Annotated in this window: 52 protein-coding genes, 4 tRNA genes and 3 rRNA genes (2 of these 59 only partly in view); 35 read left to right on the plus strand and 24 right to left on the minus strand. The window is 55.7% G+C overall.

The features are described from left to right. The 4 genes from SK50_RS04460 to rrf form a co-directional block, all read left to right on the plus strand. Positions 1-374: ribosomal RNA gene (locus tag SK50_RS04460) — 16S ribosomal RNA — on the plus strand (it extends 1168 nt beyond the left edge of the window). 84 nt (positions 375-458) lie between these two features. Further along, positions 459-534 (plus strand) — tRNA-Glu (locus SK50_RS04465). 182 nt (positions 535-716) lie between these two features. Continuing rightward, a 23S ribosomal RNA gene (locus SK50_RS04470) occupies positions 717-3621 on the plus strand. 73 nt (positions 3622-3694) lie between these two features. Beyond that, a 5S ribosomal RNA gene (gene rrf, locus SK50_RS04475) occupies positions 3695-3810 on the plus strand. Together the 16S, 23S and 5S rRNA genes with 1 tRNA gene alongside form the textbook arrangement of a ribosomal RNA operon. Positions 3811-3917: 107 nt before the next feature. Here rrf and SK50_RS04480 read toward each other — a convergent pair. Together SK50_RS04480 and SK50_RS04485 are read right to left on the minus strand one after the other, a co-directional pair. Then, complete coding sequence (locus SK50_RS04480; RefSeq protein ID WP_026094410.1) at positions 3918-4535, minus strand: DUF2238 domain-containing protein; 618 nt, start codon at positions 4533-4535, stop codon at positions 3918-3920. Positions 4536-4648: 113 nt separating this feature from the next. After that, positions 4649-4724, minus strand: a tRNA-Phe gene (locus SK50_RS04485). 169 nt (positions 4725-4893) lie between these two features. On the opposite strand from SK50_RS04485, the gene SK50_RS04490 reads away from it, so the two are divergent. Together SK50_RS04490 and SK50_RS04495 are read left to right on the plus strand one after the other, a co-directional pair. Next, positions 4894-5739: an AraC family transcriptional regulator gene (locus SK50_RS04490; protein ID WP_017694689.1), complete on the plus strand. Its 846-nt coding sequence runs from the start codon at positions 4894-4896 to the stop codon at positions 5737-5739. 37 nt (positions 5740-5776) lie between these two features. Then, complete coding sequence (locus SK50_RS04495) at positions 5777-6367, plus strand: LysE family translocator (RefSeq protein ID WP_017694688.1); 591 nt, start codon at positions 5777-5779, stop codon at positions 6365-6367. Here SK50_RS04495 and SK50_RS04500 read toward each other — a convergent pair. The 5 genes from SK50_RS04500 to aspA form a co-directional block, all read right to left on the minus strand. Further along, positions 6364-6939, minus strand: a complete 576-nt coding sequence (locus SK50_RS04500) for a transcriptional regulator (RefSeq protein WP_017383972.1) — start codon at positions 6937-6939, stop codon at positions 6364-6366. The genes SK50_RS04495 and SK50_RS04500 overlap by 4 nt on opposite strands. A 49-nt stretch (positions 6940-6988) precedes the next feature. Next, positions 6989-8680: a protein-disulfide reductase DsbD gene (locus SK50_RS04505; protein WP_017694687.1), complete on the minus strand. Its 1692-nt coding sequence runs from the start codon at positions 8678-8680 to the stop codon at positions 6989-6991. Continuing rightward, positions 8656-8979, minus strand: a complete 324-nt coding sequence (gene cutA, locus SK50_RS04510) for a divalent cation tolerance protein CutA (protein ID WP_003855908.1) — start codon at positions 8977-8979, stop codon at positions 8656-8658. The genes SK50_RS04505 and cutA overlap by 25 nt, the downstream gene beginning before the upstream one ends. 113 nt (positions 8980-9092) lie before the next feature. Further along, positions 9093-10394: an anaerobic C4-dicarboxylate transporter gene (locus SK50_RS04515; protein WP_003855921.1), complete on the minus strand. Its 1302-nt coding sequence runs from the start codon at positions 10392-10394 to the stop codon at positions 9093-9095. 116 nt (positions 10395-10510) lie between these two features. Beyond that, on the minus strand, positions 10511-11947 hold the full coding sequence (aspA, locus tag SK50_RS04520; protein WP_015572444.1) for an aspartate ammonia-lyase: 1437 nt from the start codon (positions 11945-11947) through the stop codon (positions 10511-10513). 335 nt (positions 11948-12282) lie between these two features. Between aspA and SK50_RS04525 the strand changes: the two genes are divergently transcribed. Then, the gene (locus SK50_RS04525) at positions 12283-12747 is read left to right on the plus strand and encodes an FxsA family protein (RefSeq protein WP_003855925.1); all 465 of its coding nucleotides are present in this window, start codon (positions 12283-12285) and stop codon (positions 12745-12747) included. 23 nt (positions 12748-12770) lie between these two features. On the opposite strand, the gene yjeH is transcribed toward SK50_RS04525, so the two are convergent. After that, positions 12771-14018 carry an L-methionine/branched-chain amino acid transporter gene (gene yjeH, locus SK50_RS04530; protein ID WP_017383970.1) on the minus strand — a complete coding sequence of 416 codons (1248 nt, stop codon included), beginning with the start codon at positions 14016-14018 and terminating at the stop codon, positions 12771-12773. 178 nt (positions 14019-14196) lie between these two features. Between yjeH and SK50_RS04535 the strand changes: the two genes are divergently transcribed. Further along, the gene (locus SK50_RS04535) at positions 14197-14490 is read left to right on the plus strand and encodes a co-chaperone GroES (RefSeq protein ID WP_003855929.1); all 294 of its coding nucleotides are present in this window, start codon (positions 14197-14199) and stop codon (positions 14488-14490) included. A 39-nt stretch (positions 14491-14529) separates the two neighbouring features. Next, complete coding sequence (gene groL / locus SK50_RS04540; protein WP_015572446.1) at positions 14530-16176, plus strand: chaperonin GroEL; 1647 nt, start codon at positions 14530-14532, stop codon at positions 16174-16176. Positions 16177-16241: 65 nt separating this feature from the next. On the opposite strand, the gene iadA is transcribed toward groL, so the two are convergent. The 3 genes from iadA to SK50_RS04555 are packed head-to-tail and all read right to left on the minus strand — an operon-like array spanning position 16242 to position 18521. Beyond that, on the minus strand, positions 16242-17405 hold the full coding sequence (gene iadA, locus SK50_RS04545; RefSeq protein ID WP_045344780.1) for a beta-aspartyl-peptidase: 1164 nt from the start codon (positions 17403-17405) through the stop codon (positions 16242-16244). A gap of 10 nt (positions 17406-17415) precedes the next feature. Next, positions 17416-17877: a YjiG family protein gene (locus SK50_RS04550; protein ID WP_015572448.1), complete on the minus strand. Its 462-nt coding sequence runs from the start codon at positions 17875-17877 to the stop codon at positions 17416-17418. After that, positions 17874-18521, minus strand: coding sequence for a nucleoside recognition domain-containing protein (locus SK50_RS04555; protein WP_015572449.1), 648 nt, complete (start codon positions 18519-18521; stop codon positions 17874-17876). The genes SK50_RS04550 and SK50_RS04555 overlap by 4 nt, the downstream gene beginning before the upstream one ends. Positions 18522-18754: 233 nt before the next feature. On the opposite strand from SK50_RS04555, the gene SK50_RS04560 reads away from it, so the two are divergent. Then, a complete protein-coding gene (locus SK50_RS04560; RefSeq protein ID WP_003855938.1) occupies positions 18755-19108 on the plus strand; it encodes a DUF4156 domain-containing protein in 354 nt (117 codons plus the stop codon). Positions 19109-19173: 65 nt separating this feature from the next. Here SK50_RS04560 and epmB read toward each other — a convergent pair whose 3' ends face one another. Further along, entirely contained in the window at positions 19174-20202 is a 1029-nt protein-coding gene (epmB, locus tag SK50_RS04565; RefSeq protein WP_045344779.1) for an EF-P beta-lysylation protein EpmB, read from the minus strand. 40 nt (positions 20203-20242) lie between these two features. Between epmB and efp the strand changes: the two genes are divergently transcribed. The 3 genes from efp to ecnB all read left to right on the plus strand — a co-directional run bounded on the left by efp (position 20243) and on the right by ecnB (position 21253). Further along, positions 20243-20809: an elongation factor P gene (gene efp / locus SK50_RS04570; protein WP_003855940.1), complete on the plus strand. Its 567-nt coding sequence runs from the start codon at positions 20243-20245 to the stop codon at positions 20807-20809. 57 nt (positions 20810-20866) lie between these two features. Next, complete coding sequence (locus SK50_RS04575; protein WP_015572451.1) at positions 20867-20998, plus strand: entericidin A/B family lipoprotein; 132 nt, start codon at positions 20867-20869, stop codon at positions 20996-20998. A 108-nt stretch (positions 20999-21106) separates the two neighbouring features. Next, entirely contained in the window at positions 21107-21253 is a 147-nt protein-coding gene (gene ecnB, locus SK50_RS04580; protein WP_003855942.1) for a lipoprotein toxin entericidin B, read from the plus strand. 37 nt (positions 21254-21290) lie between these two features. Here ecnB and SK50_RS04585 read toward each other — a convergent pair whose 3' ends face one another. Then, positions 21291-21890 carry a helix-turn-helix transcriptional regulator gene (locus SK50_RS04585; protein WP_032104122.1) on the minus strand — a complete coding sequence of 200 codons (600 nt, stop codon included), beginning with the start codon at positions 21888-21890 and terminating at the stop codon, positions 21291-21293. 262 nt (positions 21891-22152) lie between these two features. On the opposite strand from SK50_RS04585, the gene sugE reads away from it, so the two are divergent. Then, complete coding sequence (gene sugE, locus SK50_RS04590; protein ID WP_015572453.1) at positions 22153-22470, plus strand: quaternary ammonium compound efflux SMR transporter SugE; 318 nt, start codon at positions 22153-22155, stop codon at positions 22468-22470. On the opposite strand, the gene SK50_RS04595 is transcribed toward sugE, so the two are convergent. Together SK50_RS04595 and SK50_RS04600 are read right to left on the minus strand one after the other, a co-directional pair. Next, the gene (locus SK50_RS04595; protein ID WP_017694684.1) at positions 22467-22997 is read right to left on the minus strand and encodes a lipocalin family protein; all 531 of its coding nucleotides are present in this window, start codon (positions 22995-22997) and stop codon (positions 22467-22469) included. The genes sugE and SK50_RS04595 overlap by 4 nt on opposite strands. A 158-nt stretch (positions 22998-23155) precedes the next feature. Next, complete coding sequence (locus SK50_RS04600) at positions 23156-24301, minus strand: cephalosporin-hydrolyzing class C beta-lactamase ACT-17 (RefSeq protein WP_017694683.1); 1146 nt, start codon at positions 24299-24301, stop codon at positions 23156-23158. A gap of 132 nt (positions 24302-24433) precedes the next feature. Between SK50_RS04600 and ampR the strand changes: the two genes are divergently transcribed. Next, positions 24434-25309, plus strand: coding sequence for a LysR family transcriptional regulator AmpR (gene ampR, locus SK50_RS04605; RefSeq protein WP_017383965.1), 876 nt, complete (start codon positions 24434-24436; stop codon positions 25307-25309). Between the two features lie 29 nt (positions 25310-25338). On the opposite strand, the gene frdD is transcribed toward ampR, so the two are convergent. The 4 genes from frdD to frdA are packed head-to-tail and all read right to left on the minus strand — an operon-like array spanning position 25339 to position 28632. Next, positions 25339-25698 carry a fumarate reductase subunit FrdD gene (gene frdD / locus SK50_RS04610; protein WP_000609653.1) on the minus strand — a complete coding sequence of 120 codons (360 nt, stop codon included), beginning with the start codon at positions 25696-25698 and terminating at the stop codon, positions 25339-25341. A gap of 10 nt (positions 25699-25708) precedes the next feature. Then, complete coding sequence (gene frdC / locus SK50_RS04615) at positions 25709-26104, minus strand: fumarate reductase subunit FrdC (RefSeq protein WP_017383964.1); 396 nt, start codon at positions 26102-26104, stop codon at positions 25709-25711. Positions 26105-26114: 10 nt separating this feature from the next. Further along, positions 26115-26849 carry a fumarate reductase iron-sulfur protein gene (gene frdB, locus SK50_RS04620; RefSeq protein WP_006810403.1) on the minus strand — a complete coding sequence of 245 codons (735 nt, stop codon included), beginning with the start codon at positions 26847-26849 and terminating at the stop codon, positions 26115-26117. Then, positions 26842-28632, minus strand: coding sequence for a fumarate reductase (quinol) flavoprotein subunit (frdA, locus tag SK50_RS04625; protein WP_017383963.1), 1791 nt, complete (start codon positions 28630-28632; stop codon positions 26842-26844). The genes frdB and frdA overlap by 8 nt, the downstream gene beginning before the upstream one ends. 310 nt (positions 28633-28942) lie before the next feature. Here frdA and epmA point away from each other — a divergent pair, with 310 nt between their 5' ends. Both epmA and yjeM read left to right on the plus strand, forming a co-directional pair. Next, entirely contained in the window at positions 28943-29920 is a 978-nt protein-coding gene (gene epmA / locus SK50_RS04630; RefSeq protein WP_017694682.1) for an elongation factor P--(R)-beta-lysine ligase, read from the plus strand. 177 nt (positions 29921-30097) lie between these two features. Beyond that, positions 30098-31597, plus strand: a complete 1500-nt coding sequence (gene yjeM / locus SK50_RS04635; protein WP_015572460.1) for a glutamate/gamma-aminobutyrate family transporter YjeM — start codon at positions 30098-30100, stop codon at positions 31595-31597. Positions 31598-31633: 36 nt separating this feature from the next. On the opposite strand, the gene mscM is transcribed toward yjeM, so the two are convergent. From mscM to rsgA, 3 genes are all read right to left on the minus strand, one after another. Further along, positions 31634-34957 carry a miniconductance mechanosensitive channel MscM gene (gene mscM / locus SK50_RS04640; RefSeq protein ID WP_045344776.1) on the minus strand — a complete coding sequence of 1108 codons (3324 nt, stop codon included), beginning with the start codon at positions 34955-34957 and terminating at the stop codon, positions 31634-31636. A gap of 19 nt (positions 34958-34976) precedes the next feature. Next, the gene (gene asd, locus SK50_RS04645; protein WP_026080660.1) at positions 34977-35945 is read right to left on the minus strand and encodes an archaetidylserine decarboxylase; all 969 of its coding nucleotides are present in this window, start codon (positions 35943-35945) and stop codon (positions 34977-34979) included. 97 nt (positions 35946-36042) lie between these two features. Further along, a complete protein-coding gene (gene rsgA / locus SK50_RS04650; protein WP_003855964.1) occupies positions 36043-37095 on the minus strand; it encodes a small ribosomal subunit biogenesis GTPase RsgA in 1053 nt (350 codons plus the stop codon). A gap of 107 nt (positions 37096-37202) precedes the next feature. Between rsgA and orn the strand changes: the two genes are divergently transcribed. The 3 genes from orn to SK50_RS04665 all read left to right on the plus strand — a co-directional run bounded on the left by orn (position 37203) and on the right by SK50_RS04665 (position 38141). Continuing rightward, positions 37203-37748 (plus strand): oligoribonuclease, encoded by a 546-nt coding sequence (gene orn / locus SK50_RS04655; RefSeq protein WP_003855965.1) that lies wholly within the window; start codon positions 37203-37205, stop codon positions 37746-37748. A 196-nt stretch (positions 37749-37944) separates the two neighbouring features. Further along, a tRNA-Gly gene (locus SK50_RS04660) sits at positions 37945-38020 on the plus strand. Positions 38021-38065: 45 nt separating this feature from the next. Further along, positions 38066-38141: transfer RNA gene (locus SK50_RS04665), tRNA-Gly, on the plus strand. A gap of 270 nt (positions 38142-38411) precedes the next feature. Here the strand turns inward: SK50_RS04665 and queG are convergent. Then, positions 38412-39551, minus strand: a complete 1140-nt coding sequence (gene queG, locus SK50_RS04670; RefSeq protein WP_015572463.1) for a tRNA epoxyqueuosine(34) reductase QueG — start codon at positions 39549-39551, stop codon at positions 38412-38414. On the opposite strand from queG, the gene nnr reads away from it, so the two are divergent. From nnr to rlmB, 14 genes are all read left to right on the plus strand, one after another. Continuing rightward, positions 39550-41073: a bifunctional ADP-dependent NAD(P)H-hydrate dehydratase/NAD(P)H-hydrate epimerase gene (gene nnr / locus SK50_RS04675; RefSeq protein WP_032620824.1), complete on the plus strand. Its 1524-nt coding sequence runs from the start codon at positions 39550-39552 to the stop codon at positions 41071-41073. The two genes, queG and nnr, sit on opposite strands and share 2 nt — an antisense overlap. Further along, on the plus strand, positions 41066-41527 hold the full coding sequence (tsaE, locus tag SK50_RS04680) for a tRNA (adenosine(37)-N6)-threonylcarbamoyltransferase complex ATPase subunit type 1 TsaE (RefSeq protein WP_003855970.1): 462 nt from the start codon (positions 41066-41068) through the stop codon (positions 41525-41527). The genes nnr and tsaE overlap by 8 nt, the downstream gene beginning before the upstream one ends. A 16-nt stretch (positions 41528-41543) precedes the next feature. Continuing rightward, complete coding sequence (amiB, locus tag SK50_RS04685; protein ID WP_015572465.1) at positions 41544-42881, plus strand: N-acetylmuramoyl-L-alanine amidase AmiB; 1338 nt, start codon at positions 41544-41546, stop codon at positions 42879-42881. A gap of 9 nt (positions 42882-42890) precedes the next feature. Then, positions 42891-44735, plus strand: a complete 1845-nt coding sequence (mutL, locus tag SK50_RS04690; protein ID WP_032670723.1) for a DNA mismatch repair endonuclease MutL — start codon at positions 42891-42893, stop codon at positions 44733-44735. Beyond that, entirely contained in the window at positions 44728-45678 is a 951-nt protein-coding gene (gene miaA / locus SK50_RS04695) for a tRNA (adenosine(37)-N6)-dimethylallyltransferase MiaA (protein ID WP_017383956.1), read from the plus strand. Before mutL ends, miaA begins: the two co-directional genes overlap by 8 nt. Positions 45679-45763: 85 nt before the next feature. After that, positions 45764-46075: an RNA chaperone Hfq gene (hfq, locus tag SK50_RS04700; protein WP_003855990.1), complete on the plus strand. Its 312-nt coding sequence runs from the start codon at positions 45764-45766 to the stop codon at positions 46073-46075. A 74-nt stretch (positions 46076-46149) separates the two neighbouring features. Further along, positions 46150-47430: a ribosome rescue GTPase HflX gene (gene hflX / locus SK50_RS04705; protein WP_032670722.1), complete on the plus strand. Its 1281-nt coding sequence runs from the start codon at positions 46150-46152 to the stop codon at positions 47428-47430. Positions 47431-47486: 56 nt separating this feature from the next. Then, on the plus strand, positions 47487-48746 hold the full coding sequence (hflK, locus tag SK50_RS04710) for an FtsH protease activity modulator HflK (protein WP_003855992.1): 1260 nt from the start codon (positions 47487-47489) through the stop codon (positions 48744-48746). 2 nt (positions 48747-48748) lie between these two features. Then, positions 48749-49753 (plus strand): protease modulator HflC, encoded by a 1005-nt coding sequence (gene hflC / locus SK50_RS04715; protein WP_003855994.1) that lies wholly within the window; start codon positions 48749-48751, stop codon positions 49751-49753. Positions 49754-49824: 71 nt separating this feature from the next. Beyond that, complete coding sequence (locus SK50_RS04720; RefSeq protein ID WP_003855996.1) at positions 49825-50022, plus strand: DUF2065 domain-containing protein; 198 nt, start codon at positions 49825-49827, stop codon at positions 50020-50022. A gap of 103 nt (positions 50023-50125) precedes the next feature. Further along, a complete protein-coding gene (locus tag SK50_RS04725; RefSeq protein ID WP_003855997.1) occupies positions 50126-51424 on the plus strand; it encodes an adenylosuccinate synthase in 1299 nt (432 codons plus the stop codon). A 192-nt stretch (positions 51425-51616) separates the two neighbouring features. After that, complete coding sequence (gene nsrR, locus SK50_RS04730) at positions 51617-52042, plus strand: nitric oxide-sensing transcriptional repressor NsrR (RefSeq protein WP_003855998.1); 426 nt, start codon at positions 51617-51619, stop codon at positions 52040-52042. A gap of 38 nt (positions 52043-52080) precedes the next feature. Continuing rightward, positions 52081-54522, plus strand: coding sequence for a ribonuclease R (rnr, locus tag SK50_RS04735; RefSeq protein WP_045344381.1), 2442 nt, complete (start codon positions 52081-52083; stop codon positions 54520-54522). 64 nt (positions 54523-54586) lie between these two features. Continuing rightward, positions 54587-55318 carry a 23S rRNA (guanosine(2251)-2'-O)-methyltransferase RlmB gene (gene rlmB / locus SK50_RS04740; protein WP_015572470.1) on the plus strand — a complete coding sequence of 244 codons (732 nt, stop codon included), beginning with the start codon at positions 54587-54589 and terminating at the stop codon, positions 55316-55318. A 91-nt stretch (positions 55319-55409) separates the two neighbouring features. On the opposite strand, the gene SK50_RS04745 is transcribed toward rlmB, so the two are convergent. Beyond that, positions 55410-56684, minus strand: coding sequence for an MFS transporter (locus SK50_RS04745; RefSeq protein ID WP_039271963.1), 1275 nt, complete (start codon positions 56682-56684; stop codon positions 55410-55412). Positions 56685-56879: 195 nt separating this feature from the next. Here SK50_RS04745 and SK50_RS04750 point away from each other — a divergent pair, with 195 nt between their 5' ends. Continuing rightward, a protein-coding gene (locus tag SK50_RS04750) for an isovaleryl-CoA dehydrogenase (protein WP_048229129.1) crosses the window boundary here: on the plus strand, positions 56880-57671 show its beginning. The gene runs 831 nt beyond the window's last position; 792 of the gene's 1623 nt are visible here — the first part of the coding sequence; the start codon lies at positions 56880-56882; its stop codon lies beyond the right edge, outside the window.

Below are 57671 nucleotides of genomic sequence, written 5' to 3' on the forward strand. Positions count from 1 at the left end.
AAACTGGAGGAAGGTGGGGATGACGTCAAGTCATCATGGCCCTTACGAGTAGGGCTACACACGTGCTACAATGGCGCATACAAAGAGAAGCGACCTCGCGAGAGCAAGCGGACCTCATAAAGTGCGTCGTAGTCCGGATTGGAGTCTGCAACTCGACTCCATGAAGTCGGAATCGCTAGTAATCGTGGATCAGAATGCCACGGTGAATACGTTCCCGGGCCTTGTACACACCGCCCGTCACACCATGGGAGTGGGTTGCAAAAGAAGTAGGTAGCTTAACCTTCGGGAGGGCGCTTACCACTTTGTGATTCATGACTGGGGTGAAGTCGTAACAAGGTAACCGTAGGGGAACCTGCGGTTGGATCACCTCCTTACCTTAAAGAACCTGCCTTTGCAGTGCTCACACAGATTGTCTGATGAAAAGTAAATAGCAAGGCGTCTTGCGATTGAGACTGTACGTCCCCTTCGTCTAGAGGCCCAGGACACCGCCCTTTCACGGCGGTAACAGGGGTTCGAATCCCCTAGGGGACGCCACTTGCTGGTTCGTGAGTGAAAGTCACCTGCCGTCATATCTCAAAACTGACTTGCGAGTCATGTTTGAGATATTTGCTCTTTAAAAATCTGGATCAAGCTGAAAATTGAAACGACACACAGCTCATGTGTGTTCGAGTCTCTCAAATTTTCGCAATCAGAAGTGAAACATCTTCGGGTTGTGAGGTTAAGCGACTAAGCGTACACGGTGGATGCCCTGGCAGTCAGAGGCGATGAAGGACGTGCTAATCTGCGAAAAGCGCCGGCGAGGTGATATGAACCTTTGACCCGGCGATGTCCGAATGGGGAAACCCAGTGCAATTCGTTGCACTATCGTTAACTGAATACATAGGTTAACGAGGCGAACCGGGGGAACTGAAACATCTAAGTACCCCGAGGAAAAGAAATCAACCGAGATTCCCCCAGTAGCGGCGAGCGAACGGGGAGCAGCCCGGAGTCTGAATCAGCTTGTGTGTTAGTGGAACGGTCTGGAAAGTCCGACGGTACAGGGTGATAGTCCCGTACACGAAAGCACACTTGCTGTGAACTCGAAGAGTAGGGCGGGACACGTGGTATCCTGTCTGAATATGGGGGGACCATCCTCCAAGGCTAAATACTCCTGACTGACCGATAGTGAACCAGTACCGTGAGGGAAAGGCGAAAAGAACCCCGGCGAGGGGAGTGAAAAAGAACCTGAAACCGTGTACGTACAAGCAGTGGGAGCCTCTTTATGGGGTGACTGCGTACCTTTTGTATAATGGGTCAGCGACTTATATTCTGTAGCAAGGTTAACCGTATAGGGGAGCCGAAGGGAAACCGAGTCTTAACTGGGCGTTAAGTTGCAGGGTATAGACCCGAAACCCGGTGATCTAGCCATGGGCAGGTTGAAGGTTGGGTAACACTAACTGGAGGACCGAACCGACTAATGTTGAAAAATTAGCGGATGACCTGTGGCTGGGGGTGAAAGGCCAATCAAACCGGGAGATAGCTGGTTCTCCCCGAAAGCTATTTAGGTAGCGCCTCGTGAACTCATCTTCGGGGGTAGAGCACTGTTTCGGCTAGGGGGCCATCCCGGCTTACCAACCCGATGCAAACTACGAATACCGAAGAATGTTATCACGGGAGACACACGGCGGGTGCTAACGTCCGTCGTGAAGAGGGAAACAACCCAGACCGCCAGCTAAGGTCCCAAAGTCATGGTTAAGTGGGAAACGATGTGGGAAGGCACAGACAGCCAGGATGTTGGCTTAGAAGCAGCCATCATTTAAAGAAAGCGTAATAGCTCACTGGTCGAGTCGGCCTGCGCGGAAGATGTAACGGGGCTAAACCATGCACCGAAGCTGCGGCAGCGACACTATGTGTTGTTGGGTAGGGGAGCGTTCTGTAAGCCGTTGAAGGTGTGCTGTGAGGCATGCTGGAGGTATCAGAAGTGCGAATGCTGACATAAGTAACGATAAAGCGGGTGAAAAGCCCGCTCGCCGGAAGACCAAGGGTTCCTGTCCAACGTTAATCGGGGCAGGGTGAGTCGACCCCTAAGGCGAGGCCGAAAGGCGTAGTCGATGGGAAACAGGTTAATATTCCTGTACTTGGTGTTACTGCGAAGGGGGGACGGAGAAGGCTATGTCAGCCGGGCGACGGTTGTCCCGGTTTAAGCATGTAGGCGGAGGTTCCAGGTAAATCCGGTACCTTGTTAACGCTGAGGTGTGATGACGAGGCACTACGGTGCTGAAGTGATAAATGCCCTGCTTCCAGGAAAAGCCTCTAAGCATCAGGTAACACGAAATCGTACCCCAAACCGACACAGGTGGTCAGGTAGAGAATACCAAGGCGCTTGAGAGAACTCGGGTGAAGGAACTAGGCAAAATGGTGCCGTAACTTCGGGAGAAGGCACGCTGATGTGTAGGTGAAGCCCCTGCGGGCGGAGCTGAAATCAGTCGAAGATACCAGCTGGCTGCAACTGTTTATTAAAAACACAGCACTGTGCAAACACGAAAGTGGACGTATACGGTGTGACGCCTGCCCGGTGCCGGAAGGTTAATTGATGGGGTTAGCGGCAACGCGAAGCTCTTGATCGAAGCCCCGGTAAACGGCGGCCGTAACTATAACGGTCCTAAGGTAGCGAAATTCCTTGTCGGGTAAGTTCCGACCTGCACGAATGGCGTAATGATGGCCAGGCTGTCTCCACCCGAGACTCAGTGAAATTGAACTCGCTGTGAAGATGCAGTGTACCCGCGGCAAGACGGAAAGACCCCGTGAACCTTTACTATAGCTTGACACTGAACACTGGTCCTTGATGTGTAGGATAGGTGGGAGGCTTTGAAGCGTGGACGCCAGTCTGCGTGGAGCCAACCTTGAAATACCACCCTTTAATGGCTGGTGTTCTAACGTAGACCCGTAATCCGGGTTGCGGACAGTGTCTGGTGGGTAGTTTGACTGGGGCGGTCTCCTCCCAAAGAGTAACGGAGGAGCACGAAGGTTGGCTAATCCTGGTCGGACATCAGGAGGTTAGTGCAATGGCATAAGCCAGCTTGACTGCGAGCGTGACGGCGCGAGCAGGTGCGAAAGCAGGTCATAGTGATCCGGTGGTTCTGAATGGAAGGGCCATCGCTCAACGGATAAAAGGTACTCCGGGGATAACAGGCTGATACCGCCCAAGAGTTCATATCGACGGCGGTGTTTGGCACCTCGATGTCGGCTCATCACATCCTGGGGCTGAAGTAGGTCCCAAGGGTATGGCTGTTCGCCATTTAAAGTGGTACGCGAGCTGGGTTTAGAACGTCGTGAGACAGTTCGGTCCCTATCTGCCGTGGGCGCTGGAGAATTGAGGGGGGCTGCTCCTAGTACGAGAGGACCGGAGTGGACGCATCACTGGTGTTCGGGTTGTCATGCCAATGGCACTGCCCGGTAGCTAAATGCGGAAGAGATAAGTGCTGAAAGCATCTAAGCACGAAACTTGCCCCGAGATGAGTTCTCCCTGAGACTTTAAGTCTCCTGAAGGAACGTTGAAGACGACGACGTTGATAGGTCGGGTGTGTAAGCGCAGCGATGCGTTGAGCTAACCGATACTAATGAACCGTGAGGCTTAACCTTACAACGCCGAAGGTGTTTTGGCGAAGAGACAGACAATCAAATTTCAGCTTTGATACAGATTAAACAGAATTTGCCTGGCGGCTGTAGCGCGGTGGTCCCACCTGACCCCATGCCGAACTCAGAAGTGAAACGCCGTAGCGCCGATGGTAGTGTGGGGTCTCCCCATGTGAGAGTAGGGAACTGCCAGGCATCAAACAAGTGAAGAGGCCATCCGGAAGGATGGCCTTTTTGCGTTTGTTTGCTGAAAAACGGCAGGCCGGGCAAGGCGAAGCCGCCACCCGGCAACTCAGAGCGTACTATCCCTGACAAACATTCAAACGAAGCAATTGCCGCTGATGGAAACGCCCAAGGATCAGCACCGTCGTTAACGCACCAAGCAGCGCGCAAAACATATCAGACTGGGTATCCCATGGATCGCCCTGCGTCCCCAGAAAATCATCCGCACCCTGTCCCATTGCCAAAGCTGCCCACCACTCAATGAGTTCATAGGTGGCGCTAATGGCCAGAGCAACACAGCACACCAGAAATCCCGTCATCTTATGTCCACGAACATACCCACCGCGCAGCAGAATTTCTCGCGCTGCCAGTGCGGGAACCAGCCCCTGGAAGAAGTGACCGAGCTTGTCATACGGATTTCGGCTAAGCCCGAGCATCTCCTGAACCTCAAAACCAACCGGAACCTTTGCATAGGTGTACATACCACCAACCATCAGAATGATGGCGTGGAAGAAAACCAGGGTATAGAGAAGGGGAGTCAGGGGGTATCGCCGATGCGTGGCAAGCAGAAGTGGGATGATGATAATGACGGGCGTCACCTCCATCAGCCAGGTGATGCGATCGCTCGTGAACAGGCCGGTATAAAACAGGATCAACAGCAGGAGCAGTGACCCGACTTTTAAAGCAGATAAGGTCATATCATTTTCATTGTCAGGGAAAAAAATCACTATTACCTGACAGAAGGGAAAATTCAATGCGTAGCAGATACAGAAAAGCAAAAACCCAGCCATAGGCTGGGTTCTTTAAATAGTGGTGCCCGGACTCGGAATCGAACCAAGGACACGGGGATTTTCAATCCCCTGCTCTACCGACTGAGCTATCCGGGCAACGGAGCGCATTAAACCGCAATCGCGCGCGATCGTCAACATTATTTCGGGAAAAGCTGTTCAACTGCTTAAGTTTGCGGCAATCTGTCCGTTTGTGCCCTGGAATTGCACAAATCTTCCAGACAGTTCAGGCAAGATGTGACAATGCTGACGGTAAGAGGAGGGCAGTATGGCAAACGACTGGCTTGAGCTGCGTCAGCATGCAGAAACAGGTATTGAGACAATTAAGGCGCATTTCGAAGGACATGCCTTTGATCCCCACTGGCATGATAGCTATCTGGTCGGAATAACCCTTTCCGGCACCCAGCAGTTCCACTGTCGCCGTGAACGCCACCGTAGCCAGCCGGGCGATGCTTTTTTACTTGAGCCCGGGGAGATCCATGACGGTGATGCGCCGATAGAGGGGGGCTTTACTTATCTGACCTTTTATCTGGATGAACACTGGCTCACCCGTACGCTTCAAGGGCTGTACGACTCTACTCCCGGGAGCTACACCCTCCACTTTGCCCAAACGCTGACGCGAGAGCCTCAGTTGGTGCGCGCTATCGGTGATACATTTGCCTCGTTGCATAACGATGAGATGAAGATCGTCCAACAGAGCACAATGGATAACCTGCTCTCTCAGATCACTGCCCACTGCCACTGGCGTAAGAAACTCCCGTCTCAGCTACAAAGCTCCGCCGTGGCGCATCGTGCCCGCGACTATCTCTATGCGCATATCGGCGAGAACGTGGGGCTGTCAGACCTTGCCCGTGAGACGGGTATAGATCGCTTTACGCTCACCCGCTGTTTTAAGCGCGAATTTCACCTGGCGCCGCACGCCTGGCTTATCCAGCTGCGCCTGGCAAAGGCCCGACAGATGCTGGCGTGTGGGGAACTGCCTGTTGATGTTGCGGCGGCAGTGGGTTTTGCCGATCAAAGCCATCTTGGTCGCTGGTTCCAGCGGGCATACCGTATTTCTCCGGCACACTACCGTCGGTTGTGCACAAACCTTCCAGACGTTTCCAGAAAATAACGGCACATTCGTGGCTCTAATAAAAAAGGAGTCACCTGTGAATTTATTACCCTTCCTGCTGTTTGCATTTGTCGCCTCGATTACACCGGGGCCAACCAATATTCTGGTACTGGCTAACAGTCAGCACTTTGGCGTAAAAAATACGTTTCCTGCGATCCTGGGCGGGTGTATTGCCGCCAGCGCTATTGTTCTGGTTTCAGGTGCTGGGGCAGGAGAAGTGTTACGCCAGTATCCGCTGATACGTCAGGTAATGAGCTGGGCGGGCGTGCTGTGGCTTTCCTGGATGAGCTGGCAGCTGTTTAGCGCCCCGGCCGCGAATCTCTCCTCCAGACGCCATGTCCGGTTTACCGCGCGGGCGGCGGCGTTATTACAGGTTGTAAACCCAAAAACGTGGATGATGGCGCTGGCAGTTGTCAGCCTGTTTGCTCCGGCAAGCGACCATGCATTTCGGGATGTTGCGCTGATGGCGCTATGGTTTCTGGCGATCTCCGTGGCTTGTTTGTTGTGCTGGGCGTGGCTGGGGAAGGCGGTGAACCGGATTTTCCGCACCACCGTGGCGATGGTGCGATTTCAGCGCGCGATGGCGCTGTGCTTGTTTATTTCCGCCTGGACGGGAATGCTGGCTTAGGTCAGAGCACCACCCATACGACACTGCGCGAACCGCAAAATATCTTCCGCCAGACGGTGCGCCGTATCCACATCCGCCTGGCTACGGTTCACCAGCATGCGGCTCAGGCAACCTTCCAGCACCAGCTCCATCTGCTTCGCGACCATTGCCGGATCATCCACTTCAAGCGTGGTCAGCAGCTCGTGTGTGAACTCGTGCGCGGCACGTTTTTGCTGATCTGCCAGTTGATGGATGGGGTGTCCGGGATCCGGATAGTAGGTGCAGGCGGCGATAAACAGACAGCCTGGGTAACGGTTGTTGGTTACACACTCCGTCAGTGCGGTATAGCGCGCCAGCAGCTTTTGCTCGGTGGTCAGCTCTTCATTCAGCATCAGCTGCCTGCGCCAGATATCCACCTGCTGGCTGAGATAGCGCAGGGCATCATACAGCAGCGCCTCTTTATCCGGCCAGAAGCGCTTAAGTTCATCCAGAGGGTAATCAATACGGTCGGCGACCATCTCAAGCGTGGTGCTGGCGATCCCTTGAATCTCAAGCAATTGCAGGGCTTGTCCCAGTACGTCTTCGCGTTGCACGGTTATCTCCTCCGCTATTCCCAACGGTTTGTCCCGTCTAAAGTGTTGTTTACGGTTGGCGATTGCGCAAATGCGCGTTGAATGTCGTTGCGTCCATAAACCCGGTTACACGCTGCGTCGGCTGTTCTTCCCCCTGTTCATTGAAGAACAGGATGGTAGGCAGCCCGAGCACATTAAGTTGCTTCAGTAGAGCCTTATCCTGCGCGCTGTTGGCGGTAACGTTCGCCTGGAGCAGAACGGTATCGCTCAGCGCATGTTGTACCAGCGGATCGCTGAAGGTGTATTTTTCAAACTCTTTGCAGGCCACGCACCAGTCGGCGTAGAGATCGAGCATGACCGGTTTGCCTTTCGCCTGCGCCAGGGCGCGGTTAAGGTCATCCACGTTCTTAATCTGTATAAAATTCAGATGAGCCTGCGTTTGACCTGCCGGGGTGCCAAACGCCCAGTCCTGTAGTGGACGGACGCTCACCAGCGCGGCCGCCAGCAGAAGGATCTGTAGCAGGCGCATCCACGGTTTCTTCGCCCCCAGACTCACGATAAACGCCCAACTGAAGAAGGCCACGCCGAGCATCGCCCACAGACGTGTACCCCACACATCACCAATGATGCGCTCCAGCAGGAATACCGGTAGCGCCAGAATGACAAAACCAAACGCGGTTTTCACCGTCTCCATCCACGGTCCGCTCTTCGGCAGCAGACGATTGCCAAACACCGTCACCAGGATCAGCGGCAGGCCCATGCCGAGCGCGTAGAGGTACAGCGTGCCGCCGCCGAGCCACAGGTTGCCGCTCTGAGCAATGTATAACAGGATGGCGCTCAACGGCGCAGTGGTGCAGGGGGAGCAAATCAGCCCGGCGATGGCACCCATGGCGAACACGCCGCCCGCAGAGCCACCCTGCTGACGGTTGCTCATCAGCGTCAGACGGGTTTGCAGGGAAGAGGGCAGTTGCAGGGTGAACAGGCCAAACATCGACAGCGCCAGCAGAATAAACACCGCTGACAGACCGATAAGCACATAAGGGTGCTGAAGGGCGGCCTGGAACTGCAATCCGGCAGCAGCGACCACGAGGCCGAGCGCCGTATAGGTTAACGCCATGCCCTGCACATAGATAAAGGCCAGCAACAGCGCGCGGGTAGTGGAAAGGCGTTGTTTACCGCCCAGCACGATGCCAGAGATAAGCGGGTACATGGGCAGTACGCAGGGCGTAAAGGCGATGCCGATACCAATCAATAACGCCCAAAGCGCTGAGAACGGAAGGTCTGAAGCGGCTTTGCCTTCGCCCCTCTCCCCTGAGGGGAGAGGGGAGGCCGCCGCTTTCACTTCGCTAAGCGGAACGACCTTTGTTTCAGGGGGATAGCAGAAGCCCGCATCGGCGCAGCCCTGATACGTCACCGTCAGGGTAGCGCCTTTATCCGCCTGATTCACCGTGACGGGCACGCTTAAGCGCTGACGATAAATTTCACTCTTACCGTAGAACTCGTCCTCGTGCCACTCGCCAGCGGGCATCTGCAATGCGCCGACGTTCGCCTTTGCCGGCGTGATGCTGACCTGCTTGCGATAGAGGTAGTAACCCTCTTTCACCTGCCAGGTGAGACTGAGATCGTGCTGGTTTTGCTGAAAGTCGAAAACGAACGCCTGGTCGGCAGGAATAAAGTTCGAACGGCCGGGTGCGTCAAACAATCCGGCAAAAGCTGACGTGCTGCACAGCAGCAGGATCAGCGTAATGAAGCGTTGAGCCATGAGAGATAATCGTTATCGCCGTGGACCACTGGCAGAACCAGCAGCTCCGGGGTTTGGTATGGATGATGAGACTTGAGGCAGTCGAGGAGCGCCTGCTGGTTTGTCAGGTTGGTTTTGAGCAACATCTGGACTTCGTACTCTTGCTCCAGCTTACCTTCCCAGTAATAAAGGGAGGTGGCGCCGGGAAGAAGTGTGACACAGGCAGCCAGTTTTTCGGCCAACACTTTGGCGGCCAGATCCTGGGCAGAAGCTTCATCAGGGGCGGTGCACAGTACAACAACAGCATCAGGCGTGTTCACAAGTCGACCTCCTCATCACGAAAGTCTTCACTATATCACGCAAGGCGGTTGGTCATTAATGAAACGGGCCGCAGAGCGGCCCGATTTTAACTATTTTTACAACGGCTAATCGTTTACAGCACAATGCCGCCGATGATAAAGCCGAGGATCACGCAGAGCGTAATCGCCACCACGCCCGGGATCAGGAACGCGTGGTTAAACACGTATTTACCAATACGGGTTGAGCCAGTGTCATCCATCTCAACCGCGGCCAGCAGGGTTGGGTAGGTGGGCAGCACGAACAGGGCGGAAACCGCTGCAAAAGAGGCAATCGCCGTCAACGGCGTCACGCCCAGCATCAGTGCCGCAGGCATCAGCGCTTTGGTGGTCGCAGCCTGGGAGTACAGCAGCGTCGCGGCAAAGAACAGCACTACTGCCAGCAGCCACGGATAGTTGTGCAGCAGGTCGCCTGCAACGGTCTGGATATCGCTAATGTGCGCTTTCACAAAGGTATCGCCGAGCCACGCCACGCCCAGCACGCACACGCAGGCGCTCATACCGGATTTGAAGGTGCTGGCGTTCAGCACTTCGCTGGTGTCGATTTTACAGGTGATGCTAATCAGCGTCGCGATGGTCAGCATAAATACCACAATGGCTTCGTTACGCGGCAGAACCGGGTTCTGGATCAGACCTACCGTATCGCTGATGGCGGTGGCGTAGAACATCACGGCGACGATACCAATCAGGAACAGCAGCACGGAGCGTTTTGCATGCGGCTTCAGCTCGAAGACCTGGCTACCGCGCAGGCTCACTTCACCTTTTGCCAGACGTTCCTGGTAAACCGGATCGTCTTTCAGCTCGGCGCCGAGGAAGTTACACAGCACGGCAGTGATCATTACCGCAATCAGCGTCACCGGAATACAGATTGCCAGCAGCGTCAGGTAACTTACGCCCATCGGCTCAAGGATACCCGCGAAGAAGACCACCGCCGCGGAAATGGGCGAGGCGGTAATCGCAATCTGGGAGGCGACCACGGCAATAGAAAGAGGGCGAGACGGGCGAATACCCTGCTCTTTCGCCACTTCGGTGATTACCGGCAGCGTGGAGAAAGCGGTGTGGCCGGTACCGGCGAGAATGGTCATAAACCAGGTCACCAGTGGGGCAAGGAAGGTGATGTATTTCGGATGGCGACGCAGCATTCGCTCCGCCAGGCTCACCAGGTAGTCCATACCGCCTGCGACCTGCATAGCCGCGATAGCAGCAATAACCGCCATGATGATTTCGATAACGTCAAAAGGGATTGCGCCGGGTTTAATCTGAAAGATCAGGGTAAGTACAAGCACCCCGAGACCGCCGGCAAAACCGATGCCGATACCCCCGAGTCGTGCGCCCAAATAAATCGCCAACAGGACGATGACGAGTTCTGCTCCAAACATAAAGACCTGCCTTGCTCATTAACAAGTTGATATTGAATTGTTGTGTTTTGGTAACGCCCATAAAGAAAAAAGGCACGTCACAAGTGACGTGCCTTTCGGAAGCTTAGCCTGAACGGTTACTGTTCGCTTTCATCGGTATATCGTTTCGCTTTATATGCCGGGTGCATCAGGTTCTGGGCGGAGAAGATATCGTCCAGTTCGGCTTCGGTCAACAATCCTCGCTCGAGAACAACCTCACGCACGCTCTTACCGGTTTCGGCACAAATCTTCCCGACGATATCGCCGTTGTGGTGGCCGATGAACGGGTTGAGGTAGGTGACGATGCCGATGGAGTTATAGACGTAGCCTTCACACACTTCTTTATTCGCGGTGATGCCGTTGATGCATTTTTCCAGCAGGTTGTAGCAGGCGTTGGTCAGAATATGGATAGATTCAAACATTGCCTGGCCAATCACCGGCTCCATCACGTTCAGCTGGAGCTGACCGGCTTCGGATGCCATGGTGACGGTCGTATCGTTACCAATAACCTTGAAGCACACCTGGTTCACCACCTCTGGCACCACCGGGTTCACTTTAGCTGGCATGATGGATGAACCCGCCTGCAACTCTGGCAGGTTGATTTCATTCAGGCCAGCGCGCGGACCGGAGGAGAGCAGGCGCAGGTCGTTACAGATTTTGGACAGTTTCACCGCCAGACGTTTCAGGGCGCTGTGTACCATCACATAGGCGCCGCAGTCTGAGGTGGCTTCAATCAGGTCTTCCGCAGGCACAACCGGCAGGTTGGACACTTCAGCCAGCTTCTGTACTGCCAGCTGCTGATAGCCATCTGGCGTGTTCAGGCGTGTACCGATGGCGGTTGCGCCCAGGTTAACTTCCAGCAACAGTTCGGACGTGCGCAGCAGGTTTTTCGTCTCTTCGTTCAGCAGCACGTTAAACGCGTGGAATTCCTGTCCGAGGGTCATTGGCACCGCGTCCTGCAACTGGGTACGGCCCATTTTCAGGATGTCCTGGAACTCTACGGCTTTACGCTGGAAGCCATCGCCCAGCTGATTAATCGCGTCGACCAGTTTGACGATAGAGGCATACACCGCGATGCGGAAGCCGGTTGGGTAGGCGTCGTTGGTGGACTGACATTTGTTAACGTGATCGTTCGGGTTCAGGTACTGGTATTCACCTTTCTGATGACCCATCAGCTCCAGGCCGATGTTTGCCAGCACTTCGTTGGTGTTCATGTTGACGGAGGTGCCCGCGCCGCCCTGATAGACGTCAACCGGGAACTGATCCATGCATTTACCGTTGTTCAGCACCTCATCGCACGCGGCGATAATCGCATTTGCAGCGCTTTTAGGAATGGTTTGCAGCTCTTTGTTCGCCAGAGCCGCGGCTTTTTTTACCATCACCATGCCACGCACAAATTCAGGGATGTCGCTGATTTTGCTGTTGCTGATGTAGAAGTTTTCAATCGCTCTCAGAGTGTGAACACCATAGTAGGCATCCGCTGGAACTTCCCTGGTACCCAACAAATCTTCTTCGATACGAATGTTGTTTAACATGTGAACCTTCTTTTCAAGCTGCCGATGGATTGTACTAAACACACAGTATATATGTGGCTTTGAATATTTTATGACCGACGATTATTCCCTCAATCGGCCAGATGTTCGAGATCATATGCTGATGATAGCGAATTGCCGTAAGCTGGATCACTTATTATCGACCCGATTTCATGATAATTATTAATCTGTGAAATATGTCACCGCTTTAATATTTCCAGAAAAAATATCCGTGCAAACCGATTGAATTTTGGCTAACCGTCACCATTTCTTATCTACGCGCTTCGCGAACACATTCAGTCAGGGGCCTGAAGGCACCTGCCACACAGGAGATGCCAGTGCGCTGGATACCATTTATTGCTTTCTTTCTTTATGTTTACATTGAGATTTCGATTTTCATTCAGGTTGCCCATGTGCTGGGCGTCCTGCTGACGCTGATTCTGGTGATCTTCACCTCCGTCATTGGCATGTCGCTGGTGCGCAATCAGGGTTTCAAAAATTTCCTGTTAATGCAGCAGAAGATGGCCGCAGGCGAAAGCCCGGCAGCCGAGATGATCAAAAGCGTGTCGCTGATTATTGCTGGCCTGCTGCTGATCCTGCCTGGTTTCTTCACCGACTTCCTCGGCCTGCTGTTGCTGTTGCCGCCGGTGCAGAAGCATCTGACCATGAAGCTGCTGCCGCACCTGCGTTTCAGCCGTATGCCAGGCGGTGGTTTCAGCACCGGCCCGGGGGATACCTTTGAAGGGGAATATCAGCGTAAGGATGAGCAGCGCGACCGGTTAGATCATAAAGACGATCGGTGAGTTTGTGGCCCGGTGGCGCTCGCTCACCGGGCCTGCGGCTTTTGCCGCTTCGGTAAAAACACCCACAGCCCCGCCAGCATGACGATGGCGTACACACTCTTCCATCCTACCATCGCCAGCAGCATCAGGCACAGGACACACCCGACAGCCGCCAGCGCCTTAAAGCGTCCTTTCAGTAGCCGACAGCCCGCCAGCATGCACAGCAGGTAGATCATGATGAAAATACCGTTGGCGTAGACAATCAGCGCGTCAAGGTTGATGTCGAGGAGATAAATGGCCAGGGAACTCACCACGCAGCAGCCCAGTACGGTATTCAGCGCATTCACCGGAAGCTGACGCTTTGACAGGCGTGAGAGGGGGCTATCCGGTTTATAAAGTGCCTGAGACCACACCAGCCGGGCGAAGCTCTGAATATAGATGTTGAGGCTGGCAAAGCAGGCGAGATAGCCAATCACGCAGGCTACCCACAGGGCCTTAACGCCAAACAGCTGCACCACGATGCCCGGCAGCGACGCGGCGGCGGCTTTCTCTTCACCGAACGCGTTGAAGTGCAGCACCAGTACGGTACAGGCCCAGTACACGGTACCCGCCAGCAGCAGGCCAATCATCAGGGCGCGGGGGAAATCACGCTCGGGCTGTTTAAACTCGGATGCCAGATGAGCGAACGCCTCCAGACCGACGAAACACCAGAACATAACGGATAGTGCAGCGAAAAGCTGTGCGTGGTCGATGTCGTTAATCGCGGGGAAAGGAATATCCGCCACGGTAATGTCACCCGCAAACCAGATGGCGACGATCAGCGCGACAATTAACACGGCGACCAGCGTTTGCAGATTGGCGCTGGAACTGGCCCCGCGTGAGCCTACCCACCAGACAATCGCCAGCGTACCGAGTTCAGCCAGCAGCAACTGTTCATCGTGCCAGCCAAACAGCGCCTGTCCGAAGCCGGTTGCGATATGCAGGGCTGCCGGAAGGCCAACGGGTATCACCGACAAAAATAGCCAGCCGGTGACGCGCTCCATCCGCGGCCCAAACGCCATGCCGACAAAATGCGCTACGCCGCCTGCGCTCGGGAAGTGCCGCCCGAGTATGGCAAAGACAATCGCCACCGGAAACACCAGTACGATCAGCACCGGCCATGCCCAAAGACTGTTATTGCCGGCAACCAATGCCGCCAGCGCGGGAACCGCAAATACCCCCGTGCCTAATAAAGACGTTGAGAGTAAGCCAATGCCCTGCGCCAGCCCCAACTCCTGCCTGAGTCCACTCATTTACCTCGTCCCGCCACCATCAAAAGAGAGTGGATGGTAACACTTTCGCAAATTTTTTTTCGATTACCCCTTGAAGGGGTAAAAAGCTATCCCCATCTCTCAGGGCACTAGCCGGAAAACCGCATGCGGACCGGCGTCATCCATAACTGATAATGACTTTCTCAAAGGAGAGCTATCAATGAGTATTCGTCCGTTACATGATCGTGTGATCGTCAAACGTAAAGAAGTTGAAACCAAGTCTGCTGGCGGCATCGTTCTGACCGGTTCAGCAGCAGCAAAATCAACGCGTGGCGAAATCATCGCTGTCGGTAAGGGCCGCATCCTGGAAAACGGAACTGTGCAGCCACTGGACGTTAAAGTTGGTGACATCGTCATTTTCAACGATGGCTACGGCGTGAAATCCGAGAAGATCGACAATGAAGAAGTGTTGATCATGTCCGAGAGCGACATTCTGGCAATTGTTGAAGCGTAATTAACGCACGAAACTGTACGAATTTGAGGAAATAAGAACATGGCAGCTAAAGACGTAAAATTCGGTAACGACGCTCGTGTAAAAATGCTCCGCGGCGTAAACGTACTGGCAGACGCAGTGAAAGTCACTCTGGGCCCGAAAGGCCGTAACGTAGTGCTGGACAAATCCTTCGGCGCGCCAACCATCACCAAAGATGGTGTTTCTGTTGCACGTGAAATCGAGCTGGAAGACAAGTTCGAAAACATGGGCGCACAGATGGTGAAAGAAGTTGCCTCTAAAGCGAACGACGCTGCCGGTGACGGTACCACCACCGCGACCGTACTGGCGCAGGCGATCATCACCGAAGGCCTGAAAGCCGTTGCTGCGGGCATGAACCCAATGGATCTGAAACGTGGTATCGACAAAGCTGTCGCCTCTGCTGTTGAAGAACTGAAAGCGCTGTCCGTACCGTGCTCTGACTCTAAAGCCATTGCTCAGGTTGGTACTATCTCCGCTAACTCCGACGAAACCGTAGGTAAACTGATCGCTGAAGCGATGGATAAAGTCGGTAAAGAAGGCGTGATCACCGTTGAAGACGGTACTGGTCTGGAAGACGAACTGGACGTGGTTGAAGGTATGCAGTTCGATCGCGGTTACCTGTCTCCATACTTCATCAACAAGCCAGAAACTGGCGCTGTTGAGCTGGAAAGCCCGTTCATCCTGCTGGCTGACAAGAAAATCTCCAACATCCGCGAAATGCTGCCAGTGCTGGAAGCCGTTGCGAAAGCAGGCAAGCCGCTGGTAATCATTGCTGAAGACGTTGAAGGCGAAGCGCTGGCGACTCTGGTGGTTAACACCATGCGTGGCATCGTGAAAGTGGCAGCGGTTAAAGCACCTGGCTTCGGCGATCGTCGTAAAGCGATGCTTCAGGATATCGCTACCCTGACTGGCGGTACCGTGATCTCCGAAGAGATCGGTATGGAGCTGGAAAAAGCGACCCTGGAAGACCTGGGCCAGGCGAAACGCGTTGTGATCAACAAAGACACCACCACCATCATCGACGGTGTGGGTGAAGAAGCTGCTATTCAGGGCCGTGTTGGTCAGATCCGTAAGCAGATCGAAGAAGCAACTTCCGATTACGACCGTGAAAAACTCCAGGAGCGCGTAGCGAAACTGGCAGGCGGCGTAGCGGTAATCAAAGTCGGTGCGGCTACCGAAGTTGAAATGAAAGAGAAGAAAGCACGCGTTGACGATGCCCTGCACGCGACCCGTGCTGCGGTAGAAGAAGGCGTGGTTGCTGGTGGTGGTGTCGCGCTGGTGCGTGTAGCCGCTAAACTGGCTGGCCTGACTGCTCAGAACGAAGACCAGAACGTGGGTATCAAAGTTGCGCTGCGCGCGATGGAAGCTCCTCTGCGTCAGATCGTGTCCAACGCCGGTGAAGAGCCGTCTGTGGTTGCGAACAACGTGAAAGCGGGTGAAGGTAACTACGGTTACAACGCGGCAACTGAAGAATACGGCAACATGATCGACTTCGGTATCCTGGATCCAACTAAAGTGACCCGTTCTGCACTGCAATACGCGGCATCTGTAGCTGGTCTGATGATCACGACCGAGTGCATGGTGACCGACCTGCCTAAAGGCGACGCGCCTGACTTAGGTGCTGCTGGTGGTATGGGCGGCATGGGTGGCATGGGCGGCATGATGTAATCATGTTGTTCTGAACCTCTCAGAACGAACCCCGGGCAGCAATGCCCGGGGTTTTTTATTGTCTTCTACTCGAAGGTGCCTTTCACGCACACAACGCCTCCACTCACCATCTGGCGGCCTTTCGCCCAGACCTCGCGGATCTTCAGATCATCGGTCAGGACCAGGACGTCGGCATCGCATCCGGGCGCGATCCGCCCTTTATACTCCAGGCCGAGAAACTCCGCCACGTTACGCGTAAACGGCAGAAGCGCCTCCTCCAGCGGCAGGTGATACCGGCCGACCAGCTGCTGTAGCGTCTCAAGCAGGGATTCAAATCCCGCCACGCCAATGCCAACAAGATTACCATTTGCGTCAAAATTCGGCTGGCTGCCGTTGCCATCCGAGCTGAGCATGAGCCGGTTAAACGGCACCTGTGCTTCACGGGCCGTCGCGATAGCGGTGGCGGCATCAACAGGCTCGCTGATGCTGGTGGTGATGTCGATGTACCCCCCTTCGCGGGCATAGTCCAGTGCGGCGTGGAACAGTGCCTGGGCGCGGTTGACGTGAGTTGGCAGCAGCTTCGTGCGGGGCACGTCGGCGTTATTCAGGATGTTAAGCAGCGGCTCCAGCAGTTTCGGGCTGTTGCCGAGGTGAAACACGGATATCCCCGCTTTGGCACCCAGCAGCCCGCCGACGCGTGACTGGGCGGCCATATTCGCGAGCTGGTCATCTGCCGGCGCGGAAGAGCGATGGTCGGAAATCGCGCATTTCACGCCAATGATTTTATCAATCAGCGCCACATCCTTTTCGATACTGCCGGTAATCGTCGGAGAAGGCAGGCCATACGCGCCTGTCAGCATCCACGTGCTGATCCCTTCATGCTCAAGCGCCCGCGTTTTCGCCAGCAGCGACTCGGGATGGCGGGTCACGCCGTCGGTGCCCAGCAGGCCAACAACGGAGGTGATGCCAGCCGCCACCAGCGCAGACAATCGCACCTCTGGCGTCCGGGTGTGGGGACCGGCTTCACCGCCGCCGCCAATCAGGTGTACATGCTGATCGATAAACCCCGGACAAACCACCGCTCCGGCGAGATCGCTTTCAGGACAGTCTGGCCTCGTTGTGGCGTGGCCCGCTTTTTCGACTGCGACGATTTTTCCTCCGGCAATCAGCAGATCGCAATGCCCAAGCTCCTCGGGAGCGTAAAGCTGCGCATTGCGGAAAAGGTGCGGTTCCAGCACTGAAAAATCCATTTTTATCTCCTCAGAAGAGTAGCTGCATCACCCACATTGAGAGCAGGGCGTTAATGACGCAGATAGTGATGATGTGCGGATAATACTTCGGGTTGACGCCTGCGGTGCCAAGGCAACGGCCCGTGTTTTGCACCGGATTACCCATCAGATAGATGGCGGGCAGCAGGATGGTGGCATCGTGACCGTTGAGCGTGCCGGCAGCGACCAGACTGGCGCAGACCCCCACACCGCCGCCCATGCTCATTACCGAGGCCAGAAGAACCGTTGCCGCCGCACCCGGAAGCCCCCACAGGGCCATGATGGGCTCGCATACCCTGCCGACAATATCCAGCAGGCCGGTTACCTTGAGCGCCTGAATGATGACAAACGCCATGACCACGTTCGGCAGCAGGCTGGTGGTGGCGATGGTAAAGCCGCGGCGGGCGCCATCGATAAACAGGTCCATGATATTTTTACGCGGCTGGGCGATCATCTTTCCTCCTGAACGCGGCGAACTTCCATGTGGGCGATCCACAGTCGCAGGAAGTTCGCGCCAACAAATTTGAACACCAGAATGACGGCAAGCGGCGTGATCACCGGGACGGTAATAAAGGTAAAGAGTGCGGCACCAGAAGAAAAATAGTTGGTAATAATGGCGCTACCGCTGGTCTGGAAGGTGGCGAAAATGGCGCGTTCATGGTCAGTAATCGCCCCTTCGTCAGTCAACTCTTTGGTCATCCCTGCGGCTGCATCGGTATTTTGCAGGTTGGCGATAAGCGCCAGAGAGCAGATGCCCGGCACGCCGAGCAGCGGGCGCAGAATGGGCGTCATGAGCTGTTGTGCGGCACGCAGCCCGCCCAGCCCCTCGGTAACGGCAATGATCCCGAGCGATAAAATGACCGAGGGCGCCAGTTCAAGGGCAAATAAAAAACCGTCTTTCGCTCCTGTGCCGCCCTCACCGCGAAACGTCAGCGCGCCGTTCACCGGTCCAAAGCTGCCGTTCAGCACGGTAAAATCCAGCACGCGCCACCATTCAGTACTTTTGGCGAAAAAACCTGAGAAAAATACGATAGTGAGCACGAACGCCAGATAGCCCACCCAGGTTACTTTTTCCTCTCCTGAGGATGATGCACTCATGAAACCCCCTTTTTTGAGTCGCGTACAAAAGTTGTACGTCGCATCACTAAAAACGATCGGGGGCTAAAACACGATATCCCAAAGGTTATTATCAGAATTCATTTAAGATGTCGGAGGAGTGCCAGCGGAATCTGGCTCGCAGAAATGCTCAGCATTTTTCTTTTGGTCATCTTTTTAGTATAAGGTTTACACGCGGACAACTACTGTCCAGCTTATTGAAAACGAGGAATAACATGCGCATAAAAGTCTGTGCAGGGATTGTAGGTGCAGCATTGCTGCTGGCGGGTTGTAGCACCAGCAATGAGCTGACGGCAGCGGGCCAGAGCGTTCGCTTTGTGGAAGATAAGCCGGGCAGCGAATGCCAGCTGTTAGGCACCGCCACTGGCGAGCAAAGCAACTGGATGTCGGGGCAGCACGGCGAAGAGGGCGGCTCTATGCGCGGTGCGGCCAATGCCCTGCGTAATCAGGCTGCGGCAATGGGCGGCAATGTGATTTACGGGGTGAGCAGCCCGACGCAGGGGATGCTGTCCAGCTTTGTGCCAACCGCCAGCCAGATGAACGGCCAGGTCTATAAGTGCCCGAACTGATATAACTTTTTGATGGCGCTGCCGCTTTATCTCCAGGGCAGGTAAGCGTAGCGCCACCTGCCTTTTTACTGCTGCCGTAGCTGCAAATCCAGCGGCGTCTTACTCGGCTCTCCGCCAATCTCACGTGCCAGCTTCGGCACCATATAACCCGAAACCAGCGTTAACAGCTCGTGCATAATCTTCCGGGCCTCTTCATCTGTCACCATGAAGTGCGCCGCGCCCTGGACGCGATCCAGAACATGCAGGTAATAGGGCATTACGCCCGCATCAAATAAGGCATTGCTGAGATCGGCCAGCACGCGGGCGCTGTCGTTCACGCCGCGCAGTAATACGCTCTGGTTGAGCAGCGTCACGCCTGCCTTTCGCATACGCGCCATCGCCGCACGAAAGTGCGCGTCAATTTCATTTGCGTGGTTGATATGGTTCACCAGCAGCACCTGCAAACGGGACTGCTCCAGGCGCGTGACCAGGGCGTCGGTGATACGCGCCGGGATGACGATCGGTAAACGGCTGTGAATGCGCAGACGCTTAATGTGCGGGATGGTCTCAAGCTGAGTCAGCAGCCAGTCCAGCTCATGATCTTTTGCCATCAGCGGGTCGCCGCCGGAAAAGATGATTTCATCCAGCTCCGGGTGCGCCGCGATGTAGTCCAGTGCCACCTGCCAGTTGCGTTTATTGCCCTGATTTTCGGCGTACGGGAAGTGGCGACGGAAGCAATAGCGGCAATTTACCGCGCAACCACCCTTAACCAGCAGCAGGGCGCGATTACGGTATTTATGCAGCAAACCCGGTACGACACTGTTTTGCTCTTCCAGCGGATCGGTGCTGTATCCGGGGGCGGTAATAAACTCATCCTGAGAGGTAAGCGTCTGTTTTAATAATGGATCATCAGGGTTACCCTTTTCCATTCGGGCAACAAACGCGCGGGGAACGCGCAGGGCGAAAAGGCGCTTCGCCTCACGACCTGCACGCAACGCTTCGTGCTGTTCGAGGTCTAAAAGACGCAGCAATTCATCAGGACTGGTGATTACATCGGCAAGTTGCGATAACCAATCTTCTCTGGACGGGGTGTTTAGGGTTACAATATGCGCCATTTTGTGGCTTAGCTACCAGTTAACAAATTTAGAGGGCCTTATGGCAACGTACTATAGCAACGATTTTCGTGCTGGTCTTAAAATCATGATGGACGGCGAACCGTACGCGGTTGAAGCCAGCGAATTCGTTAAACCAGGTAAAGGCCAGGCATTCGCACGCGTTAAGCTGCGCCGCCTGCTGACCGGTACCCGTGTTGAGAAAACCTTCAAATCTACTGACTCCGCTGAAGGCGCTGATGTTGTCGATATGAACCTGACTTACCTGTACAACGACGGTGAGTTCTGGCACTTCATGAACAACGAAACCTTCGAGCAGCTGTCTGCGGACGCGAAAGCGATTGGCGACAACGCCAAGTGGCTGCTGGATCAGGCTGAGTGCATCGTTACCCTGTGGAACGGTCAGCCTATCGCGGTTACGCCTCCGAACTTCGTTGAGCTGGAAATCGTTGAAACCGATCCAGGTCTGAAAGGTGATACCGCAGGTACTGGCGGCAAGCCTGCCACCCTGTCTACCGGCGCGGTGGTTAAAGTGCCACTGTTCGTACAGATCGGTGAAGTGATCAAAGTGGATACCCGCTCCGGCGAATACGTATCCCGCGTGAAGTAATTTACGTCATGATTAAAGGCGCAGCGCCCGCTGCGCCTGATTTTGCAGGCAGGGAAGATGAAACGTACCGTTAAAATTCTGCTTCTGTTAGCGTTCTCCAGCGCAATTCTCTCCGGTTGCAACACCGCGCGTGGCGTGGGCGAAGATATTCAGGATCTCGGCCATATCATTTCCCATGCGGCCAGCTAATTCCGTTTAATTTTCCTAAAAATTCTTCCTTTTCCGTCAAACGACAAGATCTTGTCTATTCTTAAGTTGCTATACACAAAATAACTTTGGCTATAAAAGGAAGATATTATGGTTAAGAAAACAATTGCAGCGATCTTTTCTGTTCTGGTGCTTTCTTCGGTACTGACTGCATGTAACACCACCCGTGGCGTAGGGGAAGATATCTCCGACGGTGGTAACGCGATTTCTGGCGCAGCAACTAAAGCTCAGAACTAATGAAAGCGACGGTACGGCAGCTAACTTCACCGTACCGTCAATTCTCCACTTCCTGTAGCGATAAAAACGGGGAGTAACGCGTATCCATATGAAGCTTCATGCGGATATTGCGTTTGTACGTATACACCGTTTTTCCGTTAATGCGCAGATTGCTGGCAATTTTCTGGTTGCTCGCACCATCCATCCACAGGGTCAGTACTCTCTCTTCCTGACGCGTCAGTAACGGTGCCGCCATTTCCGGAAGCTCCGCGCTTACGCATGTCGTTAGCGCGTCGTTTATCACCGCCGCCAGTTTTTCCAGATCGGTATTTTTGGAAAGTGAAGACCATATCGGGAACTGCGCCAGATAATCTGTCATCTCCTGCTCCTGCCCCGATTGCAGCATAATAAAAGGCAATGTTTCGCTGGCAATAAGCAGGGAAGATAGCTGCTGAAAATGGTGTAAATCCTGCCGGAAGCCCGATAAATCAGCGATGACCAGCGCAGGTTTCCATTGCAGGATATGCTCTCTGGCGAGGAAAAGATTATTTACCCCGGTTACGACGAAATGACCCGAAAACAGGTCTGAATGATTGAGCCAGGCTTCAAATCCCGTGCGGGTGAAGTGACAACGGTCAATCAAAAGAATTTTGAACATATAATTTTCGCAGTCGGCTAGTGGTTTGGCTTCCTGCCATCAGAAAGCCTATCATCATAGAGAAGTCGGATGAGTCATAAATGCCTGAACTCCGTGCCTTACTGAGGCTATTTCTTGCCTTAACGTGTTCAGCAGAAAAAGTTTGAAAAAAAATTCCATGCTAACCAAAATATAAGGCGCAACCTCAGCCTTGCGGGACGACCCGTAAGCGCTTCATTCATCGGGGACGGCCCCAACTTGTCGTTAAGTTAAGGAGCCTGATATGTCCTGGATCGTTCTTGTTATTGCCGGTTTGCTCGAAGTGGTATGGGCAATTGGCCTGAAATATACCCACGGTTTTACCCGCCTGACGCCCAGCGTCATCACTATCGCCGCAATGATTGTCAGTATCGTCATGCTGTCATGGGCGATGCGAACCTTGCCAGTCGGAACGGCTTACGCTGTCTGGACTGGAATTGGCGCGGTAGGGGCTGCCATTACCGGCATTCTGCTGCTGGGGGAGTCTGCGAGTCTGGCGCGCATCGCCAGCCTCGCGTTAATCGTCGCGGGTATCATCGGGTTAAAACTCAGTACGCACTAATGCAGCTGTTTTACCCAGATTAATTTCGTCACGTCAAACCCTTGCCGGGTCGCTATGTCCAGCATCTGCTGTTTCATTTCCGTCGAGATCGTTGGCGTGCGGGAGAGGAGCCACAGATAGTTGCGATCCGGCCCACACACCAGCGCATGGCGGTACTCTCTGTCCAGCGCAATGACGTTATACCCGCCGTAGAATGGGCCGATGAAAGAGACTTTCATGGCCGCGCGGTTAGACGCGCCGGTGAAATAGGCCTGACCAACTGACTGCTGCCACATCTGGCGATCCGGGTTATAGCCGCGGTTAATGACCCGGATCCCGCCGTCATCCATCGCGCTGTAGCTGACCGTGACTTTTTCTAAGCCCCGTTCGAACTGATGGTCCATTCGGGCGATTTCATACCAGTTGCCGAGGAAGCGCTGTGCGTCGAAATTACTGACTACCGTGACGCCAGGCGGAGGAGTAGGGGAACTGCAAGCAACCACTAAAAACGCGGCTGTTACTGCGGCAATAACAGGCAGAATGCGCATAGGAGTTTCCTTACTGTTTTTTGTTAAGTGTAGATGACAGCAGGGAAAATGCGGGAGATTGTGTAGGGTGTTTTGCCGGGTGGCGGCTTCGCCTTACCCGGCCTACAAAGTTCACGCGTTGTATAGGCCGGGTAAGCGCAGCGCCACCCGGCAATGTTTTACTGTAGCGCCTCGAGGATATGGTATGCCGCCTCAACGCGTGCCGGGTTCGGATAGCTTGTATTCGCGAGCATCACAATACCGATCTGCTTTTCAGGAATAAAGGCCACGTAGCTGCCAAACCCGCCAGTAGAGCCCGTTTTATGGACCCAGGACGCTTTGACCGGGGGAGCCGGTGGATTCACTTCTGCCACGGGCAACGGCGCCAGCGCTACCTTACTGTCGCTGCCCTCGACCACCGTGTTGGCCTCCACGGGCCAGTTGAGCATCTCCCAGCCCAGACCCTGATACATTGACCCGATACGCCAGTAGCGCGACTGCGCCAGCGCGATGCCCTGCTTAAGTGAGGCATCAGCAACGTTCTCCGGCGCCATGTTTGCCATGACCCAGTTCGCCATATCCTGCACGTTGGTTTTCACGCCATAGGCTTGTGCATCCAGCATACCCGGCGAAACGCGCACCGCTTTACCGTCACGATAGCCCCAGGCGTAATGCGCCTCTTCCGCTTTCGGCACGTTAATCCAGGTATGGTCCAGCTTGAGCGGCTTAAGGACCCGCGTCGTCATGGCCTGCTCATAGGGCATGCCAGAAGGTTTGACCGCCAGCGCACCAAAAAGACCGATGCTGGCGTTGGCGTAAAGACGCGTTGTGCCAGGCTTCCACTGCGGCTGCCAGTTTTGATAAAAGCGCAGCAGGGAGGCGTTATCCGTGACCTCATCCGGTACCTGTAGCGGCAGGCCGCCAGCGGTGTAGGTGGCGAGATCCAGCATACGAATACCCTGCCACTGCTTGCCCGTCAGCTGTGGCCAGTATCTGGTCACCGGATCGTCCAGCGAAATTTCACCGCGAGCAATGGCATCTCCACCTAACACGCCGGTGAAGGTTTTACTTATAGAACCCAGCTCGAACAGGGTCTGAGGCGTAACGGGTTTATTCGCCGCGATATCGGCCTTGCCAAACGTGTAATAGTGCGGTTTTCCCTGATAAATAACGGCCACCGCCATGCCTGGAACAGACTGGGCTTTCATCAGCGGGGTAACCGTATTCGCGACCACCTCCGCCAGCTGTTTTTCTGACACTGGCGTGGCGAGAGCAGAGCAAGAAATGCCGAGCAGCAGGGCGCAGCAAAGGGATTTTTTCATCATCAGTAATCTTCCGTAATAGCGAGTCAAGGGGATGTCCGGGCCCGTCAGACAGGCGTAGTCTGTTGGATTTGACAGTGCCTGACAAACGGTTAAATTTAGCATTAGCTGTTAATTTTTCTAACGGAAGCGACCATGACGCGAAGCTATCTCCCCCTCAATTCGCTTCGGGCTTTTGAGGCTGCCGCAAGACATCTCAGCTTTACGCATGCGGCCATTGAACTGAACGTGACGCATTCGGCTATTAGCCAGCATGTGAAAACGCTGGAGCAGCACCTGAACTGTAAGCTGTTCGTTCGCGTGTCGCGCGGGCTGATGTTGACTACCGAGGGCGAAAATTTACTGCCGGTGCTGAATGATTCGTTCGATCGTATAGCCGGAATGCTGGATCGCTTCGCTAACCATCGTGCGCAGGAGAAGCTGAAAATCGGCGTGGTGGGTACGTTTGCCACCGGGGTCTTATTCTCGCAGCTGGAGGATTTTCGCCGTGGCTACCCACACATCGATCTTCAGCTTTCCACCCATAACAACCGCGTTGATCCGGCTGCCGAAGGGCTTGACTATACGATCCGCTACGGTGGCGGGGCGTGGCACGGTACCGAGGCTGAATTTCTTTGTCATGCGCCGCTCGCGCCGCTGTGTACGCCTGATATTGCCGCCAGTCTGCACAGTCCGGCCGACATCCTCAGGTTTACGCTGCTGCGCTCCTACCGACGCGACGAGTGGACCGCGTGGATGCAGGCGGCCGGTGAGCATCCCCCTTCGCCAACGCACCGCGTGATGGTATTTGATTCGTCCGTGACCATGCTGGAGGCCGCTCAGGCAGGGGTGGGTATTGCTATTGCGCCTGTCGATATGTTTACCCATCTGTTAGCCAGCGAGCGCATTGTGCAGCCCTTTGCGACGCAGATTGAGCTCGGCAGCTACTGGCTGACCCGATTGCAGTCCCGGGCAGAAACGCCAGCCATGCGCGAATTTTCACGGTGGCTGGTGGAGAAGATGAAAAAGTAAAAAGCCCGCCGGATGGCGGGCCTGTTCAGTCAGATGGTGACCACGGCAATCAACGTGACGACCGTTAGAATGGTCGCCAGACCGTAGAAGACCCATTTACCGCTTGGCACATGGATTTTCAGATCGTGCATCGCATGGTGGATACGGTGCAGACCACACCACAGCGGCAGGACGATCATCAGGAAGATGAACACGCGGCCAATAAAGCTGCTCGCAAAGGCCAGTACGCGCTCATAGCTCAGCGCATCGCCCGGGAACAGCCCCAGCGGCAGCATGATCCCGACCAGCAGGATAATGACCGGAGCAATAATGGCGCTCCACATGCCGCCTGCGCCAAACAGCCCCCAGAAGACCGGCTCGTCTGAACGTTTTGGATTTGGATTGATCACAGTAGTCTCCTTACCAGAACAGTGCGACAAACAGAATGACCACAGAGACAACTGCCGTCACTGCCCAGAGCCCTTTAATGACCGGCTCTGGCCCCATTTTTTCGCCTTTTACAATGATGTTCGCTGCTTTTGGCGCCAGTTCAAACCAGGTTTTGGTATGAAGCAGCGCGGCGGCGAGCACAATCAGGTTCAGCACAACGATGATTGGGTTTTGCAGGAAGCCCACAAAACTGGCCCAGGCTTCCGGGCCGTGCTTGAGGGCATAAACCCCGTACAGCAGTTCGAGGCTGAACCAGACCGCGGGAACAGCCGTGCCTTCACGCAGCATATAGAAGCGATAAAACGGCAGTTTTTTCCACCAGGTGGACGGCATTGGTCGCACGTAGGCTTTGCGTTTAGTCGTCATCATGCACTCCTTAGCGTGGTTTCAGGGTAGCGATAAGAAAGTCTTTCGAGCTTTCCACCTTTCCCTGCTGAATGGCGGCGGCCGGGTCGACATGCTTCGGACAGACTTCGGAGCAGTAACCGACAAACGTGCAGGTCCAGACCCCGTTCTGGCTGTTCAGCTGGGCCATACGTTCTTTTTTGCCGTGGTCGCGGCTGTCTTCGTTATAACGGTGCGCCAGGGTAATGGCGGCCGGGCCGATAAACTCAGGGTTCAGGCCAAACTGCGGACAGGCGGCGTAGCACAGGCCGCAGTTGATGCAGCCGGAGAACTGATGGTATTTCGCCATCTGCGCGGGCGTCTGGGTGTTTGGCCCCTGATCCGGCGTGCGCGGGTTGCCGATGATGTACGGCTTAATCGCTTCGAGGCTTTCGATAAAGTGGGTCATGTCCACCACCAGATCGCGCTCAATTGGGAAGTTGCCCAGCGCTTCAACCTTGATACCTTTGGTGTAATCACGCAGGAAGGTTTTACACGCCAGCTTTGGCACCTTGTTGACCATCATGCCGCAGGAGCCGCAAATTGCCATGCGGCAGGACCAGCGGTAGCTCAGGTCTGGGGCCAGGTTATCTTTGATATAGCCGAGCGCATCCAGCAGGGAGGTTTGCTCGTCGTAAGGGACTTCATAGAAAGCGCTGTGCGGCGCGGCGTCCACTTCCGGATTGTAGCGCACCACTTCAATTTTCAGTTTTTGCATCTCAGCCATTCGCCTTCTCCTTCTTATCGGCGGCTTCTGCTTCTGCACCGTACACGCGTTTCGCCGGTGGCAGCGTGGTGATTTTCACGTCGCTGTAGTCCAGTCGCGTAGTGCCATCCGCATCGCGCCAGGCGAGAGTGTGTTTAAGGAAATTGACGTCGTCACGTTCGGTGCAGCCCTCATCCAGGCGCTGGTGCGCGCCGCGGGACTCTTTACGCGCCAGGGCGGAATGGGCCATACATTCTGCGACGTTCAGGCCGTGGCCCAGTTCAATGGTATAAAGCAGATCGGTATTGAAGACGCTGGAGGTGTCGGTGATGCGCACGCGTTTGAAGCGCTCCTGCAACTCGGCCAGCTTGTCGACGGTTTTCTGCATCAGCTCTGGCGTACGGTAGATCCCGCAGCCTTCTTCCATCGACAGCCCCATTTCGTCGCGGATCTTCGACCAGTTTTCGTTACCTTCCTGGTTCACCAGGTCTTTCAGGCGTTTTTCGACGTCTGCAACCTGCGCATCCAGCGCCGCGCTGTTAGCTTCACCTGCCGTTGCGGCACGCTCCATCGCACGTTCGCCCGCCATGCGACCAAAGACCACCAGCTCAGCCAGCGAGTTCGAGCCCAGACGGTTTGCGCCGTGCAGACCGACGGAGGAACACTCGCCCACCGCAAACAGCCCTTTGATGCGGGTTTCGCACTGCTGGTCGGTTTCGATACCGCCCATGGTGTAGTGCGCGGTTGGACGCACCGGGATCGGCTCTTTCACCGGATCGACGCCCACATAGGCTTTCGCCAGCTCGCAGATAAACGGCAGACGCTCCAGCAGTTTCTTCTCGCCGAGATGACGCAGGTCGAGATGCACCACGTCGCCGCGCGGCGTTGAGATGGTGTTGCCTTTGCGCCACTCGTGCCAGAAAGCCTGAGAAACTTTGTCGCGTGGGCCGAGTTCCATGTATTTGTTTTTCGGCTCGCCAAGCGGGGTTTCCGGACCCATGCCGTAATCCTGCAAATAGCGATAGCCGTTTTTGTTGACCAGAATACCGCCTTCACCGCGGCAGCCTTCCGTCATCAGTATGCCGGAGCCCGGCAGGCCGGTTGGGTGATACTGGACGAACTCCATATCACGCAGCGGGACGCCGTGGCTGAGCGCCATGCCCATACCGTCACCGGTGACGATGCCGCCGTTGGTGTTGTAGCGGTATACGCGACCCGCACCGCCCGTTGCCATCACCACCGCCTTAGCGCGGATCTGGACAAGCGTGCCTTCCATCATGTTCATCGCCACCAGTCCGCGCGCATGACCGTCGTCGACCAGAATGTCGAGAACGAAATGTTCGTCAAAGCGCTGGATTTGTGGGAACTGGAGGGAGGTCTGGAACAGGGTGTGCAGCATGTGGAAGCCGGTCTTATCGGCGGCAAACCAGGTGCGTTCGATCTTCATGCCACCGAAGCGGCGGACGTTGACGCTCCCGTCCGGACGGCGGCTCCACGGGCATCCCCACTGTTCCAGCTGGGTCATTTCCGTTGGGCAATGGTGCACGAAGTAATCAACGACATCCTGTTCGCAAAGCCAGTCGCCCCCTGCAACCGTGTCGTGGAAATGGTATTCGAAGCTGTCATGATCCTGCGCGACGGCGGCGGATCCTCCTTCTGCGGCTACCGTGTGGCTGCGCATCGGATAGACTTTTGAAATCAGTGCGATTTTAGCGTTCGGATTGGCTTGTGCCGCAGCAATTGCAGCGCGTAATCCAGCCCCGCCAGCGCCTATTACGGCAAGATCGGCTTGAAAAGTTTGCACGACATTCCTCCAGATTTTTGTTTTCCCGCAACGGGATGAACTAAAGGACGTTCACCTGCCCGAACGGGCGATTGCGGAAGCGATTCCACTGCTCCTTTATGGGTAAAACAGTATAACCGCGTAGAAGTGAGGGAAATTTGACGTGTTCGATTTTTTTGCTGTTCTGTGCGGTGATTTATCATCGTGATTAATGAATGGCGTCACAGTATTTCTCTGTGCAATGAAAAGGGACTTTTACTGTGCAAAATTTGTCTCTGCCCCGGCTTACGAGTAGACTTCGTGCCCTTGTCTGAAAACGGAGAAATAACTCATGAGCGAAACGGCCACCTGGCAGCCGAGCGCATCCATTCCAAACCTGCTAAAGCGCGCAGCAATTATGGCGGAGATCCGCCGTTTCTTTGCCGACCGCGGCGTCCTGGAGGTGGAAACGCCGTGCATGAGTCAGGCGACGGTCACGGATATTCATCTGGTCCCGTTTGAAACCCGTTTTGTTGGCCCAGGCCACTCTCAGGGCATGAATCTGTATCTGATGACCAGCCCGGAATACCATATGAAGCGTCTGCTGGCGGCCGGGTGTGGTCCGGTCTATCAGCTGTGCCGTAGCTTCCGTAATGAAGAGATGGGCCGACACCATAATCCGGAATTCACCATGCTGGAGTGGTACCGCCCGCACTACGACATGTATCGTCTGATGAACGAAGTTGACGATCTGCTGCAACAGGTGCTGGATTGCGCGGAAGCTGAAACGCTCTCCTATCAGCAGGCCTTCCAGCGCCATCTGGAAATCGATCCACTGTCGGCTGATAAAACACAGCTGCGTGAAGTGGCGGCAAAACTGGATCTGAGCAACGTAGCGGATAACGAAGAGGATCGCGACATGCTGCTGCAACTGCTGTTCACCTTTGGTGTTGAACCGCAGATTGGCAAAGATCGTCCGACGTTTGTCTATCACTTCCCGGCCAGCCAGGCCTCACTGGCGCAGATCAGCACCGAAGATCACCGCGTGGCGGAGCGTTTTGAGGTGTATTTCAAAGGCATCGAGCTGGCGAACGGTTTCCACGAGCTGACCGACGCGCGCGAACAGCAGCAGCGTTTCGAGCAGGATAACCGCAAGCGCAACGCGCGCGGTCTGCCGCAGCAGCCGATTGATACTCATCTGCTGGAAGCGCTTAAAGCCGGTCTGCCGGACTGCTCCGGCGTGGCGCTGGGTGTGGATCGCCTGGTCATGCTGGCGCTGGGTGCCGAGCACCTGGGCGATGTGATTGCCTTTACGGTCGATCGCGCCTGAAAAAATGCCGGGTGGCGCTGCGCTTACCCGGCCTGCTCGGTCATTTAACTCTGCCACATTAAAAACTGCTCATTTCTCTCTATACGGGTCTTTTTCTTAATTTGACTCGGATAGCCACATTGTTTGTCTGGTCATCTGCTACCATCCGCGCAGTTTAATTCCGTTTCGGATGGTTATATGTCTCACTCACTCAAAAAAATGACCCTTACCGGGCTCATTCTGATGATTTTTACGTCAGTCTTTGGCTTTGCCAATAGCCCGTCCGCGTTTTATCTGATGGGCTACAGCGCGACGCCGTTTTATATCGTTTCCGCTCTGTTCTTCTTTATCCCGTTTGCGCTGATGATGGCGGAGATGGGCTCGGCGTACCGGAAAGAAGAGGGCGGCATCTATTCGTGGATGAACAACAGCGTCGGTCCGCGTTACGCGTTTATCGGTACGTTCATGTGGTTTTCATCCTACGTCGTCTGGATGGTCAGCACGGCGGCCAAGGTTTGGGTGCCGTTCTCAACGTTTCTCTTCGGTGCGGATAAAACGCAGGTCTGGTCTCTGGCGGGGCTGAGCTCCACGCAGGTGGTCGGTATTCTGGCAGTGTGCTGGATGGTGGTGGTCACCCTGGTGGCCTCGAAAGGCATCAACAAAATTGCCCGTATCACTGCCGTTGGCGGCATTTCCGTGATGTGCCTGAACCTGGTGCTGCTGCTGGTCAGCATCGCTATTCTGTGCCTGAACGGCGGGCATTTCGCACAGGAAGTCAACTTCGTTTCATCGCCTAATCCGGGTTACCAGTCCGGGCTGGCCATGCTCTCCTTTGTGGTGTTTGCCATCTTTGCTTACGGTGGAATTGAAGCCGTGGGCGGGCTGGTCGACAAAACCGAAAATCCGGAAAAGAACTTCGCCAAAGGTATTATCTTTGCCGCCATCGTCATTTCTATTGGCTACTCACTGGCGATTTTCCTCTGGGGCGTCAGCACCAACTGGCAGCAGATGTTAAGTAATAACACCACCAACCTCGGCAACATTACCTACGTGCTGATGAAAAGCCTGGGGGTGACGCTGGGCAACGCCATGGATCTCGCGCCGGAAACGTCGGCCACCCTGGGGATCTGGTTTGCGCGGATTACTGGCTTGTCGATGTTCCTCGCCTATACTGGCGCATTCTTCACGCTGATCTACTCGCCGCTGAAAGCGATTATTCAGGGGACGCCAAAGGCGCTGTGGCCCGCACGTATGACGCAGCTGAACGCTGCCGGTATGCCTGCCAACGCGATGTGGATGCAGTGCCTGCTGGTGTGCGTGTTCATTCTGCTGGTGTCCTTCGGCGGTGATACCGCGTCGGCGTTCTATAACAAGCTGACCCTGATGGCGAACGTATCGATGACGCTTCCGTATCTGTTCCTGACCCTGGCGTTCCCGTTCTTTAAGGCGAAGCGGGATCTGGAGCGGCCGTTTGTGATCTTCAAAACCCGCGCGGCGACGCTGCTGGCGACCACTGTTGTGGTGCTGGTCGTCGCGTTCGCCAACATCTTTACCGTCATTCAGCCCGTGGTTGAGGCAAATGACTGGAACAGCACGCTGTGGATGGTTGGCGGACCGATCTTCTTCTCGCTGCTGGCAATGGGGATTTATGAGCATTACCGTCGTCGCTCGACGGCCTGTGTAGCAGAAGTGGCGTAAAGGATTGACCCCCTCCCGACGGGGAGGGGGAAAGGATTACAAACTTCCCGCCGGGCGCGTACGCGCCGCTGACGTCAACGTTCTTCCCGTCTTACGTCCGTCCAGCGTTTCCAGACGCATCTGGAACGGTGGGAACGGCATATCAATTCCGTGCTCGCGGAAGCCAGCCAGAATCAACTGGTGGATCTCATGGCGCAGCGGCATACGGTGTCCCATCTCGGCGGCGTAGATACGCAGCTCGAAAATCTGGATCCCCTGCTGCAAATCAACCAGGAACACTTCCGGCGGCGGGTTGTCGATTACCAGCGAACAGCGTTCAGCAGCCGTATAGAGGATCTGCGTTACCTCTTCGCTGTTGGCATCCGACGGAGCGGGTACGGTCAGCACCACACGCGTGACGGAGTCGGACAGCGACCAGTTGATAAACTGCTCGGTGATAAACGCCTTGTTCGGGACGATGATCTCTTTACGGTCCCAGTCGCTGATGGTGGTGGCGCGGGTGTTGATCCTGGTGACGCTGCCGGTGAGATCGCGGATGGTCACCGTATCGCCAATTCGAATCGGCTTTTCAAACAGAATGATCAGACCAGAGACGAAGTTGGCAAAAATCTCCTGTAAACCAAAACCCAGGCCTACGGTCAGGGCGGCAACCAGCCATTGCAGTTTTGACCATTCGATACCAATCATCGAGAAGCCAACCAGCCCACCAAACAGCATGATTAAATACTTGGTGATGGTGGTGATCGCATAGCCCGTGCCGGGGGTTAAATCCAGATGCTGCAACAGCGCCAGCTCCAGCAGGGCAGGGAAGTTACGGATCAGCTGCGTGGTGATGATCAGCACCAGAATCGCAATCAGCACGGCCCCTAAGGTGATGGGCTCCAGACTTTCGACCCCCTGCACCGTGGACGTCACATCCCATAAAGAGATGTTCTCCAGGAAGCCAAACGCGGAGTGGATTTCCGACCACAGGAAGATCACCGACAGCAGGGCAACCAGCATCAGAATTGAGCGTACCAGCCGCAGGGACTGGGTACTGATCGCATCCAGATCCAGTTCGACGTCATCGGCGTCTGTGGTCCCTTCGGTGCTGTTGACGTGGTTCGGCTCTTCTTCACCCCGCGCGCGCTGGGCCAGAATTTCTGCGCGACGGTGTTTGGCACGGTCAAACGCCAGACGACGACGCTGGATCAGCATGCCGCGGCGAATAACATGGTAGACCACCAGCAGCAGGAACCAGATAGCCACCGACGTTTCCAGTCGGGCGAGCAGCGCCTGCGCCGTGGCGAGATAACCGACCGCTGCCGCCAGCATCGCCGCCAGCGGCGCGCTGAGCAGCAGGTTCCACAGCAGACGGTTAAACATGTTATCGCCGCTGCCGGTCTTGTCGAGATAGAGCGGGATCCCGGCGCGTTTCAGGCTGAGCGTCACTACCGCTAACGCCCCGCAGATCAGCATAAAGCACAGCCGTCCCAGCGAGCCGGAGAACTCCCGGTCATTGAGATTATCGAACATGATCAACGCCATAATCAGCGGCACAATCAGCCCGATACTCATCAGGTAGTAACGCATCGCCCGCGCAACGCGATTACGCGGCCAGCCAAAGTGAGCGATGAACAGACCATTTGGCCGCGCAAACGTGGCGCAAATCATCACCACCCACAGCAGCGGAACGGTGGCGGTCACGCCATCGCCAATCGCGACGGCAAGCGGGTAGGGCCAGGCTTCACGCAGGCCGTATCCGAGCGTCATCCACAGCACCGGCAGCGGAGACGCGACCAGAATTGACCAGAACACAGTACGCAACGTCAGCCAGAAGTGATCCTGGGTTACTTTTCCCACTCGGGCGCTGGAGCGCTCAAGGAAACGGGTGAAGTGACGACGGGAATAAATACTGAAGCCCACCAGAATCAGCGCCCCCAGCAGCGGGAAGATGGTCTCCTTGCTGGTTATCATCATTACGCTGGCGAGGCCCAGCTGGCTGAAGGTGTCCAGCGAAATGAGGCGGCGCAGATCCTGCACAATCTCAATCGGCCAGGCGAAGGTCATCGGCCGCACGTCGGACGTCCAGAAAAGGTAACGGTGCGTGGCTTCGTTGACCTCTTTCAGCGCATCCTCCAGCTGGCTATTCGAGACTTTCAGCTTAGTCAGCTCAAGGATCAGCGTATCGCCTCCCTGCAACAGGGAATTGAGCAGTTCGCGTTGGGTGCGCAGCTGCGCTTCCAGAATACGACTTTGCTCGCCGGTGAGCGGCTGTCCGTCAGCCTGACGGATCTGGCGGATTTGCGGCTGCTTGTTGAGGAGATCCTCATAATGAAGACGCTGAACGCGCAACTGCGCCATCTCCGTATCAAGCTGCTGCGGTTTTGGCATCTCTGGCAGACGAGCCACCTGCGCGCGTAACGCTTCGCCCAACAGGTTAGACGAGCCAAGCCACTGGGACTGTTCACGCAGCGTGTTGAGCGCCTGACGAACCTGGAGGATTTGATTGGTGGCCTGACGCTGCTGCGAGGCCACCAAATCCATGCGCTGCGCCTGCTGATTCAGCGCGGCAGAAAGCTCGCGGTTAACCTTAAACTGGGCGACGATGCTGTCGGGCAGGTTAGCACTGTTTTCGGCCAGTAACTCGGTGCTTTCCAGCGCACGTTCAGCTTCACGCTGACGCTGGCTGTTGAGTTGATTTCTCAGCGCCTGGAGATATGCATCCAGCTGCTGGCTCTGCTTCTGCGCCAGCTCGGAACGCATCCGCGACAGCTCCTGGCGGTTGTTAGCGGAAAGCTGCGCCAGCTCCAGTTCATCAACCAGCGCTTTTAGTCTGGCGGATTCCGCCTGCAACCCAAGATTTTGCGCCTGATTCTGCGGTGTGCTGCCTGTCTGCGTCCCGATGCGGCGTTCCACCTCATTTAACTGACGGCGGGCATCGGTTTGCTGCTGTGGAAGCTGGCTGAGGGAATCGGCAATTTCACGCGCCCGTTCCTGCTCCTGCTGCGCCAGACGGCTTTTTTCCAGCAGTTGGCTGCTGACTTGCAGGATCTCCTGATTCAGCGCCTCGGACGTCATCCCCGCGGGGACCTGGCGTGGTTCATCGCGCAGGTTGTTTAGCTGCGAGCGCAGGGTCTGAGAGAGTTTGGGGAAGTTGTCGATAACCTGCTGGTACTGCTGCGCGCGCTCAAGGGAACCCTTTCGTTCCTCAAGCGCGTTCAGTGCAGACTGGAGCGACTCAACGGTCTCCGGCTGAGCGGGTTTCGCCGCTTTTGCCTGCTCCAGCTCCTGGGTTATCTGTTTGGCGTCGGGGGCCGTCGCTGCGTACGCCCCCATGCTGAGGCACCAGGCCATCAGTAATACGATAATCGGGCGCACGTCAGCGATCCTTCTGTTGTTAGCCTTCGTCTTTTTTGTCGTCAACCAGCGGGCTGGCGTCGTGCTCGGCTTTGATCTCTTCTTCCGGCAACGGGGCAGGCGCAACCTCTGGCGTCACAAAGACCTCCGTCGATACTGCCAGAGGCTGGCCGAGTTTGGTCACGGACAGGCTTTCCAGCTCGTCGACCAGGTTAACTTTGCCCGGTGCGAACAGGTTGATGACCGTTGAGCCCAGCTTGAAGCGACCCATTTCCTGACCTTTCAGCAGGGCCACAGAACCTTCTTCTTCGCCGGCAGGCCAGGTCCAGCGCTTGATCACGCCTTCGCGCGGCGGCGTAATGGTGCCCGCCCAGACGGTTTCGATGCTGCCTACAATGGTAGCACCCACCAGAATCTGCGCCATTGGGCCAAATTCAGTATCAAACAGGCAGATGACGCGCTCGTTACGGGCAAACAGGTTAGGAACGTTTTGCGCCGTCAGGTGGTTTACGGAGAACAGATCCCCCGGCACGTAGATCATCTCGCGCAGAATACCATTACACGGCATATGCACGCGGTGGTAGTCGCGTGGGGAGAGATAGGTGGTCGCGAAAGTCCCGTTACGGAACAGATCGGCCATTATGTAGTTACCGGCCAGCAGCGCTTCAAGGCTGTAGTTATGGCCTTTCGCCTGCAAAATTTTGTCGTCTTCAATTTTACCCAGCTGGCTGATCACGCCGTCCGCTGGCATCACCAGCACGTTCGGGTCGGTATTCAGCGGGCGCACTTCGTCGCGCAGCGGACGCACAAAAAATTCGTTGAAGGTGCGGTAGCTTGCCGTATCCGGCTTCTGCGCTTCTTTCATGTCGACCTTGTAGTATTTCACGAACAGGTCGATGACCAGTTTGGTCAGCCAGCCCGCTCGTTTGCTCGCGCCCCAGCCCGCCAGGCGAGTGAGCCACAGTTTCGGCAGAATGTATTGAAGCGAAAGTTTAAATGAGTTTAACAAGGTAGCCTCCAGGCCATTGTTTTGTCGTTCCTGATCCGGCATTACGCTGCCGGAACCTGAAAAAAGGGGACGATTTTAGCGACGCTTAGCTTAGTTGTCAGTTATCAGAATCAGAAAAGTTTTTACGCGTTTTTACCTGGTCCATGCTTTCGAGAATACGGTGGTAATTTTCGAAACGGGTTTCCGCAATTTCTCCGTTCTCTACCGCTTCGCGGATAGCGCAGCCCGGATCGTTGTCATGTTTACAGTCGCGGTATTTGCAAGCGCCTAAATAGTCATGGAATTCGACAAATCCGTTAAAGATTTGTTCCGGCTCGAGGTGCCAGAGACCAAACTCACGCACGCCCGGGGAGTCAATCACATCGCCACCGTGCGGGAAGTGATAGAGACGTGAGGCAGTGGTGGTGTGCTGGCCCAGGCCCGAGACGTCAGACACATCGTTGGTCAGGATCTCCTGCTGAAGGCCGAGCAGGTTGTTAAGCAGGCTCGATTTACCTACGCCGGACTGCCCCGCAAAGATGCTGATGCGGTCGGTCAGCGCATCTTCTAACGGCTTCAGGCCATCTTTGGTGCGGCTGGAAACCATCAACACGCGATAGCCAATGTTGCGGTAAATATCCATCTGCTCATTTACAAAGGCCATGGCCTCGTCATCCAGCAGATCGATTTTATTCAGCACGATGAGCGGCTCAACCTGTAGCGTTTCGCAGGCCACCAGATAACGGTCAATAATATTGAGCGAAAGCTCAGGCAAAATCGCTGAAACGATCACTATCTGGTTGATGTTGGCGGCAATAGGCTTCACGCCGTCGTAGAAATCCGGACGGGTCAGAACCGACGTGCGTTCGTGCACGGCTTCAACGATGCCTTTAACCGTTACCCCTTCCGCCGCCTCTTTGCCTGGACGCCAGACCACGCGGTCACCGGTCACCAGGGAACGGATGGTGCGACGGATATTGCAACGGTGGATATCCCCGTCGGCGGATTCGACATCGGCGTGCATGCCGAAGCGGCTAATCACAACGCCTTCTGTCGCTTCGCCAAACAGGTTGTCGTCGTAATCGGGCTTCTCCGTAGTGGTTTTAAGACGGCGCTGGTGATTTGCATTCACGCGGCGCTGCTGCCCTTTGGAGAGTTTATTTTTACTCAATCGCGCTGGCTCCTGGTCGCCCGTAGCGGGCAAAACCTCTATGATACACTCTAATTAATACTAGTTAACCTGCTACTGCCGGTTATGCGAGAAGGGTGGAAAATAACATGAGCGCGGACGAAAACAACCTGATTTGGATCGATCTGGAGATGACCGGCCTGGATCCCGAGCGCGATCGCATTATTGAGATCGCCACACTGGTCACCGATGCCAATCTCAATATTCTGGCGGAAGGCCCAACGATTGCCGTTCACCAGTCCGATGACCAGCTTGCGCTGATGGATGAGTGGAACGTGCGTACCCATACCGGCAGCGGGCTGGTGGAACGCGTGAAGGCCAGCACCCTGGGCGACCGCGAAGCGGAGCTGGCGACGCTTGAATTTCTGAAGCAGTGGGTGCCGGCAGGAAAATCGCCTATCTGTGGCAACAGCATCGGTCAGGATCGTCGTTTCCTGTTTAAGTACATGCCGGAGCTGGAGTCCTACTTCCACTACCGCTATCTGGATGTGAGCACCCTGAAAGAGCTGGCCCGCCGATGGAAACCGGAAATTCTCGACGGCTTCACAAAGCAGGGGACGCACCAGGCGATGGACGACATCCGGGAGTCTGTTGCGGAGCTGGCGTACTATCGCGAAAACTTTATTAAGCTCTGATTTTGCGATCCGGCGCCTTGCGTGGCCGGGTTTTTGTCGCTAAATTGTTCAGCTTGCCGATTAAATAAGCACTTGAACTGAATTTCAAAAAAATCGCTTTGAGGGGGGTTGCAGCTAAACGGATTTCTCGTATAATGCGCCTCCCGTAACGACAGAGAATTACACGTTACGACAGCAACAAAAGCAGTACAGATTTGCGGGAATAGCTCAGTTGGTAGAGCACGACCTTGCCAAGGTCGGGGTCGCGAGTTCGAGTCTCGTTTCCCGCTCCAAAATTTGAAAAGTATCGCAAGGTACGCCAGCACCAGAACACCCAAGCGGGAATAGCTCAGTTGGTAGAGCACGACCTTGCCAAGGTCGGGGTCGCGAGTTCGAGTCTCGTTTCCCGCTCCAAATTCTTCTTCATCTCCAGATTATCCACAGCGAAGTGCTTCGTTGGGGACGTTTTCTATTATGTCTGAAATACTCTTGTGAACAGAGTTATCCACAGAAACCGTGATAAAACCAGTCTGTACGAAATGTTAGCAGGGTGAATAATATCTTCGTAATTCATTGTAATTTATGAGGAAAATTTGATTTCAAAATGTTATTGAGATCACTTGACCTGTTTGCCAGAGCTGATGGCGCCTGAATTCTTATTTTTATTCACAGCCTGTGAATATATCACACATCCCGCGGCAGCCCTTTTTCAATCACCCTGACCAGGCGCTGTTTCTTCGGTAACTGCACTTCAACCACGCCCGCATTTCGCTTCTCAATTTGCTGCGCAATCGCCCATTCTATGTGCTCATCAAGAAGTGGGTGCTCACCTCTACGGCTTTCGAGCGCCTGAAGATTTGCTTCATCCCACGGGGCATTCCCCAGCGCAACGGCCACATTACGCAGCCAGCGCAGGTGGCCGATACGACGTATGGCGGAACCCTCCGTCACCTTCAGGAACCAGGCTTCGCTCCAGGCGAACAGTTCGATCAACTGCGGGGCATGTAACGCCTTGCGCGGACTGAAGTCTTCTTCGTCCGTCAACTGTGAATAACGGTTCCACGGACAAATCAGCTGACAGTCATCACAGCCGTAGATGCGGTTGCCGATAAGCGGACGAAATTCCTCTGGAATGGCGCCTTCCAGCTCGATAGTGAGATAAGAGATACAGCGGCGCGCATCAACGGTATACGGTTCGACAATAGCGCCCGTTGGGCAGATGGTCATACAGGCCACACAGCGACCACAGCCTTCTTCCACCGGACCGTCTACCGGCAGGGGTAAATCAATCAGCAGTTCACCCAGGAAAAAGAATGAGCCCGCGTCGCGGCTTAAGATAAGTGAGTGCTTACCTGTCCAGCCGAGCCCGGCTTTTTCGGCGATCGGGCGCTCAAGAATAGGCGCAGAATCGACAAAGGGTCTAAAATTCAGCGAAACACAGTGCTGCTGAATGGTTTCCCCGAGCTTTTTTAGACGGTTGCGCAGAAGTTTATGGTAGTCACGTCCCAGAGCGTATCGGCTGACGTAACCCAGCGAAGGATTTTTTAGCGTGCGCGCAAAGGCCGCGTTAGCAGGCAGATAGTTCATGCGTACGCTAATAACGCGAAGCGTACCCGGCAACAGCTCGTGGGGGCGGGCACGCATCATACCGTGACGCGCCATCCACTCCATCTCGCCGTGGTATTGTTTATCCAGCCATGCCTGGAGCTTAGGCTCGCTGGCAGAGAGGTCGGTGTCAGTAATACCGACCTTCTGGAAGCCCAGTTCAGCACCCCACTGTTTTATTTTTTGCGCTAATTCATTGAGATCGAGGGGCTGTGACATGACGGACCATACTGTGAAGAAAAACCCCGCAAGTATACCACATTCCATCTGGCATGCGGATGACCTCCGTCGGGCCGAGAAAGAGGCCGCAGATAGCCTCGGCATTACCCTTTACGAACTGATGCAGCGCGCGGGCGAGGCGGCGTTTAACGTGGCGCGTACGGCTTATCCGGAGGCTTCGCACTATCTGATCCTGTGCGGGCACGGCAATAACGGTGGCGATGGTTTTGTGGTGGCTCGTCTTGCGGTGGCGGCGGGGCTGCGCGTCACCCTGCTGGCGCTGGAGAGCGACAAGCCGTTACCGGAAGAAGCGGGCATGGCGAGAGAGGCCTGGCTGAATGCGGGGGGCATTATTCATGCGCCTGATATCGTCTGGCCCGAGGATGTCGACGTGATTGTTGACGGTCTGCTGGGGACGGGACTGATGCGCGCGCCTCGCGATGACGTCGCCGCGCTGATTACGCGCGCTAATGCGCACCCCGCCCCGGTGGTAGCGCTGGATATTCCCTCCGGCCTGATGGCGCAAACCGGCGTGACGCCGGGCGTGTCGATTGAGGCGGCGCGCACCGTGACCTTTATCGCCCTGAAGCCGGGTTTACTGACCGGTAAAGCGCGGGATGTCGTGGGCACGTTACACCACAACGCCCTGGGGCTGGAAAACTGGCTGGCCGGACAGGATACCCACATCACCCGCTTTGATGCCTCCCTGCTTGCACAGTGGCTGCCGCCGCGCCGTCCCACGTCCCATAAGGGCGACCATGGCCGACTGCTGATTATCGGCGGCGATCGCGGCACGGCAGGTGCGATTCGTATGACCGGAGAGGCCGCGTTGCGCAGCGGCGCTGGATTAATACGCGTGCTGACCCGCAGCGAAAACATCCCGCCCATTATTACCGCGCGGCCGGAGCTGATGGTCCACGAGCTTACCCCGCAGGCGATTGAAGAGGGTCTTGAGTGGGCGGACGTGGTGGTCATTGGTCCGGGCCTGGGTCAGCAGGAGTGGGGTAAACAGGCCCTGCAAAAGGCCGAGAATTTTCGTAAACCGATGCTCTGGGATGCCGACGCGCTTAACCTTCTGGCAATAAACCCGGATAAGCGTCACAATCGCATTCTGACGCCGCACCCCGGCGAAGCCGCACGGCTGCTTAACTGTAGCGTGGCAGAAATTGAAAGCGATCGCTTACTTTCAGCCCAACGTCTGGTAAAACGTTACGGAGGTGTTGCCGTTTTGAAAGGGGCGGGGACCGTTATCGCCAGCGATGGTGCGATGGGCATCGTTGATGCCGGTAATGCAGGCATGGCGAGCGGCGGCATGGGCGATGTGCTCTCTGGCATCATTGGCGCATTGCTCGGACAGAAACTTCCCCTTTATGATGCAGCCTGTGCCGGCTGCGTGGCCCACGGTGCGGCGGCTGACAGGCTGGCTGCTTGTTACGGAACGCGCGGTATGCTGGCCACCGATCTTTTTTGCACGCTGCGGCGTGTTGTTAACCCGGATGTGATTGACGTAGAAAATGACTAATCGAGCGATTCCTTTACCTGATGAACAAGCCACTTTAGATCTCGGCAAGCGCGTGGCGCAGGCCTGTCAGGGGGCGACCGTCATTTATCTGTATGGTGATTTAGGCGCGGGCAAAACAACCTTCAGCCGTGGCTTTTTGCAGGCGTTAGGCCATAACGGGAACGTAAAAAGCCCGACCTACACGCTGGTAGAACCGTACACGCTTGAAAATATCATGGTGTACCACTTTGATTTATATCGTCTTGCGGATCCTGAGGAGCTGGAATTTATGGGGATCCGCGATTACTTTGCCAACGACGCCATCTGCCTGGTGGAGTGGCCGCAACAAGGTGCGGGTGTGCTGCCTGACCCGGATGTCGAAATTCACTTAGATTACCAGGCACAAGGGCGTGAGGCGCGCATCAGTGCGGTTTCCTCATCAGGCTGTTCCTTACTGGCGCGTTTAGCCGGTTGAGCGTAGGGATAACGGGATGATTAATCGCGTTAAAGGTTGGGTGCTGGCTGCCACGGTCCTGCTGTGCGCGCAGGCCGGGGCGGCCAGCCTCTCGGATATTCAGGTGTCGAATGGCGATAGCCAGGCCCGTATTACGTTCAGCTTTATGGGCGATCCTGAATATGCTTTCTCACAAATCGACAGCCGCAGCGTGGCGCTCGATATTAAACAGACCGGGGTGATCCAGGGGCTGCCGCTCCAGTTCAGCGGCAACAATCTGGTGAAAAGCATCCGTTCGGGGACGCCGAAGGATGCGCAGTCTCTGCGTCTGGTGGTCGATCTCACCGAAAAGGGCAAGACGAAGGCGGTTAAGCAGCAAAACGGCGCCAATTATACGGTGGTCTTTACCATTAATGCTGATGTTCCGCCGCCACCGCCTGCACCTGTTGTAGCAAAACGCGTGGAGGCACCGGTTTATACCCCAAGGCCGTCTGAGCCAGCCCGTAATCCGTTTAAATCACAAAATGACCGACTTACCGCCGTGACCAGCAGCAACACGGTGACGCGTCCGGCGGTCAGCGCGCGGCGTACGCCGGTCAGTGGCGACAAAGTGATTATCGCCATCGACGCCGGACACGGCGGGCAAGATCCTGGCGCGATTGGCCCGGGCGGCACGCGGGAGAAAAACGTCACTATCGCCATTGCCCGTAAGCTGCGTGCGCTTCTGAATGACGATCCGATGTTTAAAGGGGTCATGACCCGCGACGGAGATTACTTTATTTCAGTGATGGGACGCTCGGATGTGGCGCGTAAGCAAAACGCCAACTTCCTGGTGTCGATTCACGCGGATGCTGCGCCGAACCGTAACGCCACCGGCGCGTCGGTATGGGTGCTGTCGAACCGTCGCGCCAACAGTGAAATGGCGAACTGGCTTGAAGAGCACGAGAAGCAGTCTGAACTGTTAGGCGGGGCAGGCGATGTGCTGGCAAACAGCCAGGCCGATCCGTATCTCAGCCAGGCGGTGCTGGATTTACAGTTCGGTCATTCTCAGCGCGTCGGGTATGATGTCGCCACTAACGTACTGAGCCAGCTGCAAAGCATTGGATCGCTGCATAAGCGTCGCCCTGAGCATGCAAGCCTCGGTGTCCTGCGTTCGCCGGATATTCCGTCGATTCTGGTAGAGACGGGCTTTATCAGTAACAACGGCGAAGAGCGCCTGTTGGGCAGCGACAGCTATCAGCAGCAAATTGCCGAAGCGATTTATAACGGTCTGCGTAAATACTTTGACGCGCATCCGCTTCAGTCTGCGCCGCAGGGCGGGGCCGCCCAGACGGCAAGCGCCGCGCTGCCGGGTGAGATGACCGCGACTAATTAAGGAGAGTTCATGCCGATTCAGGTTCTACCGCCGCAGCTCGCGAACCAAATCGCCGCCGGTGAGGTGGTGGAACGCCCTGCGTCGGTGGTGAAGGAACTGGTGGAAAACAGCCTCGATGCAGGGGCGACCCGCATTGATATTGATATCGAACGCGGGGGCGCAAAGCTTATCCGCATTCGTGATAACGGCTGTGGCATCAAAAAGGACGAGCTGGCGCTGGCGCTGGCGCGTCATGCCACCAGTAAAATTGCCTCACTTGACGATCTGGAAGCGATTATCAGCCTGGGTTTTCGCGGCGAAGCGCTGGCCAGTATCAGCTCCGTTTCCCGCTTAACGTTGACCTCCCGCACGGCCGACCAGCAGGAAGCCTGGCAGGCCTACGCCGAAGGGCGTGATATGGACGTCACGGTTAAACCTGCGGCGCACCCGGTAGGCACCACGCTTGAAGTGCTGGATCTCTTCTATAACACGCCCGCCCGGCGCAAGTTTATGCGAACCGAGAAGACCGAATTCGGACATATCGACGAGATCATCCGCCGCATCGCGCTGGCGCGCTTTGATGTCACCCTCAACCTCAGCCATAACGGTAAGGTGATGCGCCAGTACCGCGCGGTGGCGGAGGGTGGACAAAAGGAGCGTCGGTTGGGCGCCATCTGCGGCACACCGTTTCTGGAAAAAGCGCTGGCCATTGAGTGGCAGCATGGCGATCTGGCCCTGCGCGGCTGGGTTGCCGATCCGAACGCCAGCAGCGCCGCGTTCGCAGAAATCCAGTATTGCTACGTCAACGGCCGCATGATGCGCGACCGCCTGATTAACCACGCTATTCGACAGGCCTGCGAAGATAAGCTCGGCGCCGATCAACAGCCCGCCTTTGTGCTTTATCTGGAGATCGACCCGCACCAGGTTGACGTTAACGTGCACCCCGCCAAGCACGAGGTGCGTTTCCACCAGTCTCGCCTGGTGCATGATTTCATCTACCAGGGCGTTGCCGCTGTATTGCAGCAGCAGGCAGAGCCAGAGTTGCCGCTGGCAAAAGAAGAACCCGCGCCGCGCCCACTGCCGGAAAACCGCGTGGCGGCCGGGCGTAACCATTTTGCCGAACCGGCGGTAGCGCGCGAGCCGGCTGCTCCACGTTTATCCCCGGTGGGCAACGCGCCGCGACCAACCGGTGCCAACTATCCCAACGCTCAGCCGGGCTACCACAAACAGCAGGGGGCGCTGTACCGCAAACTGCTGGATACGCCGGCGGTGGAGCATAAAGAGCACATCACGGTTTCAACCCCCTCTCTGGATGGGCATAGCCAGAGTTTTGGTCGGGTATTGACCATTATTGCTCCCGACATGGCGTTGCTTGAACGCGAAGGTAAACTGCTGTTGCTGGCGCTTTCCGTGGCGGAGCGCTGGCTCAAACAGGCGCAGTTAACCCCGGGGGTGAATGCCGCCTGCGCGCAGCCGCTGTTGATCCCCGTTCGCCTGAAAATATCCCCTGAAGAAACAGGGGTTTTGCGGCGCGTGCAGACGCAACTGGCCGAAATGGGGATTGAAATCGTACTGGACGCGCAGCATGTGACAATTCGCGCAGTGCCTTTACCCTTACGCCAACAAAATTTACAAAACTTGATTCCTGAACTGATAGGCTACCTGGCGCAGCAAACGACGTTTGATGCCGCCGATACCGCGCAGTGGATCGCCCGCCATTTGGCCAGCGAGCATGCACCGTGGAGTATGGCGCAGGCGATTACCGTTCTGGCGGAGGTGGAGCGCCTCTGTCCACAGCTGGTGAAAGCGCCTCCAGGTGGTTTGTTACAACCTGTTGATTTACAAACGGCGATGACCGCCCTGAAACATGACTGATGTAAGTAAGGCGAGCCTGCCAAAGGCGATTTTTTTAATGGGGCCAACGGCCTCCGGTAAAACGGCGTTAGCCATTGAGTTACGTAAAGTTTTGCCAGTAGAGTTGATTAGCGTTGATTCAGCCCTCATCTACCGAGGGATGGACATCGGCACGGCGAAGCCCAACGCAGACGAACTGCGTGCGGCACCGCACCGTTTACTGGATATTCTCGACCCGGCACAGGCTTACTCCGCGGCAGATTTTCGCCGCGACGCCTTAGCCGAGATGGCCGAGATTACCGCCGCGGGACGCATACCGCTGTTAGTTGGCGGCACGATGCTCTACTTTAAGGCGCTGCTGGAGGGGTTATCGCCTCTGCCATCGGCCGATCCGGAAGTGAGAGCGAAGATTGAGCGGCAGGCGGCAGAGCAGGGGTGGGACGCTTTGCACAGGCAACTGGAAGAGATTGATCCGGTTGCCGCAGCGCGGATCCACCCAAACGATCCGCAAAGGCTTTCCCGGGCACTGGAAGTTTTTTTCATTTCGGGTAAAACTTTAACGGAACTGACGCAAACGTCAGGAGACGCTCTGCCGTATCAGGTGCATCAGTTCGCCATCGCCCCGGCGAGCCGTGAACTGCTCCATCAACGAATTGAGCAGCGTTTTCATCAGATGTTGGCTTCAGATTTTGAAGCAGAAGTGCGGGCGCTTTTTGCCCGTGGAGATTTGCATACGGACATGCCTTCCATTCGTTGTGTGGGATACCGCCAGATGTGGTCGTATCTTGAAGGTGAGATTTCATACGATGAAATGGTTTATCGAGGTGTTTGCGCCACGAGACAGTTAGCGAAGCGCCAGATCACCTGGTTACGCGGTTGGGAGGGTGTTCACTGGTTAGACAGTGAAAAACCACAACAGGCGTTAAACGAAGTGATTGAGGTTATTGGTGATATCGCTGACTGAATGTGTACAATTAAGCCGTATCGTGCGCAATTTTTCAGAATCGCAAGGTTCTAAGTACAAAACAAGCATATAAGGAAAAGATAGAATGGCTAAGGGGCAATCTTTACAAGATCCGTTCCTGAACGCATTGCGTCGGGAGCGTGTTCCAGTTTCTATTTATTTGGTGAATGGTATTAAGCTGCAAGGTCAGATTGAGTCTTTCGATCAGTTCGTGATCCTGTTGAAAAACACGGTCAGCCAGATGGTCTATAAGCACGCGATTTCTACTGTTGTTCCGTCCCGTCCGGTATCTCATCACAGCAATAACGCTGGCGGCGGCACTGGCAGTAACTACCATCACGGCAGCAACGCGCAGGGTTCTTCAACACCAGCGCAGGACAGCGAAGAAACCGAATAAGGTTTTGGGCTGTTATCCACACGGGGAGCCAGGGATCCTGCGTTCCCCGCTGATCTTTTTAGAGAGGTTTACGCTTGTTTGACCGTTATGACGCCGGTGAGCAGGCGGTGCTGGTACACATCTATTTTTCGCAAGACAAAGATATGGAAGACCTCCAGGAGTTTGAATCTCTGGTCTCTTCCGCCGGTGTCGAAGCAATGCAGGTGATTACCGGTAGCCGTAAAGCGCCGCACCCGAAGTACTTTGTTGGTGAAGGTAAAGCAGTTGAAATTGCGGATGCCGTAAAAGCAACCGGCGCATCCGTTGTGCTGTTTGATCATGCGCTGTCTCCGGCTCAGGAACGTAACCTGGAAGCTCTCTGCGAATGCCGTGTAATCGATCGCACGGGGTTGATCTTAGATATTTTTGCTCAGCGTGCGCGTACCCACGAGGGTAAGTTGCAGGTTGAGCTGGCGCAGTTGCGCCATCTGGCGACGCGTCTGGTGCGTGGCTGGACACACCTTGAAAGACAAAAAGGCGGGATTGGTTTGCGCGGCCCGGGTGAAACCCAGCTCGAAACCGACCGCCGTTTGCTGCGTGGGCGTATAACTCAGATCCTTTCACGTCTGGAACGTGTAGAGAAACAGCGCGAACAGGGGCGTCGGGCGCGAACGAAAGCCGATATCCCAACGGTGTCGCTGGTGGGTTATACCAACGCCGGTAAATCCACCCTGTTTAACCAGATAACCGAGGCCCAGGTGTATGCCGCAGACCAGCTGTTTGCGACCCTGGACCCAACCCTGCGCCGTATTGACGTCGCAGACGTGGGTGAAACGGTGCTGGCGGATACCGTAGGGTTTATCCGCCATCTGCCGCACGATCTGGTCGCGGCGTTTAAAGCGACGTTGCAGGAGACGCGTCAGGCGACCCTGCTGCTGCATGTGATTGATGCGGCAGACGTACGCGTGCAGGAGAACATCGACGCGGTGAACGTGGTGCTCGAAGAGATCGACGCCCACGAAATTCCCACCCTGTTGGTGATGAACAAGATCGATATGCTGGACGATTTCGAACCGCGTATCGACCGAGACGAAGAGAACAAACCGATTCGGGTCTGGCTGTCTGCTCAGGCCGGGATTGGTGTGCCACTGCTTTTCCAGGCTTTGACAGAACGTCTTTCCGGTGAGGTAGCTCAGCACACGCTGCTACTGCCGCCACAGGAAGGCAGGCTGCGCAGCCGGTTTTATCAGCTTCAGGCGATAGAAAAAGAGTGGATGGAGGATGACGGCAGCGTGGGGATGCAGGTGCGTATGCCGATCGTTGACTGGCGTCGCCTCTGTAAACAAGAACCTGCGCTGGCGGACTATATCGTCTGATCAGAAAGGGGAAGCCTGAAAAATTCGCCCTTGCATAACAAATATGGAGCATATACATGGCGTGGAATCAGCCCGGTAATAACGGACAAGACCGCGACCCGTGGGGAAGCAGCAATAATCAAGGCGGCAACTCTGGGGGAAATGGCAACAAAGGTGGTCGCGAGCAGGGGCCGCCGGATCTGGATGATATCTTCCGCAAACTGAGCAAAAAGCTTGGTGGCCTTGGCGGAGGAAAAGGTTCTGGCTCGGGTGGCAATTCCACTCAGAGTCCGCGCCCGCCAATGGGTGGCCGCGTGGTGGGCATTGTCGCCGCTGCGGTGGTAATCATCTGGGCAGCCAGCGGGTTCTACACCATTAAAGAAGCAGAACGCGGCGTGGTCACCCGTTTCGGTAAGTTCAGCCATCTGGTTGAACCGGGCCTGAACTGGAAGCCGACCTTCATTGATGACGTGACCGCGGTTAACGTGGAGTCCGTCCGTGAACTGGCCGCCTCTGGCGTGATGTTGACCTCTGACGAGAACGTGGTGCGCGTTGAGATGAACGTACAGTACCGCGTGACCGATCCGGAACGTTATCTGTTTAGCGTGACCAGCGCCGATGACAGCCTGCGTCAGGCGACCGACAGCGCCCTGCGTGGCGTGATCGGTAAATACACCATGGACCGTATCCTGACCGAAGGTCGTACCGTTATTCGTAGCGATACCCAGCGTGAGCTGGAAGAGACCATCCGTCCGTACAACATGGGTATCACCCTGCTGGACGTCAACTTCCAGGCTGCACGTCCGCCGGAAGAGGTGAAAGCCGCGTTTGACGATGCGATTGCCGCGCGTGAAAACGAACAGCAGTACATCCGTGAAGCGGAAGCGTACACCAACGAAGTTCAGCCGCGTGCAAACGGTCAGGCGCAGCGTATTCTGGAAGAAGCGCGTGCGTATAAGACCCAGACCATCCTGGAAGCACAGGGTGAAGTGGCTCGCTTCGCGAAGATCCTGCCGGAATATAAAGCCGCGCCGGAAATTACCCGTGAGCGTCTCTATATCGAGACCATGGAAAAAGTGCTGAGCCATACGCGTAAAGTGCTGGTTAACGACAACAAAGGCGGAAACCTGATGGTCCTGCCGCTGGATCAGATGCTGAAAGGCGGTTCTGCACCGGCAGCAAAAGACAACAGCGGTGCGAACAACCTGCTGCGTCTGCCACCGGCCTCGTCTGGCAGCGCCAGCGCGAACACAACGCCTTCTTCGAACGATGGTGACATTATGGACCAACGCCGTGCTAACGCGCAGCGTAACGACTACCAGCGTCAGGGGGAATAAGGATGCGTAAGTCAGTTATTGCGATCATCATCATCGTACTGGTCGTGCTCTACACCTCCATCTTTGTGGTGAAAGAGGGCGAACGTGGGATCAAGTTCCAGTTCAGCAGCGTCGTGCGTGACGGCGACAAGCGTCCGGTGATTTATGAGCCGGGTCTGCACTTTAAGATCCCGTTCATTCAGTCAGTGAAAACGCTCGATGCGCGTATCCAGACCATGGATAACCAGGCCGATCGTTTCGTGACCAAAGAGAAGAAAGACCTGATCGTTGATTCCTATATCAAATGGCGCATCAGCGATTTCAGCCGCTACTTCCTGGCAACCGGGGGTGGCGACGTTTCTCAGGCAGAAGTGCTGCTGAAACGTAAGTTCTCTGACCGTCTGCGTTCCGAAATTGGTCGTCTGGATGTGAAAGACATCGTAACCGACTCCCGTGGTCGTCTGACGCTGGAAGTGCGTGATGCGCTGAACTCCGGCTCTGCGGGCACCGAAGATGAAGTTGAAACCCCGGCGGCAGACGATGCGATTGCCAAAGCGGCTGAACGTGTTCAGGCTGAAACCAACGGTAAAGTGCCGGTGATCAACCCGAACAGTATGGCGGCACTGGGCATCGAAGTGGTTGATGTGCGCATCAAGCAGATCAACCTGCCAGCGGAAGTGTCCGAGGCGATCTACAACCGTATGCGCGCCGAGCGTGAAGCGGTAGCCCGTCGTCACCGTTCACAGGGTCAGGAAGAAGCGGAAAAACTGCGCGCGGCAGCGGACTATGAAGTCACCAAGACGCTGGCGGAATCTGAGCGCCAGGGTCGTATCCTGCGCGGTGAAGGTGATGCCGAAGCGGCTAAACTGTTTGCTGATGCATTCAGCCAGGATCCAGACTTCTACGCCTTCATCCGTAGCCTTCGCGCTTACGAGAATAGCTTCAAGAGCAACCAGGATGTGATGGTGCTCAGCCCGGACAGCGATTTCTTCCGTTATATGAAGACGCCGACCAACGCAACGCGATAAACTCAGGCTCGTTTGAGTATTCAAACCACCGCTCTTCACGGAGCGGTGGTTTTCTTTTATAAGGATGAAAAATGAACTCCACGATCTGGCTCGCACTGGCCCTGGTTTTGGTGCTGGAAGGCCTCGGCCCGATGCTCTATCCGCGCGCATGGCGCCGGATGATCGCGACAATGAGCCAACTCCCGGACAATATTTTGCGTCGTTTTGGCGGTGGTCTTGTGGTTGCCGGTATCGTTATCTACTACATGTTGAGGAAAACGATTGGCTGATCAAAAACTAACCGCAATTGGCATATTTTGGGGTCAAAAAGTGCTGTATATCTGAAAAAGCGATGGTAGAATCCATTTTTAAGCAAACGGTGATTTTGAAAAAATGGGTAACAACGTCGTCGTACTGGGCACCCAATGGGGTGACGAAGGTAAAGGGAAGATTGTTGATCTTCTGACTGAACGGGCTAAATATGTTGTACGCTACCAGGGCGGTCACAACGCAGGCCATACTCTCGTAATCAACGGTGAAAAAACCGTCCTCCATCTTATTCCATCAGGCATTCTTCGCGAAAACGTCACCAGCATCATCGGTAACGGCGTTGTGCTGTCTCCCGCTGCGCTGATGAAAGAGATGAAAGGTCTGGAAGACCGTGGTATCCCTGTTCGTGAGCGTCTGCTGCTCTCCGAAGCCTGCCCGCTGATCCTGGATTATCATGTGGCGCTGGACGTGGCGCGTGAAAAAGCGCGTGGCGCGAAAGCGATCGGCACCACCGGTCGTGGTATCGGCCCGGCTTACGAAGATAAAGTGGCTCGTCGCGGTCTGCGCGTGGGTGACCTCTTCGACAAAGCGACCTTCGCTGAAAAACTGAAAGAAGTGATGGAATATCACAACTTCCAGTTGGTGAATTTCTACAAAGCCGAAGCCGTTGACTACCAGAAAGTGCTGGATGACGTCATGGCGATTGCTGATATTCTGACCGGTATGGTTGTTGATGTGTCCGATCTGCTGGACCAGGCGCGCAAGCGTGGCGATTTCGTCATGTTTGAAGGTGCGCAGGGTACGCTGCTGGACATCGACCACGGTACCTATCCGTACGTAACGTCCTCTAACACCACCGCGGGTGGCGTGGCAACCGGCTCCGGTCTGGGCCCGCGTTATGTCGATTACGTTCTGGGCATCATCAAAGCGTACTCCACTCGCGTGGGTGCAGGTCCATTCCCGACCGAACTGTTTGATGAGACCGGCGAGTTCCTCTGCAAGCAGGGTAACGAGTTTGGCGCGACCACCGGTCGTCGTCGTCGTACCGGCTGGCTGGACGCCGTTGCCGTACGTCGCGCAGTGCAGATCAACTCCCTGTCTGGCTTCTGCCTGACCAAGCTGGACGTACTGGACGGCCTGAAAGAAGTGAAAATCTGCGTAGGCTACCGTATGCCTGATGGCCGCGAGGTGACCACCACTCCGCTGGCTGCTGACGACTGGGAAGGCATTGAGCCAATCTACGAAACTATGCCGGGCTGGTCTGAGACCACATTTGGTGTTAAAGAGCGTAGTGGCCTGCCAAAAGCCGCGCTGGACTACATCAAGCGCATTGAAGAACTGACCGAAGTGCCGATCGATATTATTTCTACCGGCCCGGATCGTACTGAAACGATGATCCTGCGCGACCCGTTCGACGCATAATCTTCGTGACTGCTGGCCTGCGGGGAAACCCGTAGGCCGGATAAGCGCAGCGCCATCCGGCGACCGCTCCTGGATCTCCGCTTTTTCGCCCCGTCTGTCAAATAAATTAGCCGCTAACTATCTGGCTGGTTTATCATCATTAATGAATATCTCTGCGGTTTGACCGCGTTTTCCCTTTTTCCTGAGGTTGATGTGCAGTTAACAAGTTTCACCGATTACGGCTTACGCGCGCTGATTTACATGGCGTCGTTACCCGATGGGAAGATGACCAGCATCTCTGAAGTCACAGAGGTGTATGGTGTGTCCCGTAATCATATGGTCAAAATAATCAATCAACTTAGTCGTGCCGGATACGTTGCTGCCGTCCGCGGGAAGAATGGAGGGATCCGTCTCGGTAAACCGGCGCAGAGTATCCGTATTGGCGATGTGGTACGTGAACTGGAGCCGCTCTCTCTGGTGAACTGTAGCAGCGCGTTCTGCCACATTACGCCCGCTTGCCGCCTGAAACAGGCGCTTTCAAAGGCCGTGCAAAGTTTTCTCAAGGAACTGGATAACTACACGCTGGCCGATTTGGTTGAAGAGAATCAACCGCTTTATAAATTATTGCTGGTGGAATGAAGAAAATTTCCACCGGAGCTGACAACGGAGGAACCGACATGTCACAAGATCCTTTCCAGGAACGCGAAGCCGAAAAATACGCGAATCCTATCCCCAGCCGCGAGTTCATCATTGAACACTTAACAAAACGCGAAAAACCCGCCAATCGTGAAGAACTTGCCGTTGAACTGAACATTGAAGGTGAAGAGCAAATTGAAGCCCTTCGCCGCCGCCTGCGCGCCATGGAACGTGACGGGCAACTGGTCTTTACTCGTCGCCAGTGCTACGCGCTGCCAGAACGCCTCGACCTGCTGAAAGGCACCGTTATTGGTCATCGCGATGGCTTCGGCTTCCTGCGCGTGGAAGGCCGTAAAGACGACCTGTACCTCTCATCCGAACAGATGAAGATGTGTATTCACGGCGACCAGATCCTGGCGCAGCCGCTGGGTGCAGACCGTAAAGGCCGCCGCGAAGCGCGCGTGGTCCGCGTGCTGGTGCCGAAAACCAGCCAGATTGTAGGCCGTTACTTTACCGATGCGGGCGTAGGCTTTGTGGTGCCGGACGACAGCCGTCTGAGCTTCGACATTCTCATCCCGCCTGAAGAGGTGATGGGCGCACGCATGGGCTTTGTGGTGGTGGTGGAACTCACCCAGCGCCCAACCCGTCGCACCAAAGCGGTGGGTAAAATCGTCGAAGTGCTGGGCGATAACATGGGCACTGGCATGGCCGTCGATATGGCGCTGCGTACCCATGAAATTCCGTATGTCTGGCCGAAAGCGGTTGAAGATCAGATTGAAAACCTGCGTGAAGAAGTGCCGGAAGAGTCCAAAGCAGGCCGCGTGGATCTGCGCGATCTGCCGCTGGTCACCATTGATGGTGAAGACGCCCGTGACTTCGATGATGCCGTATATTGCGAGAAAAAACGCGGTGGCGGCTGGCGTCTGTGGGTGGCTATCGCGGATGTGAGCTATTACGTGCGTCCGCACACGCCGCTGGATAACGAAGCGCGCAGCCGCGGTACGTCGGTCTACTTCCCGTCGCAGGTTGTACCGATGCTGCCAGAAGTGCTCTCCAACGGCCTGTGCTCCCTCAACCCGCAGGTGGACCGCCTGTGTATGGTCTGCGAAATGACCATCTCCAGCAAGGGACGTCTGACGGGCTATAAGTTCTACGAAGCGGTGATGAGTTCTCATGCGCGCCTGACCTATACCAAGGTCTGGCATATGTTGCAGGGCGATCAGGATCTTCGCGAACAGTACGCGCCGCTGGTCAAACACATCGAAGAGCTGCACAACCTCTACAAAACGCTGGATCAGGCGCGCGAAGAGCGCGGTGGGATCTCGTTTGAGAGTGAAGAGGCGAAGTTTATCTTTAACGCTGAGCGACGTATCGAGCGTATCGAACAGACTCAGCGTAACGATGCGCACAAGCTGATTGAAGAGTGTATGATCCTGGCGAACATCTCGGCGGCACGTTTCGTTGAGAAAGCCAAAGAGCCTGCGTTGTTCCGTATTCACGACAAGCCAACCACGGAAGCCGTAACCTCGTTCCGCTCCGTGCTGGCTGAACTCGGCCTGGAGCTGCCTGGCGGTAATAAGCCTGAGCCACGCGATTACGCCGAGCTGCTGGAATCCATCAGCGATCGTCCTGACGCGGAAATGCTGCAAACCATGCTGCTGCGCTCCATGAAGCAGGCGATTTACGATCCTGAAAACCGGGGCCACTTTGGTCTGGCGTTACAGTCGTACGCGCACTTTACCTCGCCGATCCGCCGTTATCCGGATCTGTCCCTGCACCGTGCGATCAAGTATCTGCTGGCGCACGAGCAGGGTCATAAAGGCAACACGACCGAAACCGGAGGGTATCACTACTCCATGGAAGAGATGCTGCAACTGGGCCAGCATTGTTCCATGACCGAGCGTCGTGCGGATGAAGCGACGCGCGACGTGGCGGACTGGCTGAAGTGTGACTTTATGCTGGATCAGGTGGGTAACGTCTTTAAAGGCGTGATTGCCAGCGTCACCGGCTTTGGCTTCTTCGTGCGTCTGGATGAGCTGTTTATCGACGGTCTGGTGCACGTTTCCAGCCTCGATAACGATTACTACCGCTTCGACCAGGTCGGACAACGTCTGATCGGCGAATCCGGTGGTCAGACCTACCGTCTGGGCGATCGGGTGGAAGTGAAGGTTGAAGCCGTGAATATGGACGACCGTAAAATCGACTTCAGCCTCATCTCCAGCGAGCGTGCTCCGCGTAACGTCGGGAAAACCGAGCGTGAGAAAGCGAAAAAAGGCGGTAACGGTAAAGCGGGCGGTAAGCGACGTCAGGCAGGTAAAAGAGTAAACTTTGAGCCAGACAGTGTTTTCCGTGGCGAGAAGAAACAGAAGCCCAAGGCGGCGAAAAAAGACGCTCGTAAAGCGAAAAAACCGTCGACCAAGACCCAAAAAATAGCGGCCGCGACCAAAGCGAAGCGCGCGGCGAAGAAACAGCAGGCGGAGTAATTTCCCCTCACCCTTACCCTCTCCCTGACAGGGAGAGGGAAAATATTTATTACGAGAACCATCAATGAGTGAAATGATTTACGGCATCCACGCGGTGCAGGCCCTGCTGGAGCGCGCGCCGGAGCGTTTTCAGGAAGTTTTTATTCTGAAAGGGCGTGAAGATAAACGTCTGATGCCGCTGATCCACGCGCTGGAAGCGCAGGGCGTAGTGATCCAGCTGGCGAACCGCCAGTATCTGGATGAGAAAAGCGAAGGTGCTGTACACCAGGGCATTATCGCGCGCGTGAAGCCAGGCCGTCAGTATCAGGAGAACGATCTGCCGGATCTGATCGCCGGGCTGGAGAACCCGTTCTTCCTGATCCTTGATGGCGTAACCGACCCACACAACCTGGGTGCGTGCCTGCGTAGCGCCGATGCAGCAGGCGTGCATGCGGTGATTGTGCCAAAAGATCGCTCCGCGCAGCTTAACGCTACCGCTAAAAAAGTCGCCTGCGGCGCGGCGGAAAACGTCCCGTTGATCCGCGTGACTAACCTGGCGCGCACCATGCGTCTGTTGCAGGAAGAAAATATCTGGATCGTGGGAACTGCCGGTGAAGCGGATCACACCCTGTACCAGAGCAAAATGACCGGCCGTATGGCACTGGTGATGGGAGCGGAAGGCGAAGGTATGCGTCGTCTGACGCGCGAGCACTGCGATGAGCTGATCAGCATCCCGATGGCGGGCAGCGTATCGTCCCTGAACGTTTCTGTTGCGACGGGTATCTGCCTGTTTGAAGCGGTGCGTCAGCGCGGGTAGCCTGTTGTGCCGGGTGGCGGCTTCGCCTTACCCGGCCTACAAAAGCATGGTACCGTAGGCCCGGTAAGCGCAGCGCCACCGGGCAACAATCTCACTCCTCTAACGACCGTAAATGGTCATCCTTTCTCAGCGTCATCAGCGCGAAAATACTCACCACCGCCGTTGCCATCACGTAGTACGCCGGAATATCCAGATTGCCCGTCTCTTTAATCAGCCCGGTAATGATCAGCCCCGCACAGCCCGAGAAGATCGCATTCGACAGAGAATAGGCCAGCCCCAGCCCGGTATAACGCACGCGCGTCGGGAACATCTCAGACAGCATTGCCGGCCCCGGCCCTGCCAGCATCCCAACCAGCCCCCCCGCAATTAGCACCACAATCGCTTTGACTGCCAGCGTACTGGATTCCGCCTGCAAAATTTTCAGCAGCGGCAGGGCGAGGATCAGCAGGAGCACGGTGGCGATAATCATCACCGTGCGCCGCCCGATCCTGTCGCTCAGCATGCCCGACGGAATGATCGTGAGCGCAAACCCAATGTTAGAAATCACCGCAATCAGTAACGCCTGGTTAAAACCGGTGTGCAGCGCAGATTGCAGATAGGTCGGCATAATCACCAGATAGGTATAACCCGCCGCAGACCAGACCATCACGCGGCCAATGCCCATCAGGATTGTTTTGAACGTGGCGGCGGTGCTGGCCTGAGTAACAACCGGTTTTTCCCGTTGCTGCACAAAGCTCGGCGTCTCTTCCATGCTCACCCGCAGCCATAGCGCGACCGCACCCATCGGCAACGCCAGGAAGAACGGAATGCGCCAGCCCCAGTCGTGCAAGGCTTCAGGGGAGAGAAGGGCAGAGAGCAACGCGACAATGCCTGCGCCCGCTAACAGCCCGAGCGCCACGGTGAAGGACTGCCATGCCCCGTAAAGACCGCGCTTGCCGCGCGGGGCGAACTCCGTCATCAACGAGACCGCACCGCCATACTCACCGCCCGCGAACAGTCCTTGCAGAATACGCAGGAGCGTAACGATCAGCGGCGCGGCAATCCCAATACTGGCGTAGACCGGCACCATACCGATGGCAGCGGTGGCGAGCGTCATCAATACCAGCACAATAATCAGCGTCGGTTTGCGGCCAATCCTGTCGCCAATGCGGCCAAAGACCACCGCACCCAGCGGACGGAAGAAGAAAGCGATGGCGAACGAGGCCCAGGTGAGGATCAGGCTGGTGAGCTCCGCTTCCCCCTCAAGCTGGAAGAAGTTTCTGGCAATCACCGTTGCCAGAAAACCGTAGACCGCAAATTCATACCACTCGATGAAATTACCGATGGAGCCTGCAATTAATGCACGCTTGTGCGCATCCTGTTGCATAACGATCCTCACATAAACGGGGTAAGAATAAATTATTCAGCATTAGTGAAGTAATGAAATAGTTTATTCTTATGTTCTGTGAGCTATTTCACGAATGATATCAACACGATCGTCATCGTGTGACCCCCCTCCCATGCAGCGTGCATGCCCTCTGTCCATACTTACCTTTATTGCCAATGAAAGGAGGGAGACAGCATGCACTGGCAGACACATACCGTTTTTAATCAACCTGCACCGCTATCGAACAGCAACCTTTTTCTCTCTGATTGCGCCCTGCGCGATGCGGTAGCGCGCGAAGGGGCTGAGTGGGATGTGGATCTTCTTGCCAGCATCGGACAGCAGTTGGGTACGGCGGAGTCACTGGAGCTGGGCAGGCTGGCGAACGTTAATCCGCCGGAGCTGCTGCGTTATGACGCCACGGGAGCGAGGCTGGATGACGTCCGCTTTCATCCGGCATGGCATCTTCTGATGCAGGGGCTTTGCGCCAACCGGGTGCACAACCTGGCGTGGGAGGAGGAGGCGCGGAAAGGATCGTTCGTCGCCCGGGCCGCGCGTTTTGTGCTTCATGCACAGGTGGAGGCGGGAACGCTATGCCCGGTGACCATGACCTTCGCCGCCACGCCGCTGTTGCTACAGTCGCTGCCCAAACCGTTTCACGACTGGTTAACGCCGCTGATGAGCGATCGCTACGATCCCCATCTCGCACCGGGGGCGCAAAAGCGCGGCCTGCTGATCGGCATGGGGATGACGGAAAAGCAGGGCGGTTCGGACGTACTCAGTAATACCACCAAAGCAGAGAAATTCAGTGATGGCAGTTACCGGCTGGTGGGGCACAAATGGTTTTTCTCCGTGCCGCAGAGCGATGCGCATCTGGTGCTGGCGCAGGCGAAGGGCGGGCTTTCCTGCTTTTTTGTTCCGCGTTTTTTACCCGACGGGCAACGTAATGCCGTGCGCCTTGAGCGTCTGAAGGACAAGCTCGGTAACCGT

Source organism: Enterobacter sp. BWH64, assembly GCF_001037645.1.
Taxonomy (GTDB): domain Bacteria; phylum Pseudomonadota; class Gammaproteobacteria; order Enterobacterales; family Enterobacteriaceae; genus Enterobacter; species Enterobacter hormaechei_C.

Excerpts from the sequence above, each read along its gene's own strand:
- epmB (WP_045344779.1), bottom strand. The coding sequence starts at position 20,202 with ATGGCGCATATTGTAACCCTAAACACCCCGTCCAGAGAAGATTGGTTA.
- SK50_RS04585 (WP_032104122.1), bottom strand. The coding sequence starts at position 21,890 with ATGTTCAAAATTCTTTTGATTGACCGTTGTCACTTCACCCGCACGGGA.
- SK50_RS04595 (WP_017694684.1), bottom strand. The coding sequence starts at position 22,997 with ATGCGCATTCTGCCTGTTATTGCCGCAGTAACAGCCGCGTTTTTAGTG.
- miaA (WP_017383956.1), top strand. The coding sequence starts at position 44,728 with ATGACTGATGTAAGTAAGGCGAGCCTGCCAAAGGCGATTTTTTTAATG.
- amiB (WP_015572465.1), top strand. The coding sequence starts at position 41,544 with ATGATTAATCGCGTTAAAGGTTGGGTGCTGGCTGCCACGGTCCTGCTG.
- ampR (WP_017383965.1), top strand. The coding sequence starts at position 24,434 with ATGACGCGAAGCTATCTCCCCCTCAATTCGCTTCGGGCTTTTGAGGCT.
- rnr (WP_045344381.1), top strand. The coding sequence starts at position 52,081 with ATGTCACAAGATCCTTTCCAGGAACGCGAAGCCGAAAAATACGCGAAT.
- SK50_RS04745 (WP_039271963.1), bottom strand. The coding sequence starts at position 56,684 with ATGCAACAGGATGCGCACAAGCGTGCATTAATTGCAGGCTCCATCGGT.
- iadA (WP_045344780.1), bottom strand. The coding sequence starts at position 17,405 with ATGGATTTTTCAGTGCTGGAACCGCACCTTTTCCGCAATGCGCAGCTT.
- mutL (WP_032670723.1), top strand. The coding sequence starts at position 42,891 with ATGCCGATTCAGGTTCTACCGCCGCAGCTCGCGAACCAAATCGCCGCC.
- hfq (WP_003855990.1), top strand. The coding sequence starts at position 45,764 with ATGGCTAAGGGGCAATCTTTACAAGATCCGTTCCTGAACGCATTGCGT.
- yjeM (WP_015572460.1), top strand. The coding sequence starts at position 30,098 with ATGTCTCACTCACTCAAAAAAATGACCCTTACCGGGCTCATTCTGATG.
- queG (WP_015572463.1), bottom strand. The coding sequence starts at position 39,551 with ATGTCACAGCCCCTCGATCTCAATGAATTAGCGCAAAAAATAAAACAG.
- SK50_RS04555 (WP_015572449.1), bottom strand. The coding sequence starts at position 18,521 with ATGAGTGCATCATCCTCAGGAGAGGAAAAAGTAACCTGGGTGGGCTAT.
- efp (WP_003855940.1), top strand. The coding sequence starts at position 20,243 with ATGGCAACGTACTATAGCAACGATTTTCGTGCTGGTCTTAAAATCATG.
- SK50_RS04480 (WP_026094410.1), bottom strand. The coding sequence starts at position 4,535 with ATGACCTTATCTGCTTTAAAAGTCGGGTCACTGCTCCTGCTGTTGATC.
- SK50_RS04720 (WP_003855996.1), top strand. The coding sequence starts at position 49,825 with ATGAACTCCACGATCTGGCTCGCACTGGCCCTGGTTTTGGTGCTGGAA.
- epmA (WP_017694682.1), top strand. The coding sequence starts at position 28,943 with ATGAGCGAAACGGCCACCTGGCAGCCGAGCGCATCCATTCCAAACCTG.
- SK50_RS04515 (WP_003855921.1), bottom strand. The coding sequence starts at position 10,394 with ATGTTTGGAGCAGAACTCGTCATCGTCCTGTTGGCGATTTATTTGGGC.
- orn (WP_003855965.1), top strand. The coding sequence starts at position 37,203 with ATGAGCGCGGACGAAAACAACCTGATTTGGATCGATCTGGAGATGACC.
- sugE (WP_015572453.1), top strand. The coding sequence starts at position 22,153 with ATGTCCTGGATCGTTCTTGTTATTGCCGGTTTGCTCGAAGTGGTATGG.
- yjeH (WP_017383970.1), bottom strand. The coding sequence starts at position 14,018 with ATGAGTGGACTCAGGCAGGAGTTGGGGCTGGCGCAGGGCATTGGCTTA.
- SK50_RS04505 (WP_017694687.1), bottom strand. The coding sequence starts at position 8,680 with ATGGCTCAACGCTTCATTACGCTGATCCTGCTGCTGTGCAGCACGTCA.
- ecnB (WP_003855942.1), top strand. The coding sequence starts at position 21,107 with ATGGTTAAGAAAACAATTGCAGCGATCTTTTCTGTTCTGGTGCTTTCT.
- SK50_RS04490 (WP_017694689.1), top strand. The coding sequence starts at position 4,894 with ATGGCAAACGACTGGCTTGAGCTGCGTCAGCATGCAGAAACAGGTATT.
- aspA (WP_015572444.1), bottom strand. The coding sequence starts at position 11,947 with ATGTTAAACAACATTCGTATCGAAGAAGATTTGTTGGGTACCAGGGAA.
- nnr (WP_032620824.1), top strand. The coding sequence starts at position 39,550 with ATGACGGACCATACTGTGAAGAAAAACCCCGCAAGTATACCACATTCC.
- frdB (WP_006810403.1), bottom strand. The coding sequence starts at position 26,849 with ATGGCTGAGATGCAAAAACTGAAAATTGAAGTGGTGCGCTACAATCCG.
- hflC (WP_003855994.1), top strand. The coding sequence starts at position 48,749 with ATGCGTAAGTCAGTTATTGCGATCATCATCATCGTACTGGTCGTGCTC.
- SK50_RS04560 (WP_003855938.1), top strand. The coding sequence starts at position 18,755 with ATGCGCATAAAAGTCTGTGCAGGGATTGTAGGTGCAGCATTGCTGCTG.
- SK50_RS04550 (WP_015572448.1), bottom strand. The coding sequence starts at position 17,877 with ATGATCGCCCAGCCGCGTAAAAATATCATGGACCTGTTTATCGATGGC.
- groL (WP_015572446.1), top strand. The coding sequence starts at position 14,530 with ATGGCAGCTAAAGACGTAAAATTCGGTAACGACGCTCGTGTAAAAATG.
- SK50_RS04725 (WP_003855997.1), top strand. The coding sequence starts at position 50,126 with ATGGGTAACAACGTCGTCGTACTGGGCACCCAATGGGGTGACGAAGGT.
- tsaE (WP_003855970.1), top strand. The coding sequence starts at position 41,066 with ATGACTAATCGAGCGATTCCTTTACCTGATGAACAAGCCACTTTAGAT.
- frdC (WP_017383964.1), bottom strand. The coding sequence starts at position 26,104 with ATGACGACTAAACGCAAAGCCTACGTGCGACCAATGCCGTCCACCTGG.
- SK50_RS04575 (WP_015572451.1), top strand. The coding sequence starts at position 20,867 with ATGAAACGTACCGTTAAAATTCTGCTTCTGTTAGCGTTCTCCAGCGCA.
- SK50_RS04600 (WP_017694683.1), bottom strand. The coding sequence starts at position 24,301 with ATGATGAAAAAATCCCTTTGCTGCGCCCTGCTGCTCGGCATTTCTTGC.
- hflK (WP_003855992.1), top strand. The coding sequence starts at position 47,487 with ATGGCGTGGAATCAGCCCGGTAATAACGGACAAGACCGCGACCCGTGG.
- rlmB (WP_015572470.1), top strand. The coding sequence starts at position 54,587 with ATGAGTGAAATGATTTACGGCATCCACGCGGTGCAGGCCCTGCTGGAG.
- SK50_RS04535 (WP_003855929.1), top strand. The coding sequence starts at position 14,197 with ATGAGTATTCGTCCGTTACATGATCGTGTGATCGTCAAACGTAAAGAA.